The organism is Bradyrhizobium sp. Kon10 (assembly GCF_055807395.1).
This window is the reverse complement of record NZ_JBVVOZ010000001.1, coordinates 170,428-226,165: the sequence shown is the minus strand read 5'-3', so window position 1 is coordinate 226,165 and position 55,738 is coordinate 170,428. Positions and strand designations below refer to the sequence as shown.

Here is a 55,738-nt window from a genome sequence, read left to right as displayed (position 1 = left end):
GTCGCGCAAGCGCCGGATGATCTGGCCGGCGCGCAGAGCCTGCTCGGCGGCGCGATCCAGTGCGCTCTCGATCTTCCGCGTGTTCGGATCGGTGCTGCCGGCGAGCAGCCGCTGCGAGCCCTTCATGTAATTGCTGATCGCGGCGAGAGGCTGGTTGAGCTCGTGGGCGAGCGCGGAAGCCATTTCGCCCATCGCGGTCAGCCGCGAGACATGGACGAGCTCGGACTGCAGTTCCTGCAGCCGCGCCTGGGTCTGCTGATGCTCGGTGAGGTCGCGGACGAAACCGGTAAAGTAGGGCTCCCCGCCCGACTGCATCTCGCCGATCGACAGATGCATCGGGAAGGTGGTTCCATCGCGCCGCTTGCCGGTCACGATACGCCCGATGCCGATGATGTGCGGATCGCCAGTGGTGCGGTAGCGCGCGATGTAGCTGTCGTGGCGGGAGCGGTCCGGCTCCGGCATCATGATGCTGACGTTCTGCCCGATCGCCTCGTGCTCGGACCAGCCGAACAGGCGCTCGGCCGCCCTGCTGAAGAGCTGGATGATGCCGTGGCCATCGATGACGATCATGGCATCGGGAATGGTCTGGAGGATCGAGCGGAGGTGAGTCTCGCGCGTGCGCAGTGCTTCCTCGACCTGCTTCTCCTCGTCGATGTCGAGAAAGATGCCGCTGAGATGGCGAGCGGCGCCAGCCTCGTCCCGAATGAGGCCCGCCCGCGCGCGAATCCAGCGCCCCAGGCCTGAAGCATTGGCAAGTCTAAAGGAGACGTCGAAGCGGCCGCCATGCTCGGTGACGTGGTTGATCGCGCTCTCCACGCGCTCGCGGTCTCCGGGCTCGAGCCGCGAGAGCAGGCGCTGATAGCTTGCTTGTTGATCCGGCTCGACCCCGAGCAGGATTCTGGCGGTTTCCGACCATTCCAGCTCGCGCGTGCTGAGGTCAAGGTCCCAGGTGCCGACGCCAAAGCCTTCGATCCGGACGCGGAAATGCTCGCCGCGACTGTCGGTTGGCGGATGCGTCACGCGGGTCGGCGACAAGCGATTGCTCCCATTTTTCCGCGGTAGCGGGATGCGGTTCTGTTGCGGCAATGTCGCCCAAGGCCGGTCTGGAGGCAAGTTCCGATGTCCTGATTGCACTGGCGGATTTCCGGCCCCGCGACGGAGGGCGATTTTGATCTATCTCATCTTCGCAAACCGCGGCGGCCCTACAGTTCATGAAGCGCAGCCCCCAGCGGAGACTCCCGATGATATACGCGACCGTGATGGTCAGCCTGGCCCTCGACCAGCCCAACGAGGCACGTCTTCAGGTCGCGTGCGAGCTCGCCGAGCGATTCGAGGCGGGGATCGTCGGGGTTGCGGCGGCGAATCTCGCCCCGCCGATCTATTTCACGGATGGCGCCGCGGCGCAGGCGCTGATCAACCAGGAGGAGGCCTCGATCAACAGACGGCTCGCCGATCTGGAGGCGCAATTCCGCGTCGCGACGCGAAACCGCGGCGGACGCGCGGAATGGCGGAGCGCCATGGATTTTCCCGCACGGTTCGTGCTCGCGCAGGTACGATGCGCCGACCTCCTCGTCAGCGGCGGGCAGAGCCCGGCGTTCTCCGATGCTTTCGCGCTCGCAAGCCCCAAGGATCTGGTGATGCAGGCCGGTCGGCCGCTTCTCGTGGTGCCCGATCGGATTAACTGGCTCGATCTGCGCAGCGTGCTCGTGGCGTGGAAGGATACGCCGGAGGCGCGGCGGGCGGTGGCGGACGCGTTGCCGATGCTGCGCAAGGCGAGGGACGTCGCCATCGTCGAGATCGCGGAGCAGGACGACGATCGGTCGGCGGTCATGGCCCGTGTGGGCGACGTTGCCGCCTGGCTCGCCCGCCACGGCATCACCGCGACCGCGCGCGTCCCGGAAAACGCGGGAAATGAAACCGCCGCCGTGCAATTGGAGAATATCGCCGACGAGGTCGGCGCGGGCTTGATCATCGCAGGCGCCTACGGTCATTCGCGTTTCCGCGAGCTGATCCTGGGCGGCGTCACCCAATATCTGGTCACGAAATCCGCTCGCTGCGTGCTGCTGTCGCACTGACGGCCGGCGAACACAGACCAATCGAGGAGGACGCGCCGTGTACAAGTTTCTCGAGCAAACCGTCGGCGGCTACATGACGCGCAACGTCCGGACGGCCAGGCGCGATCTCGACCTGCTCGAGCTCAGCGAGATGTTCGAGCGCGACGATTTCAACAGCTATCCGGTCGAGGATGACGAGCAGGTTGTCGGCATCGTCACCAAGTTCGACATCCTGAAGTGCTTCGCCTTCACGCCGAGCCAGATGCTGCCGCGCTATCACGAGCTGATGGGCCGCAAGGTCGGCGACGTCATGACGCCCGAGTTCATCTATGTCAGCCCCGACACGCGGCTGACGCGCGTGCTCCAGATCATGGTCGAGCACCGCATCCGGAGCATCATCGTGCTCGACCACGCCCAGAAGCTGGTCGGAATCATCGCCCGCGAGGACGTCATCGCAGCCCTCAAGGCGAGCGCGCGGGATTGACTTTCTTCCTTCTCCCCTTGTGGGAGAAGGTGGTAAGTAAAACTGACATAGAATTCAATAACTTGAGCGTATGGTGTCCTTATAGTGTCCTAGCCAACTCTGGCGAAGTTCGCGTTCAGCCGAACCGTAGCTCCGCCAATGCAAATGATGGCCGCTTGCCGCGAGGCAGCAGATAGGAGGCTGCTCCCCGCGATGGCAAGTTAGGCGCGTCCGTCGGAAGTGGTGCACTTTTCGCAATTTGTTAAGGAATTGGACCCACTCTGTCGCGAGTTTTCGACGCGGGAGAGTTTCATGGTCATTTTCACCATCGCCGGTGCCGTTCTTGTCCTGTTGGAAGTTGCGGCGGCCCTCCTGAAGGACACGGATAAGAAGTTATTGCCGCTTGGGGGGTCGCAATCGTCGCAGATGGGAATAATCTTCGGGTTAGCGTTCGCTTTCCACGAATTGTTAGGAGTGCTTCGCTGATGGCAGTCGCGAATCGAATCTCCGTGTCGTTCAATGATCAGGAATTTACCACACTGGAGCGGCTGTCTGCACACACCCAGAAAACGAAAGCAGAATTAATCAGGACGATTGTGGAAGAATATCTGCGCGAGCATCCAGATCGCTTCCGCCGTGAGACAGCGATCCGTGTAAAACGTCAGAAGAATATTCTCTCTGACTAAATCATCATCTCCGGCAGCGCTGCTCCGCTTTGCTGCCTCCTCGATTACGAGAGGCATTCTATGACCATTAAACTGATGCTGGAGGAGGTCTTCAAGACAGAGGGCCTACCTGAATTCACCTTTGTCCCCCCGCCAAACTACAACGAAATACTGCTCGACATTCGCAATTCCCACAAGCCTGTCATCCTTGAAGGCCAATCAGGAACTGGCAAAACCACTTGCGTCCGTCACATCCTCGCTGAGCTGAACCCAGAGAACAAGCCGGAGTATCTAACGGCAAGAAATCCTGTACACGTATCTCGCATTGAGAAGGTGGCGCGCGAACAAACTCCCGGTCAATTTGTCATCGACGATTTTCATCGGCTCGCGACTGACCTTCAGGAAAGCCTCGCGAACGTTGCGAAGCTCGCGGCGGATTTGGGGATGGATGCCAATCTTCCGAAGCTGGTTATTATTGGCATCAACCAAATTGGCTCTGATCTCATACAGCTCGTCCCCGACATCGCCAAACGAACCGGAATACACAAGATCGCCCCTGGCACATCTGCTGACATCGATAAGCTCATCGAGAGTGGGTGTGAGCGGTTGAACATCAAAATACGCGGCTCCGGCACAATCTATGCTGAGACACGGGGTGACTATTGGCTTACCCAACAAATCTGCCGGTCGATCTGCACCGCAACTAACGTGATGAGCACGCAAGACGAAGCCCGGGAAATTGAATTCTCCATTGAAGATGTACGGCATCGAGTCGTCGATCAGCTTCGCTCCGCGTATTATTCAGCGGTCAAGGAGTTCTGCCGGGGCCAGCGATTCCGACCGAAGAACGATCCATACTTTAAACTGCTTAGAGCCGTTGGTCAGCAACACTCTTCCGTCGTAGATTTGACGGAAATGGCAAACGCGTTGCCGGAGGTACGGGGTAGCATCAACAACATTAAGGAACGGCGGCTTCAGGTTCTCATCGACGGCAAGCCAGCTGTAGCCCGCTCATTCTACTACAATGCAGAGACCAAGACGTTCGCGATTGAAGACCCTGCACTCTTCTATTTTGTAAAACACCTCGATTGGAATCAGCTCCGGCAGGACTGCGGATTTCGCGAGCATGACGGAGAAGACTTCGAATTTGAGATCGCCATCTCATTTGCAGGCGAGAACCGCCCGCTTGCTTCGTTCATCAACGAGAGTCTACAAACGTTGGATGTGCCTGTTTTTTATGACGAGCAATACGAAGCCAACTATCTCGGAAAAACGTGGTCCAAACAGTTTGCCGAAATTTTCGGCACAAAGAGCCGATACGTCTTGTGTATCCTCGACAAGCACTACGCGGCCAAGATTTGGCCGACCTTCGAGAAGGAACAGTTTTTGCCCCGAGTAGCCACGGAAAGTGTTTTTCCGGTATTTCTTGATGACACCAAGTTCGTTGGCATTCCGCACGACATCATCGGGATGAAATTTAGGTTCGACCCGACGGATGCCAATGACGCTGATTGGCCCGCCCGTGCAACGAATGAAATCGTCTACAAATTGATCGACAAGCTCTCTGAGTAGTATGCCCGTATGACCCGCTACGTCGGCAACCTGCCGCCAATGCCCGGCGTATTCCCGACCAACCGAGCGCCTGTGATCCGCAACACGGAAGCCGGGACCGGTATGACGATGATGCGGTGGGGCATGCGACGATGCCACTCCCAGCTTGCTTTTAATGCAGCCTCTGGTCTGGAGCACGGACCCCACTCATAAGCGCCAGCTCGTGCTCCAACTGCTCATTGAGGAGCATCAGCGCTCGGAGCGCACCGCGCAGGTCACCGTCACAAGCGGCGACGATCTCATCGACGGCCAGCTCGTATTCATCTAGGGCGGAGTTGGTGGGTTGGCGTGGCATAGACACAACATAACAACAAAAATCTAAGTTGATCGTGTCAGTCCGCTCTTGATTTCCCCGCAATTCACAGGCTGTCAGTGTTGCCTAAATTCGCTCTCAATCTTCAAATTTCCACCCGCATATCCATTCAAGGTAGTAAGCTGTTGGCCGGGACAACCGAAAGATAATTCGTGATCGGGGGGCGACATGTACGAAGTCTATCACAGTGACAAGCGTGACTTGCTGGTTCTAAGCACCGGCTCTCCTATGCCCACGTTTTGCTACAAGAAGAAATGGCGCAGGACCAGAAGAAGAGTTCAGAAGGTCAGCGACGAGATCAAGTCAGCCGTTCAGACACAGGGCTATTACGTCCGACCCTTGCGGGCCGCTAAGCAGGGAATGAGCCGGGTCCAGTAGGGCCCGACCAGTTTTGGCTCACAACAATCGCGGCATCACTACCGACCAGCGGCGCCAGTGCAACTGGCGGCCCGCTTGTCACACCCGGCCTCTTCACGCAGGTTAGCAGCAGGGCGCTCGTCCTGCCGCCTATCCGTCCCACGAGCGCCACCTTGATCCGCAGGATGGTCATCCACTTGCAGGACCTGAGGAGTTGCGGGGGCGATGAGGAGCTGCTTCCGCATTTCAGCGAGGCGAGCGCGGCAATATTCCCGATAGAGCAGGTCGAATATGGCGGGCATGGATACCCCCATCGTTTGAGCATCACTATAAAAAATTCCACCGTGAATATCCGGTAATCATAGCGCCCGGCGATCATTGTCCGATGTGAGCCCATTCACAGGCTGCGCCAATTCCAAACGCTCAAAGGACGATTGGCTTACTTGCTTGCTGATGCAAAAACGAACTCAAAGATACTGGAGCGAGAGGATCACAAGATCGCCAAGGCCGCTGTTCGGCTGAACCGGAGCGATTTCAAGCTGTCCCGCTCCATTTTCAGTCAGCCGTGTTGCCACAAGTCCGGGCGTTCGCAGGATGGCGCCTGTTGTGTTATTGTGAAATTGCTACGAGAGCGGGAATTATTTTCACCTTACGGCGGGAGTATTATGCCATGCGCTTCAGTTCTTTTTTCTTCTCAGGAGCACTTCTTACGTTGGCCTCGACAGCATTTGCCGGCGAGCAGGTCCTTGAGTTCAAGCTCGTTACTAGGCCAATCGATCTCAAGGTTACAGAGGTCGCAAACGTGGAAGGTGAGATGGTGATGTCCGGCAAAATGTTTGGCGTGGCCTACTTCAAAGATGGCCGCGTGGCTGTGAAGGAGTTCGTCCACTCTGCAGACCTGCTCAAAGGTTCAGGGCCGATGTTCGGATACAGCACCTATACATTCGAAGACGGGTCTTCGATTACAGCGCGCTACACCGGGGCGATCAAGGACGGCCAGACGAAGGGTGAATATACGATCCTGTCCGGAACGGGCGCTTACGCAAACGCGACAGGCACCGGCGGCTTTGAGAGCGTCAAGAGCACGTTCAAGGGTGCCGGTCTCTTCGATGGGCGGTTTATTGTGAAGACACCCTGATCGCCGCTCGCACCCATCTCGCGCGCTCGCGCCGGCTTGGCTGAGCGCGAGCGCGACCACTTGATGATCGGCTTAAAGCGTTCTCTGCTGTTTCGTAAACAGCCGACATACTCAGCACATGGTTGGTCGGCAGCGATGAGCCAATGCAGAGCGGCCCGCGATAAAGCGCACCGGCGCTTAGTGCTGTTCCCAGTGAGCGAAAGCTGGTGAAATTTCGATATCTGTTCATAGGTCAAAACCTAAACTGCGCGGCAACACTTCGATGCCGCGCAGTGTCGCCGATCTCTTCTATTGATGCGTACCGTAGCGATTGCCCGTATTCACGTTGCGGTACTGCCCACCCCGGTGCGACGATCCTGATCCACCGGCGTAGGACCCGCCGTGGCTATACGTATGATGGCCTCCTCCATACGAGACGCGGAAGCCGCCGTGACCGCCTCTGGCTTGAGCGAACGTGGCAGAGCAGAGCAGCGCTGCAGCGACAATGATCATCTTCTTCATGGTTTCTTTCCTGAGGCGCAAACTGAACGGCTCACGTTCTCCTCAAGTCGCCGCCTCATCTCAAGCTGGAACTCGTTCGTACGCACACAACTAACGTCTATATGCCGCGATTGCAGTGCTAAGGTGCTTTCTATTGATCTCGCCCGCTGGCTGCGCTTTTATCAGCGCGGGTCTGGGGGTAAGTCATGCGTAAAATGGGCATCCTGGCGCTATGCGCCACGTTGGGCGGTTGCGTAACCAACGCCGAAACGGTTCAGTTTCGGCCATCTAATCCACAGCAGCAGGCGATGATGCGAGACGGGCAAGCAGCTCTAGTGTCTCGCCAGAAGAATTCGCTGGTGCTCGTCCGCCCTGCGTCTCGGCAATTTCAAACCAACGGCCGGCCGGTCTTTGTCGTTGGCATTAACAACCTAGGCAAGACCCCCGTAGATTTCCGGGTAGCGCAGGTCGAGGCGACGCAGCATGTCGCAGGCTCCGACTACGGCATGCAGGTCGTCACTTACGAGATGCTGGTCCAAGAAGAAAAGAACCGGCAGGTCGCTGCGGCGATCTTCACAGGCTTGGCAGCGGCAGGAAACGCATACAGTGCGTCGCAAGCCGGGTACGGCCATTACACGACCCCAAGCGGTAGGACAGGCACATTCTACAGCCCGACCGCCGCCGCTATCGCGCAGGGCAATGCGAGCGCGCAGAATGAAGCTATGATCGCTTCAACGGTGGAAGCCGGGCAGCGCAACATGGCGGTCCTTGAGCAGTCGGTTATTAAGGACAACACGCTCATCTCCGGAGAGTGGTACGGTGGGCAGCTACACCTAGCCCCGCCCGTTGCCAGCGACGGCGGAGGGCCGAAGACTTACACCATCGTCATCACTGTCGGTTCTGATCGGCACGTTATTGACATCGCGCAAGGACCGGCTGGAGCTTAGTACAGCCAAAGGGAGCCATGCGGGCCGGAGCAGTCATCGTCCTTCTGGGGCTTACGGCTTTGGCGGCCTATTCGGTGGGCCGCCACGACACGCCGTCGGTCGGGCCAAGACCGCCTGCGGTGCCGGCCGCTGCTGTCGGAAGGAGCGTTGCCTTCGCCGATGCGTCGCTGGATGCACCAACGGCGAGGTCTCAGCCCGGCTTCGCTCCTTCGCTGCCGACGCCGAATGCAAGCCAGCCGACCCAGTCGCCACAGCAGAGCGGAGTCAAACGGAAGGTCGAGGTCGCTCTTACGGCGGCAGCTATCGCCGCGATCATCGTTCGATCCAGCAGGGATCAGTATCACGCGACGGGTCATCCTTGCGCATGTCCGGACGATCTCATGCGCAACGGCAGAGCCTGCGGCGGACGAAGCGCATATTCTCGTCCGGGCGGTGCTGCGCCGCTCTGCTATCCGGGCGACGTGCCTACCGCGATGATCGAAGCCTATAAAACTAAAGCAGCGTCACGGTGAAATGCTGTTATCGAGGGGCGTACTCATAATGGGGATGCGCTGGTTTGGCCGACGTCCGCACTAATTTCAGGAGCAGACATGCGGGCTGGTTTTCGGGTCGGCCTGCTTTGGGCCACAAGCAGACAAACGATAGCGGGTCGCTCTGGCTACCGAGTTCGTTTCAAGTCGCGGGTCTGCTCGAAATCCGACCAGCTCAGAATGTTAGCCAACTCCCGCTTCGCTCCGTGGCCGGCTCCATCCAATCTGAGATTCTTTTCAAAGTATTCTTGCAACCATGGCAGCTTACTATTGATGTTTTTCGTGACGGGCTCAGCGGTAACCTCAAGAGTGACCTTAGCCCAGCTCACGTTTTGTCCAAGTGAGGCCGGGAGATTGTGACGATCAACTTCCATGACACTGCTCGGCACATTGACGTCCCCGAACGTCAAGAGGTCAGGAAGATCATCGGGACGGATCTCATGAGAGCCTCTTTTTGTTGAGAGCGAAGAGATTTTCTCAAGAAGATCATCGCCCTTTAGTTGGGCACCGTAAAGCTCGGACAGTAGGCTTTCGCTTGGCCCTCCGTCACGCGACCAACGCACATCGTTGCCATAACGGGGATGAAGTCGGTTCCCGATTGAGACGATCAGTGGACGTTTTCCGCCACCAAGATCGAGGTATAGGGCTTCACCGTTCAGTTCGTGCATCACGCCACGCGCGGGAACTGAGACGCCGGAGAACTGAACTTCGACGACGTTAGACGTTCGTTTGACGCCCTCCGGCGTATTGACCTCCACAGTCAGCTTGTAACGATAGCTCTCGCTTTTCCCGCATCCTGCAAGACAGAGCGCAAGGAGGGCTAAAGCGCCGAGGCGCAAAGGGGCAAATCGCATCTGGTCCACTTGGTTGCATCCAGCCCTTGAGTCAACCAAAAGCGTCACGCATGCTGAATTTTCAGTATGTGGGCCGAAGGTCAGCTATGGGTCATTCGCGTCGATTTGCTCGCGTCCTCCCGATGTCCGGTCTGGCCTCGACTGCCGACGTGCCGGACGCGATGGCGATCTTCGCCTTCGGGCCAGAAGCTGACATCCTTAAATTGTTCTTATAAGTTAAATTTACGTATTTGGCAGAGGGTGCCGAGCTATGTGGTCGCCTCGGTTTCTTTGGACAGGAATGCTCAGCGCCGTTGCGGTTGCAGCATTGACCTTAGCTGTGATGTTCGTACTGCTATTTGTTTGGTTTGGGGACAAGAGCCCGCACTCCACGCTCGCAAAGATGGTCGTCTTCGCGTCTCCTGGCCTGATTGTTTATCCGGTGTGCTGGTACGTGATGATCTTTCGTCAACGTGACTACTCGCTGAGCCAGACATTGATACTTGTCGGAGCGGCTTTCAGCATCGTCAGCGCGATCATTGCGTCACTTATGGTCGTTGGCTGCGTTGTTTCATTGATCGTTTTTCCTGTCTGGAAGATCAACCCTATCTTGCTCATCTTTGAGCCGCTGGGCTTCGTGATCTGGTTCGCGTTTGGAGTCGTTTTTCTTTCTGTCCCATACGCAATCGTTGCTCCGCCAATAGCATTGCTTCAGCGGTACCTTCTCTTGAAAAGCTTTCAATTCTCAGGCTCCGCAGCCTGAACGGCGGCATGTCGGCTTTGGGTCAAAAGCGCCCTTTCGGCATCGCGGCTCCCTACTTCCGGTCGAGCACCGGGAGCGGACATCACCGGCGCCGGTTGGGAGGTCAGAGATGGGCCGTTCGGTTGGATGAGACTGCTTAAAAGGCTCGAAATCTTAGGAAGGTAGCCTTAGCCTTCTAACTCCACCTAAATGCAATCTATTACAGCGATCCTTTGGCACCAGTGCTTGGAGGAAAGCTGTGCTTAACAAGATGGTTGACCGAAAAAGCGATCTGCCAGAGGGCGTAAAAGCGAAGCTGCAAGAACAGGTAGTATTCGCTGAACCTTCTGCGTTCGGGGTGTACGGGGCCGGGTTCGGTTTAGCCACTGTAGTCCTCTGGTTGCGAACGCACGACAATTGGCTCATTGCGCTTGCGGCGGCGATGACCATTCTTTCGGTCAGCAGAATGGTTATTACCTTGATCTTAGCGCATCTTTATAGCCGGAATGGAGGTCCAAAACTGGCGACCTGCTCGGCTGTCATAATAATCGGGATAGGCTGTTTGTTGTCGTCGCTTTTGGCAGCTCTAGCAATTCGGGCGGCCTATTTGGAAGATGCAGTGTCAATCGAGATTACTGCGATCGGAGCTGCTACTGCCGTGATTGGTTTTGTGAGCCGCGGCGCGGGGGGGTTCCCGAAGGCGACAATTGTTCATTCGTGTCTGTTGTTCGGTCCAATCATCGTCACAGCGATAGTTGCTGGGACCCTAGAAAGCTTCTTTGTCGGCGTCATCCTGACGTATTTCTTGATCGCTATCGCAAGGACAATTTTGGTCGTCCATGAGCGGATGAAGGCTCAAGCACTCGCTGAATACCGTCTTTCCGTAGTGGCACAAACCGACCACTTGACCGGACTGACAAATAGGGGCGGCTTTGAGGAACGGGCTCAGCATGCCTTAGAGAGCAGTCGTTCGACCCGCTCCAACTACGTTATCGCATTCATCGATCTGGATGGCTTCAAAGCGGTCAACGACACACATGGACATGGAGCCGGTGACGATCTGCTAAAGGAGGTCGCCATCCGGATAAGAGAAACGCTCGGAACCAAGCATCTTCCCGCCCGGCTCGGCGGGGACGAATTCGGTATCTTGTTTGCCCCAGATATTAATCTGGACACAGGAAGGGAGCTGGGCGAGAAACTAGTGAAGGCCCTGAAGCTCACGTACACCATCGGGGATATTGAGCTGCAGATTTCTGCAAGCGTCGGCCTTGCGTGCGGCGAGAACGGAGCGGACACACTAAGTTCGATAAAGGAGCGAGCGGACAGGGCACTTTATCATGCAAAAAGCGCAGGAAAAAATCGAGTGCACTCGCTAAGAATTCATGAAACTGCTGCCAACCTCGATGTTGAGTTGGGCCACGCGAGCGTCCTTATTCCAACGAATGTAGCGGCGTAGCAGGATCAGGCCGTATGGAGCGGACGCCGGAGACTAGCGAGCGCAGAATGGCGTTCTGAGATCAACCTTCTACCTGCAGCACCTACGCGCCGCCGGGGTAGCGCGGTTAATCTCTGTCTGTGGGTAAGCGTGTGCGCAATTCCTCGTCTTAGAGCTGGATGTATTCACGAAACTCACGCGGCGAGCGTTCGAGACGCCTCCGCGAAAGCATCGGGCAAATTGGCCAGTCCTGCCTCGGCCGCCGCGATGTCTTCCTCGATCAACCGAATTGAACGGCTGCAATCGAAGCCCTTCATCGCCTTGAGGTCGTCGGCGATGCATTCGCAGGTTTTCCAAGGCCCGCCGGTCCCCTAGCCGGGCGTATCCTTCCACAATCAACTGAATCGCACTCGACATAACGCCACCTCACAAAAAATTCGGAAATCCAACCGGGCGATCCTAGAGGCTTTGGCTCTTTCTGATCAAATGGTGCTGTTCAATGGAGCAGACCGAAATCGGCCCCGACCGGCATGGGGGGCGTTGCGGTCGGGGCCGTCATTCCAATGTGCCGGGACGGCGGTAACCGGCACAGGCCATATCCGAGCCTCATTTTGGGGTTCCGTCAATTGGAACTGCTGTGCGCTGGGGCGCGCAGAAGACGCGCTGCCTTCCCATGCGCAGGATTCGATCATAGTCGTCAGAATAATGGGGCGGGCGTCCACCCGTGCCGAGCCAACCAGCCCAAAGCAACCGAGCCAACGACCGAAAGCAAACCGCCCCAGAACCACGAACGACCACGCGCAGCGCTGATGGACCTCAGGTAAAGGAACGCTCCGAGTAGCGCGCCATAGTTTCGTTTGAAGTCGCCATTGAGCTTGGCGATCTTTGCCAGCTCGGAAGCCTCGCCTTCCTCCGTCATATGAGACAGCTCCTCTATGCGATCAGGAGCACCCCATAAACCACTGTTTTGCCCGACGGCGCAACTGCAGATTCGCTAAATCAGAATAATTAATCCTCTTGCGACTTGCTCCGCAATTTCCGTTGGATTTGTCCTAACGGATCTTTGAACGCGGTTTCTAGCCGGATCATTGCGTCGATCATGAATGACATAAGTGCTGGGCGTTGCGCCTCATCAAACGGATCGCCGGGCGTTTCACACTTGATCCTCGACGCGCGCTTATCGTCCAACCTTTCCCAGACCAGCGGACCGCCAAACGCCGTTTCAATGACGGTCTTCTGTCCACTTAGCTCATCAAATATCGCCTTGCTCTCCTCCTTCTCGCCGCGGTCGATGTAAATTTCCACGCGCGCGAAGGACCTAGCCGCAACAAAATTGTATGGCACTCCGCGCAAACCTGACCCGGCAGAGATGTAGTGGGAATGATTGGGCGAGAGGTTCGCGAACCGTGGCATCTTTGATCCAGCCGCCTTGAGCAGTTCCGCCCAAAATTGTCGTCTTACGTTGTTTCGAGCTTTCTCTCCTGCTGCGGCCTCCACTTCGTCCAGCGATTTGGACGCTAGACCAATCATGTACTCCTCAGCGTCTTTGGTCGGAATAATCTGGTCTACGCCTAGGAAAATGTCGTTGGCCGAACGCCATGGCGTCACTCGAAAACATTGAATGCGCATTTTGAAGTTCAGCAGCCACAGAATGGTCGAAGTGACCTCTTTGCGAAAGTTAGCCGCGATCAAGATTATTCGCTGTGTCGAGCCCTTGTTGACGGTTACCTCGTCGTAGTCTTCCGCGTCCAAAAACTCCACGAGCGCGCTTTTTGCATCTTCACCTTGACTGGTCCTGTCCAAATAGTCCTGAAAGATGCTCCTAATGTTCTCTTTCGAGAGGCTTGAGCAGTACGATGCGTATTTCAACGCCTGCCACGTTACGTCGCGTCCTGTGTCATCCAGTTTGTTCTCGATCAGAACGAGCGATCCCTGCTTGTCAATGGCAAGAAGGTCTAAGCGCTCATTGGTGTCTGAAAAGCCCGCGAACTCCTTCTGGATAATGAGCAATTCTTCGCCGAGGCAAGAAGGGCTCTTGGCTATCCACTCTTGGAGATGCTGTCGCTCCCGGAAGCCTAACTCGCTAAAGGTTTGAGACCTAAGAGGCTCAATTGAATTTGCATCCTTGTTGATCCTGAACATTCCACCCTGCCTTGCTGGGTCCTGAGCGACCATACGAAGCCTGCACGTGCAGCGGAAGTTACTAAGGCATGGTATACACAATCAGTTGATGGTGAGGACCTTCATGCTTGGCCTCGCCGAAAACTCGCGCCTCTGGTGCAGACGCTTGCCAACATTGCGGCCGGTGCGTTCACATTCGGCGCGATCATAGGTTTCTGCTAACCTTCAGCGGACCGCAAGCGCCTACGGATTGCTACCGCCCTTTCAGAGACCTGCCGCCAAGGCGCTCGGCGCTCCTGTTCGAGGCCGAAAGCTATCAGGCGATCGATCTCGTCTCGATCATCCAACGTCCGCTTCTGTACGAGTGCATTCGCGACCGCCTTCACTGCGCCGCGATGCTTCCAAAGGAGAGCCGATGCCTCGGCGAGCCCAAATTCGACGAATGCAGCCCCAGACTCGGCGGAAGTGCAGATGATTGATGCGAACGCCACGGCTTCGGCGCGGTCGCTCTCGGCTTCCCAGGGGGCTTCGTCAGGGCGAAACAGCCGCTCGGCTGCCATTCCCGCCATCTTGATCACGATTTGCGCGAACACCGTAAGATACTCGGCGGCAGCTCCGTCCCGGACTTCTCCGTCCTTCGGCATAAGCTTATGAAGCAACTCTGCGACAGCAGGGACGTTGGTGTCGTCGTTATCGCCCTCTTCCGAGCGCCTGTAGCTTTCGTTCCAGCACAAGCCTGAGAAGGTTTCGCCGGGCTCGATGGTGGCGAATGCTGGAATGCCAAGCGCTCTGGACACAATCAGATGTCCAGCCTCGTGAAAAGCAATCCGCATGTCGTCAGCGGGCGAACGCTGCGCCGTCGCAATCGAGGCACCTTCCTCACTCCGGTCCCGTTCTATATTGGTAGTCATATCTGCCGCATCCGATCAATCATCCGTTGCCGCGCGCGCATGCGTAAGAGCGCGTCTCGCGTGGTACCTTGGATACCGAGCTGCCGCATTCGAGCTTCCATGCGCGCCAATGCGCTAGCGCGGAGCCCATCTTGGTGGTCGATGGGAAGGCTCCTAATGGTCGCCTTACTGTCGGCAGGCACCGACACGAGTGACGCTTCCAACAGCTCCCACCGTACAGCGGTGTACGTGAGATCGTCATCCAAACGGACGCGATCCTTTTCCGGATCGAGCACCTTGCCGTCGCCGTCGGAAATCTCCCAATCGCAAACGATGTACCCGGCCGAAATACCTGCAATCTCGCCACGGGCAACCATGCCCTCTGCGACGCGACCGCGCTCGGTATCGTTGAAAACGATCTTGCCCATCAGCGCGTTTCGGTTGAACCAAGTATCGGTGATCCGACCGAGATGGTTCTCGATGCCGCGCTGAAGGTGCGAGTCGAGCAAGGGCACGCCGCTGGTCGTCAGGCGATCAAGGATCACAGCATCGGGTGCAATTCGCAATACCTCCGTCCCATACGTCCGCCGCACGGGGCTGCCCATTGAAATGATGGCATGCACGCTGCGGGTGCTGCTGTCATATGTCTGCGGCTGAGGTGCAGTGTTCGCAAACCGCGTCTGTTGACCGCAAATATCCTGAAGTTTCATTCTGCTTACTCGTTCGTTCAGGCCGCCAATCCCTGCAAGGCAGTGGAAAGGACCTCATTGCTGTTTTCAAGGGTTGACGCCCGTTGAGCGACCTCTCTGAGAGCGACGCCAAAAGCGACTTCGAACTCTAGAGAAACTTGAGCCAACGAACGACTCAGAGAGCCAGCATTCCAAGATGCAGGCTCAAGGGCCTCAAGACGCGATGACAACTCACGCGTTTTGGCCAACCATTCTTGGATTTCCACCCCGACCATTTCACCCTGTTGCTTGAGATGTTTGGAGATCGCGAGACGCATGGTCCGGTCGTTCTCCGCATTGCGCCGCCTCTCTGCGTTGCTAATATCTTCGCTGAGCGTGGCCAGCGCATCCTCAAGCGCTCTCAAATCAGATTGCGCCATACCCACACGACTGTGGTGAGAATTCGTCGCTTCTGCGTCTTCTATATCTCCACTCAGCAAGTGCTGCTGTCGCTCTGCTACCGCCGTCGAGAGCGCGGTCTGCGCACCATGGCGGCGAGCATTCAATAGCACCTCTCGCCCGCGCAACTTCTCAAGTTCGGCCTCAATATTTTCCAGTTCGGTTCGCTGTTTTCGCATAAACATTTTAGTTCTTGTCCTTCTAAATGCGCTGGATTGCGCCCTCACGTTTGAATGTAATCGATGACGCTCTATTTCGCTCGTGATTGGGTGTGGCCGGAGCCACAGCGCTGGCAACTTACTGTGGCGCCAACCTCGTTTTGACAACATTTCTCCAGCGAGTTTGCGCCGCCAGACGCGCATGCAAATCTTGATCTCTTTCGATCCAATCGAGGAGACGACTCGCCGAAATCAACCAAGTGCTCCCAGCGAAACGCCGTCCGATGGGGCTACCTTGCTGCGCGGCTCTTTTGCACCATCGCCGGATAGTCTCGGCCGAGCAGCCTGCTACGCTTGCTGCTTCTTCGGCGCCGAGCACGTCGCCCTGATCACAGGCATCAAGCCAATGCAAATTAGCTTGAAACCTGTAACCACATTTCGCATTGATGCTTTGGAGCGCTTTCGCTTCCTCTTTAGTCAAGGAGAGGCGCAGATCGCCTCCGCCATCAACATTATTGTCGTCGATTGGCATTGGGTGACACTAGTCCATATCGGAGAGACTGGCTTCGCGTTCAGCGCTGTCGGCGGCGTCCATGGCTTCGAGCATTTTGACCCAGAAATCGCTGTGGCGAGGCCACTCCGCTGCCCTACTGACCGCTTCCATCTGCTCGGTGAAGATCAAACCAGCGCGGCTCTCGATTGCGATCTCGTCGCACGCGTTGATCGCGCGGGCGATCTCCACGAATGCCACCTGATACCGATCAAGTAGCGGTGCCATGACCAGGGCCAGTTCGCGTTTGCGCTCCGGTGACTTCTCCTCCAAGATCGCGAGGAGCTGCGCGTCGTAGTCGGAGCGCAGCGCATCGAGGCGGGTCGGCCGCTGGAAGGAAAAAAGGTCAATATATCGTCCGGTGCTGCGCAGAGGGCGGTATGACCGACGCTCCAGGGCGGCGACTGCGTTTGCAAGGAACCAGCGCGGTTGATGACGATCATAGCCGTCCGGTGCCACCTCACGGAGGGCCCGCCGTATGGTGCCGCGATCCCTCTCAAGTTCCAGCGAGAGGGCATTGATAGAATATAGCTTGGTCATTTGCATCCGTCGTTTCGCTTAGTGGTGGTGTAGTAGCAGAATTGCAATTTTGCTGGGGCTGCACCCATGGAACCCTTGCGCGTGACCCGATGCGGCGCGGGGCCTCCGAAGTACCTTTTCAATTTGAGGAGAGCCCCGAGGCCGCCGCTCAAAAAGGCACGTCGTCGTCAAAGGTATGCTCTGGGCAATACACGACCTTTCCTTCGGAGAGCCTCCACCGGCTCACCAGCCAAAGGTCGTTTTCGAGCTGCGCCAGTTCGCGCGTCGCCTGCTCCCGATCCAATTCCGCCTGTTCCTCCCGGCGAGACTTTGTTTGCTCCAGTATGTACGCCGCTTCCTCCTTGGCTCGGCTGATTTCAGTCTCGGTTGCGCGCGAGTATCTTTCGCGAACGTAAGACAGCAATTCCTCAGGCGACCGAAGGCTGCGGGGAGCGGACAGGAATGTTTCGACGATTTCACGATGATTGTTCATTGATGACTCTCTGTTCATTCAACATTTTGATGATTTGCGACGCGAACGTTTGTGTCGCCTACTGAGCGGGTGAATTAGGATTGACTCGCATCATATGCGTTCCTTTCGAGGTGACGTTCAGAGATGGCCAACCGCCGTGCGGAAACCACTGCCCGCGCCCTTATAGGGGCGCGGTTGCAGTTGTTTCACGTGGTGCGGTGTGGGCGTTGCCACTCGGCTGCGCCCTGTTTTCCACGTCGGTTTCGTGACGTTTCGTCGATTGCGCTCGAAGGGTTTCGACGCTGTCCTGGCTCACGACTACGAAGTCAGCGTCTCGAAAGATAAGCTTTGCGGCGCTTAGCTCGCGCATGTATTTCGACATCAAAGCACGGGCGCTTGCCGGCTTCGCCCTATCGACCAAGCCATCGCGCATACACGCATCGCGCCAAGAAATGAGCGGCAGTTTGAACTGGCCAGCCTCACACGCTAGTCGTTCGAGGGTGGCAAGCGCTCTGATCGAGGCTGGGCTCGGCCTCCTGTTGCCCGACTGGGACGCAACCTGATGAGAGGCAGAGGCGATGCCGGCTGTGATAGGATCGCCGTCTTCATCCACGCCTACCGAGAACTCTTCGATTGAAAACGTTCCAATCGCCCGGACTGCCTGATCGTTGGCTTTAACAACTTCGATTGTCTTAGCGTGTCCCTTCCCGCCAATCTGCATCAGCAAATCCACGTCGGCGAGGTGCGCATTTGAACCGCGCTCACCGCGATCTACGCGCTTCCCTGTATGCCCCACACACGCGACATGAACGTCGAGGCGCTGGTGCAATTCGCGAATGTGTATTGCAGCCCTGTTCTGGTCGCGGGCCTTGTCTTCATCTCCTCCGCCCGCCGCGATCCCTTTCGAAAACGTGTCGATTATGATAAGACCAATCTCGCGTGCAAACTCATCCCCGGCAGCGTGTGCAGTCGCGGCGACGATATCGACGCATCTCTCATCGAGGAGGTCGAGAGACGCATCGCAGATAGCAATCGGCAGTTTGCTGACGCTGTCGCGCACCGAGTAGGCGTGGAGCCTGCGTCGATAGAGGTCGCCCCGTTCGAGGGCAAGAATGAGGACTCCACAAGGGCTCTTCACTTTACATCCACACCAGTCGCTACCAGATGCGCAATGCACTGCGATATCCGCCTGCACGGCAGATTTGCCGCAGCCGGGAGGGCCTATGAGGGACGAAGTCTCGCCTCGATTTAAAAGGCCTTTGAGCAGAAAGCGCTTGCGCGCGAACTGACCGCAGCGATCAAAGATGGTGTAGGGTAGCGAGGTCATTGGTGTCCTGGAGGGGCGCGAAGCCGCTCGCTAATTCAGGCAGCAGAAAGCCGTCGCCGTCGCCACGAAGGCGGCTGCGGATGCTCGGTGTGATTGTGGATTGAAAGGCTAGTAGCTACTGAAGTTTGGCTATGCGCTCGTCGGCGCTGACATGTTTGCTGTGTCGCTCTCGCGTGCACGACGCCATTCAGTGGCTGCTTCGACGCTGATCGTTACCTTACGCATGAGGCGCATCTCACGCGGCCCCAGCCCTGCAGAACGCAGCTTAAAGTACATTGCCTCAGAAAGCCGGTGCGCTGCGCAAAATTCTCGAATGGTATAGGCAGCCCGCGAAGCGGTTGTGCTTGTATCAGCGGATTGATGTGGACTTGTCATGGTTCCTGTCTTGATGTCCTCACGCTTCTGAATTGCGGTGCGGATGGACGGGCTATAGAGCAAGACCAGTTTCAGTGCATTCCAATAGCCACGCGCGGGCATCAGATGCTGGCTTTTGGATTGACAAGCGTCAGCCATTCATTCGGGCGTTGCGCCGCTTCCTCAGCCATTCGACCACCGCTGGCTCCGTTGGCGTGTTACGAATTAGCGGACGTGACACATCGATCAGGAATCGGGCTGCATCATTGCCGGAGTCCTTGCCTCCTGCAGTCACCCACAATTCAATGAGGTGACCCCAAAGGAGATCGCGGCGGGGCTGCGCCGCATTCTTGCTTCGAGGCTTCCAAGCGCGAAGCACCGACGCTCGGGCCTTAAGAAACACCGCTATCTCTGAGAGCACCCCATAGGCTTGAGCCGCGAGTTCTTCCGCTTTTACTGGATCGTCGGTCCGAAAGAAGTCCTCGGGTCTCATTGGATCGTCGATCCGGCGCTCCCGACCGTTCAATCGCTCGAATATCCTGTCCCTCGCTTGCTCGACGAATGCAATCTCATCATCTATCGCATCTGCAACTCTGTTCTCCGGCGGAAGCGTTGTCAGCTCAGCGTTGAGCTTCACAAATGCCCGAATCTTGCGTTCAACGTCTTCGACGAAGAGTTGCAAATGATCGGCATCGAGTCCAAGAGGCGCCGCTGCCTTCTCTATAATTTGTGGCTGAACCGACGTGGCTTTGAATTGGACCATCGCGAGAGCTTTCTATGCCACGGATTTGTAGGTATCCACCAAGCACCCGCTCAAGCGGCAACTGCAGCACCAACCTTGCACAGATCGAGCAATGCAGCGCGCGTTACCGCCTCTGTTGCATCTCCAATGATGTATCTGCTGTAGTTTCGCTCAATCATAGCAACAGACGTATCGTGGTGAGCTGCAACGACGCGGGTAGGCACGCCCTTCAAGAGCTGACGGACGATGGAGCTGTGGCGCAAGGCATAAGGCGTCACCTCCGGCCCCAGCGCGAGCCGATCAACCACTGGACGGAGAAGCGCAGCCAAGTTCCATATCTTGCTAAAAAGAGGATGGTGAGTGGTTCGCCCTGCAGCCTGCTTCCGAAGCGCCCTGGCCAATCTCGGGGAGATCGGCAACGGACGATATTCTATCTTCCGGCTCTTTCCCTTTTTGCTTGTTGGCATCATTAGGCGAGGTGCCGCTGGATGATGTTGCTGTAGATCGTGCGGCGTCAACTTGAATACCTGGCTTTCGCGCGCCCCGGTTTCCGCCAAAACGTCGATGAGAAGGCCAAAATCTGGATCTTCATCATAGGAGCCGCGCACTAAAGCAACGACGGTGTCATCTGGCAGAACTACGTTACGCGCGACTTCGCTGTCAGGCAGCTTCTTCAGGCCATTCTGCCATGCGGAAGTGTTTGTGACGCGCTTGTCATTCCGTGCGGCCAGAGCCAGCGCTGCTTTCAGTGACCGCGCAATACGGTCAGCGGATGAGGGCTTCAGTCCTTCCTTCACCAGACCGGCGCGCCAGTCCCTCAACTCGCGCTCGGTGATTAGCGCGACCGCTTTGGCCTTCAGAGCATCGCTCAAGTGCAGACGGAGCTGGGTCGCATTGTATTTGCGCCCATCGCGCGTTTCTAGATCGGTCTCATATGCATCGATGGCCGCCGCGATGCTGATTGGCTGTTCGCTGTTGCCTTCGCCGGCACGGGCCAGCGACTTGGCTTTCTCCAAGGCTTGCCAGTACGTCATCACGCTCTCGCCGTTGGCATCTTCGTGGTCATCCGCGAGGCTGAAGCGCTTGAGCCAACCGTTTGCCTTCACGGACCAAGTGCCTGGGCCTGCGTTGCGGCGATACGCCAGGAAGATGCCGGGCGCGATCAACGCTGTGTACGGCTTCTTGCGAGTCGCGAGTTTCAGGCGTTGAGTGCGATTTTCGAGCGACGTAGAACGTGTCCGGCGAGCCATGATTTTCCCTGAGTGTCCCCCGAAGTGTCCTCAATATGGGGGTAAATGGGCATGGAGCCGATACTAGTCCAGTAGATATAACTTAAATAATTACAATGGCTTGATGGCGACGTATGGAGCGTCGTAGAGTGCCATGTAGTCAATCTTCTCCCCTTGTGGGAGAAGGTGGCGCGAAGCGCCGGATGAGGGGTTGGCTCCGCAGAGAGGCTTTCGATGCGGAGACAACCCCTCACCCAAACGAGATTGCCGCAATTTCTCGCTGCCCTCTCCCACAAGGGGAGAGGGCACTTCAACTGGCGCCGTCGAATCGTCGAAGACCTGAAGAATTTGGCCAGCCTCCCGATTGGCCCGTCATCGGCATCAACAGAAATCCATCTCCCTTGATTTCAATCAATTCCCCGCGAGCGTGGATGTGGTTTCTGGCTTCGTGTTCTTTCAGAGAGAATCCGCGATGCAGCAGCCCTCCATCTCCAAATCCATGACAACAGGTGAAAGCGGCCTGGCGCTCGTGTTTGCGGTCACCGCCTTTCTCTGCGTGATCGCCTCGGCCAAGGCGGTCGACGCGCCCTTCGCCTTCCACGCGGCGCTCAGCGCGGCTGCGAGCCTGGCCGCGGTGTTTTTCATCATGAACCGCTACTTCGAGCGGCCGGCGGCGCTGCCGCCTGCGGAGATCAACGGCCGCCCCAACTACAATATGGGCCCGATCAAGTTCTCCTCCTTCATGGCGGTGTTCTGGGGCATCGCGGGCTTCCTCGTCGGCCTCATCATCGCCTCGCAACTGGCCTGGCCCGCGCTGAACCTCGACCTGCCCTGGACCAGTTTTGGCCGCTTGAGGCCGCTGCACACCTCGGCGGTGATCTTCGCCTTCGGCGGCAACGTGTTGGTCGCAACGTCGTTCTACGTGGTGCAGAAGACCTGCCGCGTGCGTCTTGCCGGCGATCTCGCGCCCTGGTTCGTTGTGGTCGGCTACAACTTCTTCATCCTGATCGCCGGCACCGGCTATTTGCTCGGCGTCACCCAGTCGAAGGAATATGCCGAGCCTGAATGGTACGCGGATCTCTGGCTGACGATCGTCTGGGTCACCTATCTTCTGGTGTTCCTCGGTACCCTCATCAAGCGCAAGGAACCGCACATCTTCGTTGCGAACTGGTTCTATCTCGCCTTCATCGTGACGATCGCCGTGCTCCATCTCGGCAATAATCCCGCGCTCCCCGTCTCGGTGTTCGGCTCGAAGTCGTACGTTGCGTGGGGCGGCATCCAGGACGCCATGTTCCAGTGGTGGTACGGCCATAACGCGGTCGGCTTCTTCCTGACCGCGGGCTTCCTCGCCATCATGTACTACTTCATTCCGAAGCGCGCCGAGCGGCCGATTTATTCCTATCGGCTCTCGATCATCCATTTCTGGGCGCTGATCTTCCTCTACATCTGGGCCGGTCCGCATCATCTGCACTACACCGCGCTGCCGGACTGGACGCAGACGCTGGGCATGACCTTCTCGATCATGCTGTGGATGCCCTCCTGGGGCGGCATGATCAACGGCCTGATGACGCTGTCGGGTGCCTGGGACAAGCTGCGCACCGATCCCGTGCTGCGCATGCTGGTGGTCTCCGTCGCCTTCTACGGCATGTCGACCTTCGAAGGTCCGATGATGTCGATCAAGGTAGTCAACTCGCTCAGCCATTACACCGACTGGACCATCGGCCACGTGCACTCCGGCGCGCTCGGCTGGGTCGGCTTCGTCTCCTTCGGCGCGCTGTACTGCCTGGTGCCGTGGGCCTGGAATCGCAAGCAGCTGTACAGCCTGAAGCTCGTCAACTGGCACTTCTGGATCGCGACGCTCGGCATCGTTCTCTACATCTCGGCGATGTGGGTGTCCGGCATCCTCCAGGGCCTGATGTGGCGCGCCTACACCTCGCTCGGCTTCCTCGAATATTCCTTCATCGAAACCGTCGAGGCGATGCATCCCTTCTACATCATCCGTGCCGGCGGCGGCGCGCTGTTCCTGATCGGCGCGCTGATCATGGCCTACAATCTCTGGATGACCGTTCGCGTGGGCGAAGCGGAAGTTCAGATGCCCGTCGCTCTCCAGCCGGCGGAATGAGGAGTTCTCCATGTCGTTCTGGACACGCCACCAAGTCTTCGAAAGAAACTCGATCATTCTGATCGCCGGCATCTTGCTGGTGATCGCGATCGGCGGTCTCGTCGAGATCACCCCGCTGTTCTATCTCAAGAGCACGATCGAGGCGGTCGACGGGGTACGGCCCTACACGCCGCTGGAGCTCGCCGGGCGCAACATCTATGTCCGCGAGGGCTGCTATCTCTGCCATTCGCAGATGATCCGGCCGCTGCGCGACGAGGTCGAGCGCTACGGCCATTTCTCGCTTGCCGCCGAGAGCATGTACGACCACCCGTTCCAGTGGGGCTCCAAGCGTACCGGGCCTGATCTGGCTCGCGTCGGCGCCAAATATTCCGACGACTGGCACGTCACCCATCTGACCAACCCGCGCGCGATCGTACCGCAATCGGTGATGCCCGGTTATCCGTTCCTGGCGCATACCGAGGTCGATCCCGACACGATCGCCGATCATATGCGCACCTTGAGGACCGTCGGCGTGCCCTATACCGACGACCAGATCGCCAACGCCGGCGCCGATATGAAGGCGCAGGCCGATCCGGACAATGCCGGCTCCGACGCCTTCACCAAGCGCTACGCCAAGGCGGTAGTGCGCAATTTCGATGGCAAGGCCGGGACGCCGACCGAGATGGACGCGCTGATCTCGTACCTGCAGATGCTCGGCACGCTGGTCGACTTCAAGATCTACAACGAGAAAGCCAATCTTCGCTGAGAAGGCATCAACGATGAAAGCCATCCTGACACTCGACAATCTCGCATCCGGTCTCGTCACCACGATCTGGACCCCGGTCTTCGTCGCAATCTTTCTCGCGATCATCACCTACGCATTGTGGCCCCGCAACAAGGGCACGTTCGACGAAGCGGCACGCCTGCCGTTGCGCGAGGAGTAAGAGATCATGACAGATCATCACGGCGACTTCGATTCCGTTTCCGGCAGGTCAACGACCGGGCACGAGTGGGACGGCATCAAGGAGCTCAACACGCCGCTGCCGCGCTGGTGGGTGATTACGTTCTACCTCACCATCATCTGGGCGATCGGCTACTGGGTCGTCTATCCGGCCTGGCCGTTGATCTCGGGCCATACGCGCGGCGTGATCGGGTATTCCTCGCGCGCCGACGTCGCGGTCGAGCTCGCCAACCTCGAGAAGATCCGCGGTGACAAGATGGTCGCGCTGGGTGCGGCCTCGCTCGCCGACATCGAGAAGGATCCCGCGCTGCTGGCGCTCGCCCGTGCCAAGGGCAAGACCGTGTTCGGCGACAATTGCGCCCCGTGTCACGGCAGCGGCGCCGCCGGCGCCAAGGGTTTTCCCAACCTGAACGACGACGACTGGCTGTGGGGCGGAACGCTCGACCAGATCATGCAGACCATCCAGTTCGGCGCGCGCTCCGGTCACGCCAAGACGCATGAAGGCCAGATGCTCGCCTTCGGCAAGGACGGCGTGCTGAAGCCCGACGAGATCGTCACAGCAGCTAACTATGTTCGCGCGCTGTCGGGTCTTCCGACTCGCAAGGGCTATGACGCCGCCAAGGGCGAGAAGATCTTCGCCGAGAATTGCGTCGCCTGCCACGGCGAGGCCGGCAAGGGCAACCCGGAGCTGGGCGCCCCGAACCTGACCGACAAGATCTGGCTCTATGGCTCCGACGAGGCAACCCTGATCGAGACCATCAGCAATGGCCGCGCCGGTGTCATGCCGGCCTGGGAAGGGCGGCTCGATCCCGCCACCATCAAGGCGATGGCGGTCTACGTCCACTCGCTGGGCGGCGGAAAATAGTCGATTTGGATGCGGACAGGGGCGAACAAAAGCGCCCTCGTTTGCGCTGGATCAATCGACGCGGCGGCGCCGGGTCTAGGTTTAATCGCACCTTTCGAGATTTCAGAGCGATGAACAAACCCGTGAATCCTAGCGAGCTCACATCGGAAGACGACTACGGACCGCTCTACGCAGCCCGCAAGAAAGTCTATCCCCAGAGCGTGTCCGGTACCTTCCGCCGGATCAAATGGGGCCTGATGGCCTTTTGCCTGGGCGTCTACTATTTCCTGCCGTTCGTGCGCTGGAACCGCGGCCTCGGTGCCCCCAGCCAGGCGGTGCTGATCGATCTCCCCAACAGCCGCTTCTATTTTTTCTTCAGCGAGCTGTGGCCGCAGGAGGTCTATTACTTCACCGGTCTGTTGATCGTCGCCGCGGTGGCGCTGTTTCTGATGAATTCCGTCGGCGGCCGCATCTGGTGCGGCTATCTCTGTCCGCAGACGGTCTGGACCGACCTGTTCTACGCCGTCGAACGCCTGATCGAAGGCGATCGCCGCGAGCGGATGAAAAAGGACAAATCATCTGACCCGATGAGGCTCGAGCGCATCTCGGAGATCGTGCTCAAGCATTCGATCTGGCTGCTGATCGCGTGGTGGACCGGCGGCGCCTGGGTTCTGTATTTCAACGACGCGCCGACGCTGGTGAAGCAGCTCGTCACCTTCCAGGCGCCGATGATCGCCTATATCTGGATCGGCATTCTCACCGTCACGACCTACGCGCTCGCCGGCTACATGCGCGAGCAGGTCTGCACCTATATGTGCCCGTGGCCGCGTATCCAGGCCGCACTCACCGACGAATGGGCGCTCAACGTCACCTACCGTTACGATCGCGGCGAGAAGCGCACCTCGGTGAAAAAGGCCGCCGAGCTGCGCGCGCTCGGCGAGCACGCCGGCGACTGCGTCGACTGCTATCAATGTGTCGCGGTCTGCCCGACCGGCATCGACATCCGCAACGGGCCGCAGCTCGAATGCATCCAGTGCGGGCTCTGCATCGACGCCTGCGACAACGTGATGGCCAAGATCGGCCGGCCGACCCGCCTGATCGCCTACGACAACGACATCAACATCCAGCGCCGCCAGGACGGCAAGGCGCCGATCTATCGCATCGTCCGTGCCCGCACTGTCGTCTACAGCGCGATCATCACTGCCGTCGGCGGCATCATGCTCTACACCCTGGCGACCCGCAGCCTGCTCGACGTCAACGTGCTGCACGACCGCAATCCGGTCGCGGTCAGGCTCAGCGACGGTTCGATCCGCAACGCCTATACGGTTCGGCTGCTGAACAAGAGCGGTTACGACCGCGTCATCGCGATCGACGCCGACGGGCCGGTCAATGCCACGATCCATGTCGTCGGAGTGGACTCGGTGACGCCGGACCGGCCGATGATCGTGATCCCCCGTGATGCCACCAGCGAGCTGCGGCTGCTCGTGACCGCGCCGGCGGAGGTCAATCCGGAGAAGTCGATCCCCGTGCGTTTCCACGTGACCGATATCGGCCTCGGCGAGGCCGCGTCCGCCACCGACAATTTCGTTTCGCCCTAGAAAACTCCTGGAGTTCGTCATGGCATCCGCACCGAAGCCGCTGACCGGAACAAAAGTGCTCGCGATATTGGTCGCCTTCTTCGGCGTCGTGATCGGCGTCAACGTGACCATGATGAAGCTCGCGATCGCGACGCTGCCGGGCACCGAGGTCGATAGCCCCTATGCGGCGGGGCTGAGCTATGACCGGGAGATCTCGGCGGCGCAGGATCAGGCCGCGCGCAAATGGCGGGTTGACGCCCATATCGAGCGCAGCACCGATGGTGGCGCCACGCTCCAGGTCGAGGCCCGCGATGCCAGCGGCCAGTCCATGACCGGATTGAAGTTCGGCGGCCGCCTGGAACGGCCGACCGACAAGCGCGCCGATCTCGCGGTCGAACTCGCGGAGGCCGGCGTCGGCGTCTATCGCGGCAGCGCTGCTTCCGTTGCGCCGGGACAGTGGGACCTCGTGATCGAGGGCGACGCGCGGGGCGAGCGCGTGTTCATGTCGCGTAACCGCGTGGTCCTGAATTGAGAGAATACCCCATGCAGGTGACGCGCGATTTCTCTCACTATGTCCGGGCCGCCGGCGAAGGCCTGCAGCACATTGATCTCGCCGTCGAAGGTGTGCACTGCGCCGGATGCATGGCCAAGATCGAGCGTGGCCTATCCGCCATTCCCGACGTCACGCTGGCGCGCGTGAATCTCACCGACCGGCGCGTCGCGCTGGAATGGAAGCAAGGTACGCTCGATCCTGCCAGCTTCATCGATCGCCTCGAACAGCTCGGCTACAAGGCCTACCCCTACGAGACCGAGAGCGCGGAGGCGACCGAGGTGGCGGAATCGCGCTTCCTGCTGCGCTGCCTCGGCGTCGCGGCGTTTGCGACCATGAACGTGATGATGCTGTCGATCCCGGTGTGGTCCGGCAACGTCTCGGACATGCTGCCCGAGCAGCGCGACTTCTTTCACTGGCTGTCGGCGCTGATCGCCCTGCCGGCGGCAGCCTATGCCGGCCAGCCGTTCTTCCGCTCGGCCTGGCGCGCGCTGTCGAAAAAGACCACGAACATGGACGTTCCGATCTCGATCGGGGTGTGCCTTGCGCTCGGCATGTCCGTGGTCGAGACCATCAACCATGCCGAGCACGCCTATTTCGACGCGGCAATCATGCTGCTCACCTTTTTGCTGGTCGGCCGCGTCCTCGACCAGAACATGCGGCGGCGGACCCGCGCGGTCGCCGGCAATCTCGCCGCGCTGAAGGCCGAGACGGCGGCCAAATTCATCGGCCCCGACGAGATCTCGCAGGTGCCGGTCGCCGCGATTCGAGCCGGCGACATCGTTCTGCTACGCCCGGGCGAGCGCTGCGCGGTCGACGGGACCGTGATCGAAGGGCGCTCCGAGATCGACCAGAGCCTGATCACCGGCGAGACGCTCTATGTCACGGCCGGGCAGGGCACCGCGGTGTATGCCGGCTCGATGAATATCTCAGGCACCCTGCGGGTGCGAGTCTCGGCGGCCTCCGAGGCGACGCTGCTGGCCGAGATCACGCGGCTGCTCGACAACGCGCTCCAGGCTCGCTCACGCTACATGCGGCTGGCTGATCGCGCCTCTCGGCTCTATGCGCCGGTGGTGCATGCGACCGCACTGCTGACCATCCTTGGCTGGGTCGTCGCCGGCGCGAGCTGGCATGATGCGATCGTGACCGGCGTCGCCGTGCTGATCATCACCTGTCCCTGCGCACTTGGACTTGCGATCCCGACGGTGCAGACGGTCGCTTCCGGCGCGATGTTCAAGTCCGGTGTGCTGCTCAATTCGGGCGATGCCATCGAGCGGCTGGCCGAGGCCGATCATGTCATCTTCGACAAGACCGGCACGCTGACGCTGCCCGATCTCGAAGTCACCAACGCGGCCGGGATTCCCGCCGATATCTTCCAACTCGCCGGCCGGCTGGCGTTGTCGAGCCATCATCCCGTCGCGGCCGCGGTCGCACAGGCCGCAGGGGCCATATCGCCGGTGATCGGTGCGGTCGAGGAAGCCGGGCAGGGCGTGCGCGCCACGGTGGACGGCGTCGAAGTCCGCCTTGGCCGGCCATCGTTCTGCGGCGCCGAGGCGTTGACCGGCGATGCGACCCATCGCGATCCCGAAGCGTCGGTCGTGGCTTTCAGCAGGGGCAACGAAAAGTTCATCCTCTCGGTGCGTCAGGACCTGCGTCCGGATGCGCAAGCGGTGATCGCGGCGCTGAAGGCGCGCAATATCGGCATCGAGATCCTGTCCGGCGACCGCGAACCGGCGGTGAGGGCGGCGGCCGACGCCCTCGGCATCGCCGAATGGCGCGCCGGCGTCACGCCGGCCGACAAGATTGCGCGGATCGAGGAATTGAAGCAGCGCGGCGCAAGAGTGCTGATGGTCGGCGACGGCATGAACGACGCGCCCTCGCTCGCCGCCGCCCATGTTTCGATGTCGCCGATTTCGGCCGCGCATCTGAGCCAGGCGACCGCCGACCTCGTCTTCCTTGGCCGGCCGTTGGCGCCGGTCGTTGCCGCGATCGATTCCGCGCGCAAAGCGCTGCATTTGATGCGGCAGAACCTCTGGCTCGCGATCGGCTATAATCTGCTAGCGGTGCCGGTTGCGATCAGCGGAATCGCGACGCCCCTGATTGCGGCGGCGGCCATGAGCGGATCGTCGATCCTGGTGATGCTGAATTCGCTGCGGGCACGCAGCCGCGCGCGGGAGATTTTGTGATGGAAATCCTGGTCATCCTGGTCCCGCTGGCACTCATGCTCGGACTTGCCGGCCTGATCGGCTTCCTCTGGTCGCTCCGCAGCGGCCAGTATGACGATCTCGACGGCGCCGCCTGGCGGGCGATCGCGGATGACGATTCGCCGGAGCAAGTTCCGGCCAAGCGCTAGCGAAGATCGCCTTCATTGAATCGCCACAGGCCCTGCGGATGGTCAGTCTCCGTCCGCAGTCGAAAGGTCTCGCAAAGTGGTGTCCGAGAAAGATATGGAATCTGCCCTCGATCGGGTCCGGGCTGACGCGGCGGGACCAGTCCCGGGCGTATTCGGCCCGTCCTCGGTGACCTGGCAGATCGATCGGGAGGCGGTCGTCTTTCTTGGCGCCGGCCGCGCGCTGCTGCTGCAACTGGCCCATCCCTGGGTGGCCGCGGCCATTGCTGAGCATTCGCGGACCTTGGCCGATCCGATCGGCCGCTTCCACCGCACCTTCGACATCGTCTTTGCGATGGTGTTCGGCTCGCTCGACCGCGCGCTGCTGTCATCCCGGCAATTGCATCGGCGTCATACGATGATCGTCGGAACGATGCCCGTGACGGTCGGTCCGTTCGCGGCCGGCTCGCGCTACTGCGCCAACGATATCCCGTCGCTGCGCTGGGTTCATGCGACGCTGGTCGAGACCGCGCTCATCGCCCATGACCTGGTCCTGCCGCCGCTCTCGGTGGACGAGCGCGAGCGCTACTGGGCCGAGAGCAAGCAGTTCGGCGCCTTGTTCGGATTGACGGCCGATGACCTGCCGGCGGACTGGGCCGGCTTCGCCGCCTACACCGCGGCGATGGTGCAGTCGGAGACGTTGACCGTCAGCGCGGCCGCACGCGAAATCGCCACGCAAATTCTTGCCGGCGCGCGTCCGTGGCTGCGCCCACCGCGATGGTATCGCGCGCTCACGGCGAGCCTGCTGCCGGAGCCGCTGCGTGCGGGCTTCGGACTTGAACTGGACGAGCGCGAGAGGATGTCCGCCGACAACGCGCTGAGATGGATCGGGTGGGTTTATCCGAAATTGCCCGATCGGCTGCGCTATGTCGGCCCCTACCAGGAAGCGCAGGCGCGGCTGCGAGGCGAGCCGCAACCTGACTGGATGACGCGTTGTCTCAACAGGGCGTGGATCGGACGGCCGCAGATGGATCAGCGCGGCAGAGATTGAAGTACACCGTCATTGCGAGGAGCTCGCGACAAAACTGCGAAGCAGTTTTGCGCTGATGCGACGAAGCAATCCAGACTGCCTCCGCGGAGACAGCCTGGATTGCTTCGCTCCGCTCGCAATGACGGAGTATGAAGAGGCGTCGCGGCTCACACCGCGGCCAGCTTCCGATACAGCGCGTTGTAGGTGCCGGCCGAGATGCTCCAGGAGAACGAACGTCCCATGGCGCTGCGGCGCATGGAGTCGAGCTGGTCCTGTGCCATGAAAGCCTCGAAGGCACGGCGGACGCCGCCGAGGAAAGATTCGTGCGAGGGTCTCGAGAACAGGAAGCCGGTCTCGCCATCGCTGATGGTCTCGGCGAGGCCGCCGGTCTGGTGACCGATCGGCAACGAGCCGAAGCGCTGGGCGTACATCTGGCTCAATCCGCATGGCTCGAATCGCGACGGCATCAGGGTGAAATCGCTGCCGGCGAAAATGCGTCGGGCCTGGGCGTCGTTGAAGCCGATGGTCACGCCGATCGAATCGGGGCGGCGGCGATGGGCGTCGATCAGGGCCTGCTCAAGCGCCGGCTCGCCGGAGCCGGTGACCACGATCTGCCCGCCGGCATCGACGATCTCGTCGGCTGCCGACAGCACGAGGTCGATGCCCTTCTGGTGCACGAGCCGCGCGACGATGCCGAACATCGGTCCGCGCGACACCGCGAGCCCGAACTGCTTGCGCACATAGTCCGCATTGGCCTTCTTGCCGACCCAGTCGCCGGCGCCGAATTGCTGAGCAAGCTGGGCGCAGGAGCGCGGGTCCCAGCTCTCGTCGATGCCGTTGAGAATGCCGGTGAGCTCGGCCGCGTCGGAGCGCAGCCGCAACAGGCCCTCCATGCCGCAGCCGAACTCGGGCGTGGTGATCTCGTGCGCATAGGTGCCGCTGACGGTCGTCAGGTGGGACGCATAGACCAATCCCGCCTTCAGGAACGATACCTTGTCGTAGAACTCGACACCGTCGATGTGGAAGGAGCTTTCCGGTGCGCCGATCCGCCGCAGCGAGTCCTTCGAGAACAGGCCCTGATAGGCGAGGTTATGGATGGTCAGGATTGACGGCAGCTTGCTGCCGCGCCAGGCGAGGTAGGCCGGCACGAGCGAGGCCTGCCAGTCGTTGGCATGGATCAGGTCTGCTGCCCAATTCTTGTCCAGATTGCCCGTGGCCAGCTCAGCGGCGGCCGAGGCGAAGCGCGCAAAACGGATGTCGTTGTCCGGCCAGTCGCGCCCGGACTCGTCGCCATAGGGATTGCCGGGCCGGTCGTAGAGCTGCGAGCACAACAGCACATAGACCGGCAAGCCGTCCTTGGTGGCGGCCCGGCCGAGAGAGCACGCCGGCATCTCGGCAAATGCCGGGCAGCGGCCAACGACCTGAATATGCGTGAGTTGCTCGATGATGTCGCGATAACCGGGAAGCATGATCCGGATATCGGCGAAGGGGCGAAGGGCTCTGGGGAGGGCGGCAGAAACGGCGCCAAGTCCGCCGACGCGGACGAAATCGTCCATCTCTGTCGTAACAAACAAGACCCTCAAGGATGCCCGCCCTCTGCCGGAGCCCGATTGCTGCTATGCAAGAACGGGTCCAGTTGCCCTGAAATTTTCAAGCCCGCCCACGCGGCGCGTCCGCTCGGTAAAGACTTTCCTACTCAGCTGCCGCGCTCTAGGGTCGATGCTCCAACAACAAAGAACATCGATTGTTCCTAAGCGGCCCAAAGACGTAAGCGAGCGAGGACGTCAGCGAGTATGCAGCTATCAGATAAGCATGAGGGGACGACGACAAAGGCCTTCGCAGGCCTAAGGGTCCTGGATTTCTCGACCACCATCGCCGGTCCCCACTGCGCGCGGATGCTTGCCGACATGGGCGCCGAGGTCATCAAGATCGAGACCGACGGCGGCGAGACCATGCGGACCCGGCCGCCTCTGCGCAAGGGCTGCAGCACCGTGTTCGGCCAGCTCAACGTCGGCAAGAAGAGCGTCGTGCTCGACCTCAAATCCGAGGACGGCAAAGAGGCGGTCCGCCGGCTGGTCGCGACCGCGGACATTCTCGTCGAGAACTTCCGTCCCGGCGTGATGCGCCGGCTGCGGCTCGACTATGACAGCCTGCGCCCGATCAACCCAAGGCTGATCTATTGCTCGATTTCCGGCTATGGACAGACCGGCCCGTCGGCCGAACTGCCGGCCTATGCGCCGGTGATCCACGCCGCTTCCGGCTACGACATGGCGCATCTCGCCTACCAGCCCGGCCGCGACCGTCCCGACTATTGCGGCATCTATCATGCCGACGTCGTCACCGGCACCTACGGTTTCGGCGCGATCGCCTCGGCGCTCTATCAGCGTACGGCGACCGGCTTCGGTCAGCATATCGACGTCTCCATGCTGGAATCGATGCTGACCTTGACGCTGACGGAGTTGCAGAGCTCGCAATTCGCGGTGAAAGCACCGCCGCGTCCGATGTTCGGGCCGACCGAGACGGCCAACGGCTACGTCATGATCACTGTCGCGAGCGAGAAGACGTTCCAGGGATTGATGGGCGTGATCGGCCGCCCCGAATGGATCTCCGACCCGCGCTTCTCGATCTATGCTGTGCGCCGCGACAACTGGGGCGATGTGATGGACGGTGTCGAGGCCTGGTCGCGGCAGCTCACGACCGATGCGTGTCTTGTTGCGCTTGGCGCCGCCGGCGTGCCGGCCTCGGCCTACCGCACCGTGTCCGAGGCGCTGGCCGATCCGCAGCTCGCGCATCGCCGGGCGCTCTCCGAGGTGAAGGACGAGGGCGGCTCATTCCAGGTGCTCAATCTGCCGTTCCGGATGTCCGGCGCCGACACCACGCCACGCGAGAGAATGGCCGTGCTCGGCGAGCACACGCGCGAATTGTGCGACGAGGTCGGCCTTGCTGACAACGCGCCAATTCCGTCAGGCAAAACGGTCGCGCAGGGTTGAAGGGCGGCCTGGTTGCGGCAAGCAATGCGGCCTTGCGTGCGGTCGGCTTGCCATCATCCATCGGCGTCAACTAGACAGGTCCGGGTTTGTCTCGCCCTAGCCCCCGTGGCATGGTGGGCGATAACAAGAAACATGCCGGGAGGACGCCGATGAAGAGTTTCAAGGTCGCCGATTTCAAGGCGCCGCTCAAGGAGTTCGACGAGGCCACGCCGCAGCCCTCGGCCACGCAGGTGCTGATCAAGGTCAAGGCGGCCGGTGTCTGCCATAGCGATCTCCACATCTGGGAAGGCGGCTACGACCTCGGGCACGGCCGCAAGCCGCTGTCGCTGAAGGACCGCGGCATCAATCTGCCGCTGACGATGGGGCACGAGACGGTCGGGGAAGTCCTGGCTTTCGGACCCGATGTGAAGCCGTCGGATCAGGGCGATCTCAAGCTCGGCGATGTCGGCCTGGTCTATCCCTGGATCGGCTGCGGCAAATGTGCCGTTTGTCTTGCCGGCGACGAGAACATGTGCGCGACGCCGCGCTCGCTCGGCGTTTATTGCGACGGCGGCTATGCTGACCACATGCTGGTGCCGCATCCGCGCTATCTGCTCAATCTGAGGGGGCTCGATCCCGCAACGACTGCGCCCTACGCCTGCTCGGGCGTCACCACCTACAGCGCGCTGAAGAAGGTCGAGCAGTATTTCGACAGCCCGATCGTGATGTTCGGTGCCGGCGGCCTCGGCCTGATGGCGCTGTCGCTGTTGAAGGCGATGGGTGGCAAGGGCGCGATCATGCTCGACATCGACGCGAAGAAGCGCGAGGCGGCGGAAAAGGCCGGCGCGCTCGCGACCATCGACCCCAAGGCACCGGATGCGCTGGAGCAGCTTGCCAGCAAGGCAGGCGGACCGATCCGCGCCGTCATCGACCTCGTCGGCAATGCCGCGACGACACAGCTTGGATTCGATTGCCTGGCCAAGGGCGGCAAGCTCGTCATCGTCGGCCTGTTCGGCGGCGGTGCGACCTGGGCACTGCCGCTGATTCCGATCAAGGCGGTGACGATCCAGGGCAGCTATGTCGGCAACTTGCGTGAGACGCAGGAACTGCTCGATCTCGTCCGCACCAAGAGGGTGCCGCCGATCCCGGTGACGCGGCAGCCGCTCAACAAGGCCAACGACGCGCTGGTGCAATTACAGCAGGGTGCCGTGGTCGGCCGCACCGTGCTGACGCCGTAACTGAGTTGGTCATTCCGGGGCGGTCCAGAGGACCGAACCCGGAATCTCGAGATTCCGCGTTCGATGCTTCACATCGCCCCGGAATGACGCATCCTTCCTTCAGGAATCCCCATGTCCGCAAACAACGCCTTCCACATTGCCGTGCTCGCCGGTGACGGCATCGGTCCCGAGGTCATGGCGCCGGCGATCGAGGTGTTACGCAAGATCGAGGCGAAGTCGGACTTGCGTTTCCGCTTCACCGAGGCGCCAGCCGGCGCCAACAATTACCTCGCCACCGGCAAGTCGATTGCGGACTCGACGATCAAGCTGTGCGAGGAGGCCGATGCGATCCTGCTGGGCGCCTGCGGCCTGCCCTCGGTGCGCTATCCCGACAACACGGAGATCGCGCCGCAGATCGAGCTGCGCTTCATCTTCGATCTCTATGCCGGCGTGCGGCCGGCGCGTCTCATTCCGGGCGTGCCGAGCCCGATCGTCGGCGCTGAGAAGCGCGGCATCGATCTCGTCGTGATCCGCGAATCCACCGAAGGCCTGTTCGCATCGATGGGCAAGGGCGTCGTCACCCATGAGGAAGCGCGCGAGACGATGGTGATCACGCGGAAGACCTCCGAGCGCCTGTTCGAGTTCTCGTTTCGCCTGGCCGAGCGGCGCAAGGCACGCGGCAAGCCAGGCTCGCTCGCCTGCGTCGACAAGGCGAACGTGTTCAAGGCTTTTGCGTTTTTTCGCGGTATCTTCGACGAGATCGCGAAAAATCATCCCGAAGTGAAGACCGATCGCCTCTATGTCGACGCCTGCTCGGCGATGCTGGTCAAGCGCCCCTGGGATTTCGACGTGATGGTGATGGAGAACATGTTCGGCGACATCGTCTCAGACATCACCGCGAGCCTGATCGGCGGGCTCGGCATGGCGCCTTCGGCCGACATCGGCGACAAGCACGCCGTGTTCCAGCCGTGCCACGGCACCGCGCCCGACATCATGGGGCAGGGCAAGGCCAACCCCACCGGCATGATCCTGTCGGCGGCGATGATGCTCGACTGGCTCGCCGACAAGCACGGCGTCGAGGGCGCGGCCGAGGCATGCGAGAGGATCGAGCGCGCCGTGGATCAGATCTATGCCGGCGGCATCAGGCCGATGGAGTTCGGCGGCAGCGACGGTACGGCTGATATTACGAGAGCGGTGCTGGAGGCGCTTTAATCAAAGCGTCAGAAAAAGGGGCCCTTGCGGCCCCTTCCGATTCACCAGCGGCGCCAGTGGCGATGACGCCAGCCCCACGGACGCGGACCGAAGAACGGTCGCGGGCCCGCATAAAAGCCGTAAGCGCCGTAGAAATTCGGGCGCCACCAGCAGCGGCCCCAGGGATTGCAGACCCAGCGGACCTGATCGACATTCGCGGCCGGCCCGCTTGCGATCTGACCCGCCTGCGGGATGCCGTTCGGCATCGCTGCGAGCGCCTGTCCGGAAGCGAGCGCCACACCACCCAGCGCAGCAAGACCAAGCACAGCAAACTTTGCTTTCATCGCTATCTCCCTCATCATTGATGGCGGGAGAACCGACAAGAAATCAGTTGGTTGCTACGGCGGCGTGGAGGCGCGAGGAATTTAATCTTCCTGAACGCCGGTTCAGCTTCAGCGCCCCCGGAATTGCGGCTTGCGCTTCTCCATGAAGGCCTGCCGGCCCTCGCGGAAATCCGCGCTGTCCATGCAGGCGGTGCCGATCGCCTTGATCGCATCCATGTCGCGTCCGCTTTCGTCCTTCAGCACCTGCGCGATGGTGATTTTGGCGGCCCTGATCGCGAGCGGCGCGTTCTGCGAGATCGTCTCGGCGATCGCCATGGCCTCGCCCCAGAGCTGATCGTCGGGCATGACGCGCTCGACGAGGCCAATGCGCAGCGCCTCAGTGGAATCGATGCGCATGCCCGTGTACATCAGCAGCCGCGCCCAGGACGGTCCGACCAGCGACACCAGGTGCTTCAACCCGTCATAGCCATAGGCGATCCCGAGCCTCGCTGCGGGAATCCCGAACTGGCTGTCATGCGCGGCGATGCGGATGTCGGCGAGCATGGCGACCTGCATGCCGCCGCCGAGGCAAAAGCCCTGGATGCAGGCGATCGTCGGCTTGGGGTAGTCGGCGAGCAGCGCGCGCTGCGCGGCGCTGCGCTTGGCGTATTGTTCGGAGGCGGCGGCGTTGTGGCGGGTCTGCTCGAACTGGCTGATGTCGGCGCCTGACACGAACGCCTTGCCGCCGGCGCCGCGCAGGATGACGACGCGCACGGCATCGTCGTCGCGCAGGCTGGTCAGGGCCTCGCCAAATCCCTCCCACATCTCCAGCGACATCGCGTTGCGCTTGTCGGGATTATTGAAGGTGACCACGCCGACGCCATCGGCTGCGTGCTTGAGGATCTTGCCGTCGGCATAGGAGGTCTCGGTGGTGTTGACGTTGTCCGGCATCGCGCGCTCGCTGGTCGTTGGCGAGGGGCAATGTGCGGCTGAGACGAGGCCGCGGTCAACCGCGGTGAGGGGCTTGCATCCGCCTGTGCCGCGATTGCATGACGGTCGCGCCTACTGCGCCATGTGCGCGGTCAGCGGATGGTTGCCGGCATTGCTGAAGAATGCCGCCTCTTCGGCCGTGGCCTCCAGCAATTGTTCGTCCTGGTTATAGACGTCGTTGCGGAACTGGATGGTCTGGTCCCTGGTCATCCACGCGGTGAGATAGATCCAGGCCACCGGCACTTTCTTCGCCATGGGAACTTCCAGATGCTGCCCGGTGGCAATTTCGCCGTCGATCGCGGCGCGGGTCCATTTCGGCTGGTCCTTCAGCAGCCAGGCGGCGAGATCGCGCACATTGTCGACGCGCGAGCAGCCGTGGGAATCGAAGCGGTAGTCGTCGCTGAACAGATTGTGCTGGTTGGTGTCGTGCATGTAGACCGAGTAGGAATTCGGCATGTCGATCTTGACCGCGCCAAGTGCGTTGAAGGTGCCGTTCTGCTGGCGCACGGTAAAGTTCGGCGTGTGCGTGCCGGACCAGTCGACCGAATGCGGATCGATCGGATTGTCGTGGCCGTCGAGCACCTCCATGTGCATGCGCGACAGGTAGGTCGGGTCCTTGCGCATATGCGCGGAGATTTCGGTCTTGGCGATCGAGGACGGCACGGTCCAGGTCGGATTGAGGATAACGCTGGTGATCTGCGCCGTCAGCGTCGGCGACGGCTTCTCGGTCTTGCCGACGATGACGCGATAGCGCCGCACCACCACGTCGTTCTCGATGGCTTCGGCAAAGGCCGCGGGGATGTTGACGACGACATAGCGCTGGCCGAAGCCAAAATTCGTGTTCTCGAGCCGCTCGAGCGAAGCCTCCAACTGGCGGATGCGTTTCTGCACCGGCACGTTCATCGCGGCCAGCGTGCGTGGCGTCATCATGCCGGTGGGCGCAAGGCCGTGGCGCGCCTGGAAGCGTTTCACGGCCTCAGCGAGGTCCTGGTCGAAAGCGCCGCTCGCCCTGTCGACGGCGAGATCGCCGGAGAGAATCAGCCGCTTGCGCAGCAAATCGTCGTTGGCGCCCTGGATGCCGAGCGTGAATTTGGCGTCCGCCGGGATCGCGGGCCAGCCGCCGCGGACTGCGAGATCGGAATAGCTTAGCGCAGCGTCCTTGATCCGCTGGGCGGTGCCTTCGTCATAGGTCGGCTCGCGCGTCAAGGCGAGGGCCGCGGCCGTGCGGCTCTCCGCCGTCGAAGCTGGCGCCGTGACGGCGGCTTTCGGTGCGGCAGCGTGAGCCGGACTGGCGGCCACTGGCACGGTGCCGGCCGCCGGCTTGGGGCCAGCCTGGCCAAGGGTCTCGGTTTGCGCAAACGCCGAGGCGCTGGCAAACAGGCCCATGGCAATGATCACGGCATGGCGCTTCGACATGTGTCTGGTCTTCCCCATGAAGACGAGGCCCGGGCGGGCGCTCGTTCGATTGTCCCGGCCGCCATACAGCAATCGGCTGACGCGCACTCCGATTCGCGACAAGTCGCGGGAAGCTAGGGCATCAGGGTTGCGTTCCGATTAAGCACGGCGCGTCACCGAGCGCCTGCGCTCGAGGCAAGCGCTCTCGATTAGGTCGCGGCAAAGCTGAGATGGGTTCGCGAAAACCGCGACGAATGACGGGCAAACGCCCAGAAAAACGGGCGGTCAAGCCGCCCTAGAAGCAGGCCACGCGCGGAGAGCGCGCGCCAAAGTCTCGTTCAATCCGGCCGCGCCCCCGCGACGCGGCGGATTGAACATCGCCTGAAAGGCCAGACGTTGGGTCGATCAGGCCTCGTTCGCCGCGATCGACTCCATCAGCGAGACGAGCTGACGCTGCACTGTCTGGTCCTTGATCTTGCTGTAGGCACGCAGCAGCCGGAGGCTGAAGGCGCTGTCGAGGAAGAGCAGGCTTTCGACTTCGCGCGCCTTGTTGTCGCCGTCATAGAAGAAGGTCACGGGCACATCGAGGGCGGTGGCGATCTGCTGAAGCCGAGCCGCGCCGACGCGATTGACGCCCTTCTCGTATTTCTGGACCTGCTGGAAACTGACGCCGAGCTTGTCGCCAAGTTCAGCCTGCGAGATCTTCATCTCGACCCGCCGCAGACGGATCCGTTTGCCGAGCTCAATGTCCGGCTTGCCGGCACTGCGCTGCTTCATTCTTTTCGCCGCTGTTTTCATGCTTGTTCTCACCGTTGTTCTTCGGTTGAAAATCCCCCGAAGAGCTGGGTCAGGGGTTCGCCCATATACGAGTCCTTGAATTCATGCGGGTGCACGAACTCTTCCTTAAACCACGGGAATCGCGCCGGATTGAAAGCTTCGATCAGCCAGTCAATCATGTGCCGCACTCTCGGAATCCGGCCGCTACCGGGATGGTAGGACAGCCAGATATCCAGCGGTCTGTTCAGCTCGACCTCCAGTGGAATCAACTTCCCGCCAAGCGCAATGGCGTAGCTCGGGAATACGCCGATTCCGGCACCATTCGCGACCGCCCAGTAATTGGCGCTTGAGACGTTGGTCTTCATGACCAGAAGGTCACGTTCCGGAACGCCCGGGAAGAAGCTCTCGAAGGTTTCCTTGGCGGCGAGCTGGTCGGCGAATTGCAGCACCAGGCGGTGCTTGATCAATTCGACGGCCGAGCGCGGCGCGCCGTGTTTCTCAAGGTACTTTTCCGACGCCCAGAACATCAGGTGCATGCGGCCGAGCCGCACCAGCTTGACGTCGAGCGCCGAAGGCCGCGACAGATGGATCGCGACGTCGGCCTCGTGGCGAGAGACGTCGGCGGAGCGCATCGCGCAATGCAGGTCGACCAGGATTTTGGGATAGGCCTGCTGGAATTCGACCAGGCGCGGGGCGAGCCAGAATGTCCCGAGGCCCTCGGTGACGGCGACGCGGACCTCGCCCGACAGGACGTTGGCCGTCGAATCGCTGGTGCGCAGCACATCGTAGGCGGCCGCTTCCATCCGTTCGACGGCGGAGACCACCAACGCGCCTTCATCGGTGAGATGGGTGCCGTGGACGTCGCGCGTGAACAGGGTGGTGCCGGTCTGGCGTTCGAAATCGTCGATGCGGCGGCGGACTGCATTGATCGACAGCGACAGGCGTTCGGCGGCCGAGCGGAAACTGCCGCAACGGACCACTTCCAGAAATATCCGAGCTGCGTCCCAATCCGAGAGGCCGCTGAGATTTGTGCTTGGGCGTTCCTCTAGGCGAACGCCCCTTTCCGCCAAGGAGTGCATACAAGTCCCTTCGAACCGTTAAACTGGCAGAATCCAGCGCAAACCACAACCACGGCGGGTTGAGGAACGCCGAGTTTTGAACGGCATCCTTACCGTGCTATAGTGGTATTTGAGTGTGCTTGGGGTGGGAATCGGGTGAGGTATCGCCCGGAAGAGAGGGGTACGCGTGCGTTCCGCTGCTGGCCTTGAAATGGCTGCCGGATTGCCGGGTCTATCTGGACCGGAGGGCAGCGCGCAAGATTTCGCCGGGTTTTGCGGAATAGATAAATCGCGTCGGCGCAGACGTATCGCCTTTGAGGGTTTGACCTCTTACGGCTTGGAGTCTTACGGCTGCGAGTCTTGCGGTTTCGCGTCTTGCGGTTTCGGCTCTTGCGGTTTCAACGTTCGTCGCTCACGCGCCGGGGCGATAGGAATCGCGGCTGCGATGCAGAAACAAATTGAAATGGTGTTCGAGGGCACGGAGTCCTCGTGCTATCCTTTGCTTCGCATGGGGCTCGAGGGGATCGTTGCCAGCACCTCTCGCAGGCCGAATTAACGGAAAGAAGCCGGTGTCGCATTCAGACGAACAATTGCAGTCGGTGCTCGAAACGCTCGAAGAGTGCCGCAGGGTTCTCAATGAGGGCAACAGCCGTGAGTCGGCTGAGCTGCTTTCGATCGTCATCCTCGACGTGCGGATGAAGCTCAAAGGAATTGACAGTGCCGACCTTCGGGCACTGTGCGACGAAATGTTGCGGAGCGCTTCCAGCGAACCGCAGCCTCCCTCCAAGCAGACGCAGGACCAGCCCCGGCGTCCGCTGCTCCGCGTGGTGAAGTAGCCGCACCGCCGAATCTCGTTTTTTGGCGAGATTCGTGCGCGTCCCGATGCCGCATCTGTGATCGCAGACGGCATTGGGAGGAGCCTTGGTTTGATGCGCCTCTGTTGCGCATTCTCCTGCATCGGTTACACCAGAGCCGGTTCGGCTCCGGCCCGGCAGGCATTCCCCGCGCCTAGCCACGGAGCCCGGGATGGCTCCGACTGCACCATGCAACATGTTTCGATTCCTGCGGCGCTGATTGCCGGCCTCGTCAGCTTCCTCTCGCCCTGCGTCCTTCCCCTGGTTCCGCCCTATTTGATCTATCTCACCGGCGCCACGATCGAGCATGTCGAGAGCGACGAGCCGGCTGCGGCTTCGAAGCGCGCGATCATGATGTCGGCGTTTCTGTTCGTGCTCGGTTTCTCCACGGTGTTCGTGGCGCTCGGCGCCAGCGCGTCGCTAGTGGGCGAACTGATCCGGGCCTGGTCGGCGGAGCTGTCGATCCTCGCCGGCATCGTCATCATCATCATGGGCCTGCACTTCCTCGGGCTGACGCGGATCGGTCTATTGATGCGTGAGGGCCGGCTGCCGATCCCGAAGCCGGTCGGGCTCTGGGGCGCCTATATCATGGGGCTCGCCTTTGCTTTCGGCTGGACCCCCTGCATCGGCCCGATCCTCGCCGCCATCCTCTCGATCGCGGCGGCGGAGGCGACGGTGACCAGGGGTGCGGGCCTGCTCGCGGTCTATTCCGCGGGCCTCGGCATTCCCTTCCTGGTCGCGGCGTTGATGATCGAGCAGTTCTCAACCCTGTTCGCACGCATGAAGGGCCAACTCGCCAATGTCGAGCGTGCCATGGGCGTGTTGATGGTGATTACCGGCATCGGCTTTCTCACCGGCTCGGTCTCGACTGTGAGCATCTGGCTGCTCGAGACCTTTCCGGCGTTACAGAAGATCGGTTAGATCTGCGTCAAATCAAGCGGGCGAGCGGTGGAAGGGCCATCGGCTGCGGTACGCCGTACATGAGCGTTCGCCACAACCATTCGACCGGGCCATAGCGGTAGCGGCCTAACCACCATCCGCTGAAAATAACCTGGGCGACGTAGACGGCGAGGCCGATGGCCAGCGCTTCGGCGGCGCCAAGCTGACCGAACAGCCCGAGACCGTAGCCATAGAAGATCCAACCGAAGATCACGGATTGGGCGAGATAGTTCGTGAACGCCATACGGCCCAAGGGGGCGGCCCAGCCCAGCAACAATCTTCCTCGCGGCAGATTGGCGATGGCGATGATGATCGCGCCGTAGCCGAGAGCCAGCAAGATAGTGCCGGCGGGAGCGGCCAGCGCGCCGAAGCTCGCGTTCGCTATCGAGCCGTACGCCCTCAGCAGGATCAAGACCGCGCCGAGACCAATGCAACTGGCCGCTGTCGAGAACAAGAGCGTCTGATTTGGTTTTCGCAAAACGCCGCAGCGCCAGACCAGCGCGCCAAACAGAAACAGCGCCGAGGTGCGTGGAAAGACATAGATGTGCAGGGGAACGATCAGAGGGATTTCACGCAGCCGGAACGCCAGTACGTGGCCGAAGTCGCCTGTTGCATAGGCGTGATTCGCCTCCTGCACGTTGCTTTGGATGGAGGCAAAGCTGGGAAACAATCCAGCTGGGGACCACACCTGCATCGCGAGATACAGCCCAAGGCAGGTCGCCGCGCTGCCCGCCAGCAACCAGGGGGGACCAAACAGGAATGGCAGAACGACGAGACCCGCAAGTGCGTATTCGGTAAGGATGTCGCCATTCCAGATCAGGCACAGGTGAATCAACCCGAAGATCAACAATGCGATCAGGCGGCGAAACAAAAGCAGCACGCGGTGCGGGTTCGTCGAAAGATGCTCGAATTGAATCGCAAGCCCCACGCCGAACAAAAGCGAGAAGAGAGCAAATGCCTTCATGTCGACGGCCAGCATCAAGACGGTCTCGACAACTCGGTCCAGCGGAGGTGCAGGCCGTCCGGCGGGCAGGAATTGTTCGAAAATCGAGATGCGGAATTCGGTAACCAGATTGATGGCCAGAACACCCAGCAATGCGACGCCACGAAGGGCGTCGATACATTCGATACGGTCGGACGGGCTTATGGGGCCGGGGTGTTCCCCACGGGTCGTGATGCGGACCATTCCAGCAATATTATAGTTCGGGAAAGAATCTGGATAGCCCCATTTCGGCATCTTCTCCCGAGCGTACGAGGCGCACGAATAAGCGAAGGAATGCGAAAACCTTGCTTTCGAGAATGTACCTCCGCGCCTCCTTCATCTCACAGCTGCGCCCCCTTCACCCCTCGTCCAGCACGCACGTCACCGTGCAGACCACACCGCGCGGCAGAAAGTCCACCGTCGCCTCGCCGCCGAGCTGATCGCGCGCGCTGCGCTCGATCAGGCGCGAGCCGAAACCGCGTTGCACCGGCGCTGTCACCGGAGGCCCGCCGATCTCGTTCCAGATCAGCCGCAGTCGCGGCTTCGGCGTGTCCGCGATGACTTCCCATTCCAGCGTGACCCGGCCGCTCTCGTTGGACAGCGCGCCGTATTTCGCGGCATTGGTGGCGATCTCATGCACGATCATCGACAGCACCACCGCAAGCCGCGGCGATAGCGGCACCGCAGGGCCGGCCATGCGGATGCGTTCCGGACCGGAGAGCAGGAAGGGCTGCAGCACACGCGCCACCACGTCCTTCAGCTCCGAGCCCTGCCACTTCTCCTGGCTGAGGAGATTATGCGCTTCGGCGAGCGCGCCGAGGCGCCCCTCGAATTTCGCCCGCTCGTCGCGGCTTGCGCTGCGGAAGGTCTGCACCGCGATCGCCTGCATCAGCGCCAGTGTGTTCTTGACGCGGTGGTTGAGCTCCTCGATCAGGAGATCATGCAGCATCTCGCCGCGCGCGATCGTGGTCGCCATCCTGACGGCAAAGGTCAGGCCGATCAGCAGCAGCACACCGCCGATCAGGCTGGTGATCGCGATGTTGCGCCAGAGCGGCGCGATCAACGAGCTTTCCGGGACGCCGGCGGCGACCGTCCATCCGGTCAGCCCCGATCGGGTGTAGGCGGCGGCGAGCGGGATGCCGTCGAGCGAGATCGACGAGAGGCTCGCCTCCGGCTTGCGGAACATCTCGTCATAGAGCGAGGATGACGCGCGCTTGCCGAATGTTTCACTGGAGTTCGGCACGCGCGCGAACACCGTGCCCTTGGCGTCGAGCAGGGACACAGTCCACTGCTGGTTGGGCCGCTGCTTCTCCAGCAGATCCTGAAAGATGCTGATTGGCGGGCCGAAGCAGAGGTCGTAGATCACTTCGCCATCGCGGAACACCGGAACTTCGACCGTGAGCACCTGCCGCCGGGTGAGCGCGCCGGTGAACAGGTCGGAATATTGCGGTGCCTTGGTCGCAAACATCTTCTCGATGATCTCGAGATTGGCGCGCCGCGGCAGGCTCGCGGTATCTTCCGCCTCAGACGAAAACAGGATCCGGCCGCGGCGGTCGGAGATCAGCACCAAACCGCCCTTGCCGTATTGATCGACGAAGCCGAGCGCAATGCGGCGGAAATTCATGAAGTCGTTGCTTTGGAGCGAATCCGTCAGCGCGAGGACCTGCAAACTGCCGGTCATCCGTTGCACCTCGGAATCCAGCACCAGGCGCATGCTGCGCACGCTTTCCAGCACGCGGCGGGTCGCGTCGTTGCGGTCCTGCTTGTAATTGTAGAGGGCGATGCCGACCGCGAACACGATCATCGGCAGCGTTGTTCCCGCCACCAGGAGAGCGAGCCGGACGGGCAGGGTGAGCTTTGACAAACGCGGACGTCCCGGTTCCGGCGCGGTGGTGCCGGATTATGATTTTCTCAAACCATAGGAGCAGGATTTGCGTTGCGCCACGAATTTCACTCACGATTGTGGCTTCGGGACCAGAGCCGCAAACCGGATTTTGCAATGCAACGTGCAGCGCTCAGGTCATGCTGATGGCGGTCAGCACCAGGCAAACCGCGTAAAGCGTTGCCAGAGCGATCCCGGCGATCCGGGCTTCTCGATGCGATTCCATGTGGTCGCTCCGGGACAGCGGCCGCCGTCGAGGCGGCCGCTTCCTTCGTCAGATATGATCAATCGATTTCCTGCACGACCGCGCGCGTGCCGGGATCGACCAGCATCACATGATCGCCCGAGTAGACGTAGCGATACTTGGTAAGCGACGGGCCCCAGTCCGCAGGTACGGACTCGAGCTCGACGTCGCGCGGAACTGTGCTGCCGACGACGATCTTTTCCTTTGTCGTCACGGGGCGAAGATGGTGCTCGGTGACGTAGGATTTGATCTTGGTTCGATATTCCGGCTCGATCTGCACCGCAGCATGACCCGTTCCCGTGGTGGTGACGACGGTGGATTGCGCGAATGCGCCGGTCGAAATCAGAACAGCGGCGGCAGAAAGCAGCAATAGCTTCTTCATCGTGTTGGCCTCCTCGTTGGACAATGCGCCGCGACAACATCTGACCGCAGACGACGTTCCCTGGTGAACTGGAACAAACTGCCGGTTTTTCCCGTTGCTCCATCAACCTGGCCAAATCGCCCGGTGAACTGGAGGAGGAAAGTATGAAACTGAAGATTGCGACAGCTGCGCTGGTGCTGGCTGCAATGTCCCTGCCGGCGTTCGCTGCCGACGAATTCTATGTTGTGCAGGACGTCAAGACGAAGAAATGCACCGTCGTCGACAAGAAGCCGACGAACACGTCCATGACCGTCGTCAGCCCGTCGGGCACGATTTACAAATCGCGCACCGAGGCTGAAAGCAGCATGAAGACCGTCAAGGTCTGCACATCAAACTGAGGAGGAATGACCAATGCCGGTTCTTATTCTTTGGGCCGTACCCGCCGTGCTGGTTATCGGCGGCGGCATTTATCTGATCGGTCATTTCCATTGAACAAACAGCAACGGGGCTTCCGCGCTGCTCGCGAAAGCCTCGTTGCATCAACTCCGCGATCTACAGATTACTCTCGGTGATCGCGGCGTAGACCATGCTGCGCAGCTCGCGCCGGATCGGGTACGCGCTCGACGGCAGCACCTGAGTCATGAAGATCGTGATCAGCTCCTCGGCGGGGTCGATCCAGAACGAGGTGGTGGCCGCGCCGCCCCAATTATATTCGCCGGGACTGCCGGCGATCAGCGTCTCCGCCGGGCGCATGGTCACAGCGAAGCCGAGCCCGAATCCGATCCCGTTATAGCTGGCTTCCGAGAACAGCGAGCGCGATACCTCGGGCAGCGAGCGACCGCCCGGAATGTGGTTGGTCGTCATCAGCGCCAGCGTCTTTGGCCCGATCAGGCGGACGCCGCCAAGCTCGCCGCCATTGAGCAGAGCGCGGCAGAAAGTGAGATAATCGGCCACGGTCGAGCACAGTCCTCCACCGCCGGAAACGAGGGAGGGCGGGGATAGGAACGAGCTCGTGGTCGGATCGTCCTGGAGCGTCAGGCCCTCGCGGCGCTGGCCGGCGTGGAAAGTCATGCCGCCGCCCGGGTCCGCGGAGTAGCAGGCAGCGAACCGATGCGCCTTGGAAGCCGGCACGTGGAAATCGGTGTCGGTCATGCCAAGCGGATCAAGAATCCGCGCCTTGAGGAACTGCTCGAACGGCATGCCCGAGATCTTGCCGATGAGGTAGCCCAGCACGTCGGTCGACACCGAATAGTTCCAGGCCTCGCCCGGCGAAAACTCCAGCGGGATTTTTGCGAGGCTCTCTATCATGCTCTGGAGCGTGCCGGATTTCTCGACCTCGCCGATCTTCTCGGCGCGATAGGCGGCATCGACGTTGGAGCGCTGCTGGAAGCCGTAAGTCAGCCCGGAGGTGTGACGCAGCAGGTCGACGATCAGCATCGGCCGGGACGGCGGCCGGGTCAGGAAGGCCGGTGCAGTACCGGCGACGAACACGCCGAGATCCTTCCATTCCGGAATGTATTTGGCGACGGGCTCGTCGATCGCGACCAGGCCTTCCTCGACCAGCATCATGAAGGCGACGCTGGTGAGCGCCTTGGTCATGGAATAGATGCGGTAGATGGTGTCGTCCTTGACCGGCGCCTTGCGCTCGATGTCGGCAAAGCCCTGGACCGAGCTGTGGGCGACCTTGCCGCGGCGATAGACCAGCAGGTGCGCGCCCGGGAAGCGGCCGGCATCGATGTAGCGGTTCTTCAGATGGGCATCGACGCGGTCGAGCGCGGACTTGGACAGGCCGACGGATTCGGGCGAGGCGGGGGCAGGGGCGAGCATCAGTTCCTCCGGGGGCAGTTTTACAGGTGATAGCCGAAATGGCGACCTCATTCCAAGCGGGTCGCGCTTAACGCAGGCATGCCGGTTGGTGTAGGCTCCGGCTTGGAACGCCTCCAGGGAGCCCCCAAGGACCCGTAATGGGCCTAACAAGAAAACCGCAAGGCAGCGCATCATGACCCAGTTCAACGAGACCGAACTCACCGAAGCCGTCGTCAACAGCTTCGACAACACGCCGAACCCGCGCGCAAAATTCCTGCTCCAGGAACTGGTGAAGTCGCTGCATGATTACGTCAGCAAGACCGGTCTCAGCTTCGAGGAATGGGAATACGCCATCGATTTCCTGACCCGCACCGGCCAGAAATGCACCGACACTCGCCAGGAGTTCATCCTGCTCTCCGATGTGCTCGGCGTCTCCATGCTGGTCGATGCGGTCAACCATCGCGACCGCGACGGGGCGACCCAGACCACGGTGCTCGGTCCGTTCTATGTCGGCGAGCACAAGGTCACGGCCCACGGCACCGACATCTCGCCGAACAATCTCAGCGGCGAGCGCATGTTCGTGCAGAGCCGCGTCACCGATCTCCAGGGTAAGCCGCTTGCGGGCGTTCCCGTCGACGTCTGGCACGCCGACGACGATGGCTTCTACGATTCACAGAAGCCGAACTATGACGAGGTCGGCGCCTCGGCGCGGGCGCGCTTTATCACCGACAGCGACGGTCGCTTTTTCTTCCGTACCATTTTGCCGTGCAGCTACCCGATCCCGACCGACGGTCCGGTCGGCGAGATGATCGTGCAGACGAAGCGTCACCCGATGCGCCCGGCGCATGTGCACTTCCTGGTCAACGCCAAGGATTATGAGCCGCTGATCACCCACGTCTTCATGGACGGCGACAAATATCTCGACTCCGACGTGGTGTTCGGCGTCAAGGACGACCTCATCGCCAAGGTCGAGACACGCAACGACCCGATCATGCCCGACGGCAGTAAGGCCAGCGGCCAGTGGCACCTGATGACCTACGAATTCCATCTCAAGCCCGGCGGCGGCGTGGCGCCGAAGCCGCTGGGGACGAAGGCCGCGGAGCCGGCTTGAACGTGCGTGGCTACCTTGCGTGCAGGAGCGCAAGGAGCGCGACGACCGTGCAGGCCAGCACGACCGTCATCAATTTCCAGAACAGCAACGGATTGCGCTCGATCAGCGGCGTGGTCCGTGTCCTGAGATAGGCTGGATTGGGATTGCGAAGCTCGTAGACGAACTCGGCTACGTCCTCGTGTCGCTTGTAGGGGTCCGGGTGCAGGGCCTTCTTGAGCGCGCCGTCGAGCCAGACCGGGATGTTGCGGTCATCATCCTCGGCCGGGCGGTACCTCAATTTGCGAACGTCCGATCTGCCGCGAATCCTGGCGATCTGAGCGCCATAGGGAAGCACGCCGGTCAGCATCTGGTAGCAGATGACGGCCAGCGAGAACATGTCCGAGCGGGGCGACCCGCCGTCTCCGATAAAATATTCGGGCGCCGTGTATTGCACCGTTCCGAGGATCTCGTCAGCCTCCTGCTGCGGTGCAGCCTCGGCGACGCCCGCCACCTTGACCGATCCGAAGTCGATGATCTTTGCCGTGCCGGTCTTGTCGATCAGGATGTTGTCGGGTCTCAGATCCTGATGCAGCATCTCGAGCCGATGGAAGGCGCGCAGGCCCACCGCGATCTGTTCGACGATGCCGCGGACCGTCTCCAGATCAGGGCGCGGATGGTCGATCATCCACTGTCTGAGGGTCTGTCCTTCGACGAACTCGGTGGCGACGTAGAGATAACCGCGCCTTCTCGGTTGTGACCGAGGCTTCAGCACGTGCGGACTGTCGATGCGCCGCGCAATCCACTCTTCCATCATGAAGCGCTTCAGATAGGCGCGGTTGTCGCGCAGATCGATCGAAGGCAGCTTGAGTGCGACCGGTTCCTCGGTTTCGGTGTCGATAGCCAGGTAAATGTGGCTACGGCTGCTCGCGTGAACTTCCCGAACGATCCTGTAGCCGTCGAATATGTCGCGCGGTTCGGGAAGCGGAGGGACAGGCAGTTCAAATGTCTGATCGATGATGTCAGGAGAGGCGCCGTCGGGTACCTGATCGATGCGGAGGATCTGGACGGTGATATTGTCATCGCTGCCGCGGCGATAGGCTTCTTCGACGATCGTCCTGGCGGCCCGATCGAGATCATTCGCATGCTGGTCGAGCGCGCCCGTGACAAACCGATGGTCGACGAATTCGTAGGCGCCGTCTGTCGCCAGCAGGAAGATGTCGCCCTTTCCGATCGGAAGCGCCTGGTAGTCGATCTCGAGCTGCGGGTTTATCCCCAGCGCCCGACCGAGATAGGTCTGCTCCGGCGAGACGATGATGCGATGATCGTCCGTGAGCTGCTCGAGTACCTTGCCGGCGACGCGATAGATTCTGCAATCGCCGACGTGGAAGATGTGGGCCGTGGTCGATTTCACGACCATGGCGGTCAAGGTGCAGACATAGCCTTTGTCCCGGTCATAGGCATACTGGCTGCGTCGGGTCTGTGCGTGCAGCCACGAATTGGTGGCGTCGAGCACGCGCCTCGCCGAGGTTTTCACGGTCCAGGCTTCCGACGTGCAGTAATAATCCGTCAGGAAGCTCTTGACCGCCGACTCGCTGGCGATCTGGCTGACCGTGCTGCTGCTGATGCCGTCGGCCAGCACCGCAGCGATTCCCTTCATGCTCAGCAGCGGCTCGGCTGGAACGAGAACGCCGTGAAAGTCCTGGTTGACCGGCTTGCGGCCCTTGTCGGAATGCTGCCCGACCGAAATTTGCAGTCCGCGGCTCATTCTTGTCACCAACAGAAAGGGAGCCTCACCCTAGCAGGCGAGGCTCCCTTGTTTGAGTCGCAATCGATCAGGCCGCAGCGCGGGTGGAGCCCTTCGCGGCGACCTGGCGCTTGGGCTGGGTCAGCACGTGCGTCGCGTACAGGGTCATGCCGGTGAAGGCGAGGCCGCCCACAAGGTTGCCCAGCACGGTCGGAATCTCGTTCCAGATGAAGTAATCCATGATCGAGAATTTGGCGTGGAGCATCAGGCCCGACGGGAACAGGAACATGTTCACGACGGAATGTTCGAACACCATGTAGAAGAACACCAGGATCGGCATCCACATCGCGATGACCTTGCCGGGCACCGAGGTGGAGATCATGGCCCCCACGACGCCGGTCGAGACCATCCAGTTGCAGAGCATGCCGCGGATGAACAGCGTCGCCATGCCCGCCGCGCCGTGCGCGGCGTAGCCGAGCGTGCGGCCTTCGCCGATATTGCCGATAGCCGTGCCCACCTTGTCGGGATCCTGCGTGAAGCCGAATGTTGTGACGAAGGCCATCATGAAGGCCACCGTCAGGGCGCCGGCGAAATTGCCGATGAAGACAAGCCCCCAGTTCCGCAGTACGCCGCCGAAGGTGACGCCGGGGCGCTTGTCGATCAGGGCGAGCGGGGAGAGCACGAACACGCCGGTCAAGAGGTCGAAGCCCAAGAGATAGAGCATGCAGAATCCGACCGGAAACAGCAGCGCGCCGATGAGCGGCTGACCCGTGTTCACGTTGATCGTGATGGCGAACCAGGCGGCAAGCGCGAGGATGGCGCCGGCCATGTATGCGCGGATGATGGTATCCCTGGTCGACATGAAGATTTTGGATTCACCCGCGTCCACCATCTTGGTGACGAATTCCGAAGGGGCGAGATACGACATCAGGTTTCCTTTGCTTGTGTGAAAAGACAGCGCGTTTGTTTCGGGACGGTGCCGTTGCCAGGATGCTGTCTCCGCACATGCCGGCGAGCCGGAAACCTGCGGACCAAAGGAATTGGGAATCTCGCATGGGATCGCGTGACGACGACTGTGCCCGGCAGGCTCAGCGAAGCAGTGTTGCTCTCCCCGAGTTTCAGCCTTTGGAGGGCCTCAACATATCGGCGGGCCGCAGTCGTCATTGACTGAGTGATGGTTTTGCAAGCAATCCACGTGCCATCGGTACCGGTGATGTCGCGACGGGTCTGAAATCGGCTCCAGCCAAGCGACTCTTCGTATCGGACCCCGTAGATCGGGCGGTGCTTTGAGCCAGAAACCGTCGCCTTCGCTCAAATATTCGACACTCAGCTCAATATTTGTGCGCCGCACAAACTTTGGGCGAGGCGCCCGATTTGCGCGCTGAATAGGCCTGCCGATTTTTGAAGCAGGTCGAGTAAGTCACTGAAATATCTTCCATTCGCGGCTTACGGCAGTTGGCATGGAAATTGAAATGCCATTTGGCGACGCCAACGACGCCGTCCTTCATCATCATCCATCAGCATCATGAACTCGCCACCGGGGCTTGGCCTCGGCGCGCGCCTCCGTGTGGGGGCTAAAGCCTGCAATGACGCAGCGGTGAGTCTGGAAGGGACATTCAATGACCAAGAATCCGACGTGGATTTCTGACTGGCGCCCCGAAGACGAGGCGTTCTGGAATGCGGGCGGCAAAGCAATCGCCCGGCGTAACCTGATCTGGTCGATCGTCGCGGAGCATATCGGCTTCTCGGTGTGGCTGATCTGGAGCATCGTCGCTACCAAGCTGCCGCAGGCGGGCTTCCACTATACGACTGACGAGCTGTTCCAGCTGGTGGCCGTGCCCGGCCTGATCGGCGCGTTGATGCGCTTCCCCTATACTTTCGCGGTCACGACCTTCGGCGGCCGCAACTGGACCATCTTCAGCGCAGCGATCCTGTTCATTCCGACGCTCTCGCTTGCCTATTTCGTGAGCCAGCCCGACACGCCGTTCTGGCTGATGCTGCTGATCGCCTCGACCGCCGGCCTCGGCGGCGGCAACTTCGCCTCGAGCATGACCAACATCTCCTTCTTCTTCCCGGATAAGATGAAGGGATGGGCGCTCGGGCTCAACGCGGCGGGCGGCAACATCGGTGTCTCCAGCGTGCAGCTGCTGACGCCGATTCTGATGACACTTGCGGTCATCAACCTGTTCCAGGCGAGCCCGGTCGCCGGCGTTTACCTCCAGAACGCCGGGTTGATGTGGGTTCTGCCGATCGTGGTCGCGGTGCTCGGCGCAGTGTTCTTCATGAACAACCTGACCTCGGCCAAGTCGTCGATCAAGAACCAGCTCGCGATCGTGAAGCGCAAGCACACCTGGATCATGGCCTTTATCTACATCGGGACCTTCGGCTCCTTCATCGGCTACTCCGCAGCGTTTCCGCTGCTGATCAAGACGCAGTTTCCAGCTGTGACGATCGCGATCGCATTCCTGGGTCCTTTGGTTGGCTCGCTGGCGCGCCCATTCGGCGGCTGGCTCGCCGACAAAGTCGGCGGCTCCGTCATCACGTTCTGGAATTTCATCGCAATGGCGGCGGCCACGATCGGCGTGCTCTACTTCGTGGGGCAGAAGGATTTCGGCGGCTTCCTCACCATGTTCCTGATCCTGTTCGTCACGACAGGCATCGGCAACGGCTCGACCTACCGGATGATCCCTTCGATCTTCCGCGAGGAGAACCTGTTCAAGGTGCGCGGCAAGGGCGATGCGGCGCGCGCGATGGCACTGAAGGCCGCGAGCATCGAGAGCGGTGCGGCCGTCGGCTTCATCGGCGCCGTCGGTGCCGTCGGTGGCTATTTGATCCCGAGTAGTTTCGGCAAGTCGATCGCCATGACGGGCGGGCCGCAGTTCGCGCTCGCCATCTTCCTGGTGTTCTACGGCGCCTGCCTCGGACTCACCTGGTGGTTCTACCTCCGTCGCAGCCCGCAAGGTGAAGGCGCGCCAAGCCTCGCCGAAGCACGCATCTAGAGCATGATCCGGAAAACTGTGCAGCGGCTTTCCGACAAGGTCATGCTCAAACAATAGAGCCTGCTGCAATTCCGCTTCTCCCCGCACGCGGGGAGAAGCATTGCCCCGACAGTTTGACTCATGAACCTGGTTCGCAATGGCGCGCACCAAGGCAAACCCAACAGGCAGGAGAACATCATGACACCCGAGCAGATCACCCTCGTCCAGCAGAGCTTTTCCAAGGTCGCGCCGATTTCAGAAACGGCCGCGGTGCTGTTCTACGATCGCCTGTTCGAGGTGGCGCCATCGGTGCGCGCGATGTTTCCCGAGGACATGACCGAGCAGCGCAAGAAGCTGATGGGCATGCTCGCCGCCGTGGTCGGCGGCCTGTCGAATCTGGAATCGATTCTGCCCGCGGCCTCGGCCCTCGCCAAGCGCCACGTTGCCTACGGCGCCAAGGCTGAGCACTACCCCGTGGTCGGCGCGAGCTTGCTGTGGACGCTGGAGAAGGGCCTCGGCGAGGCCTGGACGCCCGAACTGGCAAAAGCCTGGACCGACGCCTACGGCGTGCTGTCCGGCTTCATGATTTCCGAGGCCTACGGCACGCAGTCGCAGGCGGCTGAATAGGAGATGCCTTGTGAGTGAACCGCTCGTCATCGTCGGTAACGGTATGGCGGCCGCGCGGCTGGTCGACGAACTCGCCAAGACGGCGCTCGGCCGCTACGCGGTCGCCGTCATCGGCGAGGAGCCGCGGCTCGCTTACAATCGCGTGCTGCTCTCCTCCGTGCTCGCCGGCGAGACCGGCTCGCACGAGATCGAGCTCCGGCCTGCCGATTGGTGGCGTCATCGCGGCGTCACCGTGCGCTATGGCTACCGCGTCACCGAGATCGACACCGGCCGCCGCGAGCTCAAGATCGCGGGGGAAGAGAGCATGGAATATTCCAAGCTCGTGCTTGCCACCGGCTCGACACCGCTGCGGTTGAACGTGCCCGGCGCCGATCTCGCCGGCGTGCACACCTTTCGCGACACCCGCGACGTCGACCTGCTGCTGACGCTTGCGGCCGCCAGGAAGCGCGTCGTCGTCGTCGGTGGTGGTCTGCTCGGACTCGAAGCGGCTTACGGGCTGGCCAAGGCCGGCGCGCCGGTGACTCTGCTGCATCTGATGGACCGGCTGATGGAGCGTCAGCTCGATGGGCCCGCGGCCGATTTGCTGAAGACGCTGGTCGAGCGCAAGGGCATCCGCATCCTGCTCAATGCCTCGACCGCCTGTATCCATGGCGACGGCCGCGTCGAAGCCGTCGAGCTCGCCGACGGCAGCCGCATCGAGGCCGACGCGGTGATCTTCGCGGCCGGCATCCGGCCCAACGTCGCACTGGCCAAGGAGGCCGGCATCGCCGTTAACCGCGGCGTCGTCGTCGACGATGTGATGCAGACCGCGTCGTCAGACATCTACGCGCTCGGCGAATGCGCCGAGCATCGCGGCACCTGTTATGGACTGGTCGAGCCGGCCTATGAGCAGGCCCGCGTTCTCGCGCGGCATCTCGGCGGCAAGCCTGCCTCCTACCAAGGCAGCGTGGTCTCGACCAATCTGAAAGTGTCCGGCGTCAGCGTGTTTTCGGCCGGCGACTTCATGGGCGGGGAGGGCAGCGAAAGCCTCGTGCTCAGCGACCGCAGGCGCGGCACCTACAAGAAGCTCGTGATCGCCGACGGATGCGTCACCGGCGCAGTGCTGATCGGCGATACCGCCGATGCGCTCTGGTATCTAGAACTGATCCGCACCCGCGAGAAGATTACCGCGATCCGTACCGACATGATGTTCGGCCGCGCGCTCGCGCGTTCCTCCAAAGCGGCTTGATGGAGGTAGCTTGATATGACCGCGATCGATCCCACCTTGCGTGCCACCAAGACGACTTGTCCCTATTGCGGCGTCGGCTGCGGCGTGCTGGCAACCCCTGACGGAAAGGGCGGCGCGGCGATCGCGGGCGATCCCGATCATCCTGCCAATTTCGGCCGGCTCTGCTCGAAAGGGTCGGCGCTCGGCGAGACCGTCGGGCTCGAAAGCCGGCTGCTCTATCCCATGATCCGCTGCAAGGGCGTGCTCGAGCGCGTGGCCTGGAGCGATGCGCTCGACCATGTCGCCCACCGCATGCAGCACATCGTTGCGCGCGATGGCGCCGATGCCGTCGCGTTCTATCTCTCCGGCCAATTGTTGACCGAGGACTATTACGTCGCCAACAAGCTGATGAAGGGCTTTGTCGGCACCGCCAATGTCGACACCAATTCGCGGCTCTGCATGTCGTCCTCGGTCGCCGGTCATCGCCGCGCCTTCGGCGCCGACACCGTGCCCGGCTGTTATGAGGATCTCGATCAGGCCGACCTGCTGGTCTTCGTCGGCTCGAATGCGGCCTGGTGCCACCCAGTGCTGTTCCAGCGTATGCTGAAGAACCGGCAGGAGCGCGGCGCGCGCATGATCGTGATCGATCCGCGCC

Annotated in this window: 58 protein-coding genes (2 of these 58 running past the window's edge); 29 read left to right on the top strand and 29 right to left on the bottom strand. The window is 61.0% G+C overall.

Annotation, left to right across the window (positions count from 1 at the left end; genetic code table 11):
- Positions 1–1,035, bottom strand: the 5' portion of a protein-coding gene (fixL, locus tag AC0L2O_RS01055) for a sensor protein FixL (RefSeq protein WP_369725550.1). Its footprint begins 483 nt before the window's first position; only the first 1,035 of its 1,518 coding nucleotides appear in the window; it begins with the start codon at positions 1,033–1,035; its stop codon lies off the left edge, out of view.
- A gap of 206 nt (positions 1,036–1,241) precedes the next feature.
- Here fixL and AC0L2O_RS01050 point away from each other — a divergent pair, with 206 nt between their 5' ends.
- From AC0L2O_RS01050 to AC0L2O_RS01030, 5 genes are all read left to right on the top strand, one after another.
- Positions 1,242–2,075 (top strand): universal stress protein, encoded by an 834-nt coding sequence (locus tag AC0L2O_RS01050; RefSeq protein WP_473368387.1) that lies wholly within the window; start codon positions 1,242–1,244, stop codon positions 2,073–2,075.
- Positions 2,076–2,112: 37 nt separating this feature from the next.
- On the top strand, positions 2,113–2,538 hold the full coding sequence (locus AC0L2O_RS01045) for a CBS domain-containing protein (RefSeq protein WP_369725548.1): 426 nt from the start codon (positions 2,113–2,115) through the stop codon (positions 2,536–2,538).
- Between the two features lie 291 nt (positions 2,539–2,829).
- Positions 2,830–3,003 (top strand): hypothetical protein, encoded by a 174-nt coding sequence (locus AC0L2O_RS01040; protein ID WP_473368386.1) that lies wholly within the window; start codon positions 2,830–2,832, stop codon positions 3,001–3,003.
- Entirely contained in the window at positions 3,003–3,203 is a 201-nt protein-coding gene (locus AC0L2O_RS01035) for a hypothetical protein (protein ID WP_473368385.1), read from the top strand. The genes AC0L2O_RS01040 and AC0L2O_RS01035 overlap by 1 nt, the downstream gene beginning before the upstream one ends.
- 60 nt (positions 3,204–3,263) lie before the next feature.
- Positions 3,264–4,754: an nSTAND3 domain-containing NTPase gene (locus tag AC0L2O_RS01030; protein WP_473368384.1), complete on the top strand. Its 1,491-nt coding sequence runs from the start codon at positions 3,264–3,266 to the stop codon at positions 4,752–4,754.
- Positions 4,755–4,905: 151 nt separating this feature from the next.
- Here the strand turns inward: AC0L2O_RS01030 and AC0L2O_RS01025 are convergent, their stop codons facing one another.
- Positions 4,906–5,088 carry a hypothetical protein gene (locus AC0L2O_RS01025; protein ID WP_473368383.1) on the bottom strand — a complete coding sequence of 61 codons (183 nt, stop codon included), beginning with the start codon at positions 5,086–5,088 and terminating at the stop codon, positions 4,906–4,908.
- Between the two features lie 1,045 nt (positions 5,089–6,133).
- Between AC0L2O_RS01025 and AC0L2O_RS01020 the strand changes: the two genes are divergently transcribed.
- A complete protein-coding gene (locus AC0L2O_RS01020) occupies positions 6,134–6,601 on the top strand; it encodes a hypothetical protein (protein ID WP_473368382.1) in 468 nt (155 codons plus the stop codon).
- A gap of 288 nt (positions 6,602–6,889) precedes the next feature.
- Here AC0L2O_RS01020 and AC0L2O_RS01015 read toward each other — a convergent pair whose 3' ends face one another.
- A complete protein-coding gene (locus AC0L2O_RS01015) occupies positions 6,890–7,102 on the bottom strand; it encodes a hypothetical protein (RefSeq protein WP_473368381.1) in 213 nt (70 codons plus the stop codon).
- Positions 7,103–7,287: 185 nt separating this feature from the next.
- Here AC0L2O_RS01015 and AC0L2O_RS01010 point away from each other — a divergent pair, with 185 nt between their 5' ends.
- A complete protein-coding gene (locus AC0L2O_RS01010) occupies positions 7,288–8,028 on the top strand; it encodes a hypothetical protein (protein ID WP_473368380.1) in 741 nt (246 codons plus the stop codon).
- Between the two features lie 658 nt (positions 8,029–8,686).
- On the opposite strand, the gene AC0L2O_RS01005 is transcribed toward AC0L2O_RS01010, so the two are convergent.
- Positions 8,687–9,421, bottom strand: a complete 735-nt coding sequence (locus tag AC0L2O_RS01005) for a hypothetical protein (protein ID WP_473368379.1) — start codon at positions 9,419–9,421, stop codon at positions 8,687–8,689.
- 271 nt (positions 9,422–9,692) lie between these two features.
- Between AC0L2O_RS01005 and AC0L2O_RS01000 the strand changes: the two genes are divergently transcribed.
- Together AC0L2O_RS01000 and AC0L2O_RS00995 are read left to right on the top strand one after the other, a co-directional pair.
- The gene (locus tag AC0L2O_RS01000; protein ID WP_473368378.1) at positions 9,693–10,154 is read left to right on the top strand and encodes a hypothetical protein; all 462 of its coding nucleotides are present in this window, start codon (positions 9,693–9,695) and stop codon (positions 10,152–10,154) included.
- A gap of 238 nt (positions 10,155–10,392) precedes the next feature.
- The gene (locus tag AC0L2O_RS00995) at positions 10,393–11,589 is read left to right on the top strand and encodes a GGDEF domain-containing protein (protein ID WP_473368377.1); all 1,197 of its coding nucleotides are present in this window, start codon (positions 10,393–10,395) and stop codon (positions 11,587–11,589) included.
- Positions 11,590–11,762: 173 nt separating this feature from the next.
- Here the strand turns inward: AC0L2O_RS00995 and AC0L2O_RS00990 are convergent, their stop codons facing one another.
- From AC0L2O_RS00990 to AC0L2O_RS00935, 12 genes are all read right to left on the bottom strand, one after another.
- Positions 11,763–11,885, bottom strand: a complete 123-nt coding sequence (locus AC0L2O_RS00990) for a hypothetical protein (protein ID WP_473368376.1) — start codon at positions 11,883–11,885, stop codon at positions 11,763–11,765.
- A 380-nt stretch (positions 11,886–12,265) separates the two neighbouring features.
- The gene (locus AC0L2O_RS00985; protein WP_473368375.1) at positions 12,266–12,487 is read right to left on the bottom strand and encodes a hypothetical protein; all 222 of its coding nucleotides are present in this window, start codon (positions 12,485–12,487) and stop codon (positions 12,266–12,268) included.
- Positions 12,488–12,576: 89 nt separating this feature from the next.
- Positions 12,577–13,710 (bottom strand): DUF4268 domain-containing protein, encoded by a 1,134-nt coding sequence (locus AC0L2O_RS00980; RefSeq protein WP_473368374.1) that lies wholly within the window; start codon positions 13,708–13,710, stop codon positions 12,577–12,579.
- A 197-nt stretch (positions 13,711–13,907) separates the two neighbouring features.
- Positions 13,908–14,600 carry a hypothetical protein gene (locus AC0L2O_RS00975; RefSeq protein ID WP_473368373.1) on the bottom strand — a complete coding sequence of 231 codons (693 nt, stop codon included), beginning with the start codon at positions 14,598–14,600 and terminating at the stop codon, positions 13,908–13,910.
- Positions 14,597–15,289: an HK97 family phage prohead protease gene (locus AC0L2O_RS00970; protein WP_473368372.1), complete on the bottom strand. Its 693-nt coding sequence runs from the start codon at positions 15,287–15,289 to the stop codon at positions 14,597–14,599. The genes AC0L2O_RS00975 and AC0L2O_RS00970 overlap by 4 nt, the downstream gene beginning before the upstream one ends.
- Before the next feature lie 17 nt (positions 15,290–15,306).
- Positions 15,307–15,891, bottom strand: coding sequence for a hypothetical protein (locus AC0L2O_RS00965; RefSeq protein ID WP_473368371.1), 585 nt, complete (start codon positions 15,889–15,891; stop codon positions 15,307–15,309).
- A 112-nt stretch (positions 15,892–16,003) separates the two neighbouring features.
- Positions 16,004–16,396 carry a helix-turn-helix domain-containing protein gene (locus tag AC0L2O_RS00960; RefSeq protein ID WP_473368370.1) on the bottom strand — a complete coding sequence of 131 codons (393 nt, stop codon included), beginning with the start codon at positions 16,394–16,396 and terminating at the stop codon, positions 16,004–16,006.
- Positions 16,397–16,405: 9 nt separating this feature from the next.
- A complete protein-coding gene (locus tag AC0L2O_RS00955; RefSeq protein WP_473368369.1) occupies positions 16,406–16,954 on the bottom strand; it encodes a hypothetical protein in 549 nt (182 codons plus the stop codon).
- A 148-nt stretch (positions 16,955–17,102) separates the two neighbouring features.
- Complete coding sequence (locus AC0L2O_RS00950; RefSeq protein ID WP_473368368.1) at positions 17,103–17,426, bottom strand: hypothetical protein; 324 nt, start codon at positions 17,424–17,426, stop codon at positions 17,103–17,105.
- Between the two features lie 160 nt (positions 17,427–17,586).
- Positions 17,587–18,732, bottom strand: coding sequence for an AAA family ATPase (locus AC0L2O_RS00945; RefSeq protein WP_473368367.1), 1,146 nt, complete (start codon positions 18,730–18,732; stop codon positions 17,587–17,589).
- A gap of 505 nt (positions 18,733–19,237) precedes the next feature.
- Entirely contained in the window at positions 19,238–19,849 is a 612-nt protein-coding gene (locus AC0L2O_RS00940) for a hypothetical protein (protein WP_473368366.1), read from the bottom strand.
- Between the two features lie 50 nt (positions 19,850–19,899).
- Positions 19,900–21,078 (bottom strand): tyrosine-type recombinase/integrase, encoded by a 1,179-nt coding sequence (locus tag AC0L2O_RS00935; RefSeq protein ID WP_473368365.1) that lies wholly within the window; start codon positions 21,076–21,078, stop codon positions 19,900–19,902.
- 451 nt (positions 21,079–21,529) lie between these two features.
- On the opposite strand from AC0L2O_RS00935, the gene ccoN reads away from it, so the two are divergent.
- From ccoN to AC0L2O_RS00890, 9 genes are all read left to right on the top strand, one after another.
- Positions 21,530–23,179 (top strand): cytochrome-c oxidase, cbb3-type subunit I, encoded by a 1,650-nt coding sequence (gene ccoN / locus AC0L2O_RS00930; protein ID WP_473368364.1) that lies wholly within the window; start codon positions 21,530–21,532, stop codon positions 23,177–23,179.
- 10 nt (positions 23,180–23,189) lie between these two features.
- Positions 23,190–23,924, top strand: coding sequence for a cytochrome-c oxidase, cbb3-type subunit II (gene ccoO / locus AC0L2O_RS00925; RefSeq protein ID WP_369725546.1), 735 nt, complete (start codon positions 23,190–23,192; stop codon positions 23,922–23,924).
- 13 nt (positions 23,925–23,937) lie between these two features.
- Positions 23,938–24,102 (top strand): cbb3-type cytochrome oxidase subunit 3, encoded by a 165-nt coding sequence (locus AC0L2O_RS00920; protein WP_369725545.1) that lies wholly within the window; start codon positions 23,938–23,940, stop codon positions 24,100–24,102.
- Between the two features lie 6 nt (positions 24,103–24,108).
- Positions 24,109–24,984, top strand: coding sequence for a cytochrome-c oxidase, cbb3-type subunit III (gene ccoP, locus AC0L2O_RS00915; protein WP_473368363.1), 876 nt, complete (start codon positions 24,109–24,111; stop codon positions 24,982–24,984).
- 110 nt (positions 24,985–25,094) lie between these two features.
- Positions 25,095–26,561 carry a cytochrome c oxidase accessory protein CcoG gene (gene ccoG / locus AC0L2O_RS00910; protein WP_473368362.1) on the top strand — a complete coding sequence of 489 codons (1,467 nt, stop codon included), beginning with the start codon at positions 25,095–25,097 and terminating at the stop codon, positions 26,559–26,561.
- Between the two features lie 19 nt (positions 26,562–26,580).
- Positions 26,581–27,072: a FixH family protein gene (locus AC0L2O_RS00905; protein WP_473368361.1), complete on the top strand. Its 492-nt coding sequence runs from the start codon at positions 26,581–26,583 to the stop codon at positions 27,070–27,072.
- Between the two features lie 11 nt (positions 27,073–27,083).
- Positions 27,084–29,276 carry a cation-translocating P-type ATPase gene (locus AC0L2O_RS00900; protein ID WP_473368360.1) on the top strand — a complete coding sequence of 731 codons (2,193 nt, stop codon included), beginning with the start codon at positions 27,084–27,086 and terminating at the stop codon, positions 29,274–29,276.
- Positions 29,276–29,443 carry a cbb3-type cytochrome oxidase assembly protein CcoS gene (gene ccoS / locus AC0L2O_RS00895; RefSeq protein ID WP_473368359.1) on the top strand — a complete coding sequence of 56 codons (168 nt, stop codon included), beginning with the start codon at positions 29,276–29,278 and terminating at the stop codon, positions 29,441–29,443. The genes AC0L2O_RS00900 and ccoS overlap by 1 nt, the downstream gene beginning before the upstream one ends.
- Before the next feature lie 76 nt (positions 29,444–29,519).
- A complete protein-coding gene (locus tag AC0L2O_RS00890) occupies positions 29,520–30,470 on the top strand; it encodes an oxygenase MpaB family protein (RefSeq protein ID WP_473368358.1) in 951 nt (316 codons plus the stop codon).
- 146 nt (positions 30,471–30,616) lie between these two features.
- Here AC0L2O_RS00890 and glgA read toward each other — a convergent pair whose 3' ends face one another.
- Positions 30,617–32,032 (bottom strand): glycogen synthase GlgA, encoded by a 1,416-nt coding sequence (gene glgA, locus AC0L2O_RS00885; protein ID WP_473368357.1) that lies wholly within the window; start codon positions 32,030–32,032, stop codon positions 30,617–30,619.
- Positions 32,033–32,242: 210 nt separating this feature from the next.
- Between glgA and AC0L2O_RS00880 the strand changes: the two genes are divergently transcribed.
- From AC0L2O_RS00880 to AC0L2O_RS00870, 3 genes are all read left to right on the top strand, one after another.
- Positions 32,243–33,439, top strand: a complete 1,197-nt coding sequence (locus AC0L2O_RS00880) for a CaiB/BaiF CoA transferase family protein (RefSeq protein ID WP_473368356.1) — start codon at positions 32,243–32,245, stop codon at positions 33,437–33,439.
- A 149-nt stretch (positions 33,440–33,588) separates the two neighbouring features.
- Positions 33,589–34,656: an alcohol dehydrogenase gene (locus AC0L2O_RS00875; RefSeq protein WP_473368355.1), complete on the top strand. Its 1,068-nt coding sequence runs from the start codon at positions 33,589–33,591 to the stop codon at positions 34,654–34,656.
- 111 nt (positions 34,657–34,767) lie between these two features.
- Positions 34,768–35,847 (top strand): isocitrate/isopropylmalate dehydrogenase family protein, encoded by a 1,080-nt coding sequence (locus tag AC0L2O_RS00870; protein ID WP_473368354.1) that lies wholly within the window; start codon positions 34,768–34,770, stop codon positions 35,845–35,847.
- Positions 35,848–35,888: 41 nt separating this feature from the next.
- On the opposite strand, the gene AC0L2O_RS00865 is transcribed toward AC0L2O_RS00870, so the two are convergent.
- From AC0L2O_RS00865 to AC0L2O_RS00845, 5 genes are all read right to left on the bottom strand, one after another.
- Positions 35,889–36,170 carry a hypothetical protein gene (locus tag AC0L2O_RS00865; protein WP_369725535.1) on the bottom strand — a complete coding sequence of 94 codons (282 nt, stop codon included), beginning with the start codon at positions 36,168–36,170 and terminating at the stop codon, positions 35,889–35,891.
- 108 nt (positions 36,171–36,278) lie between these two features.
- A complete protein-coding gene (locus tag AC0L2O_RS00860) occupies positions 36,279–37,100 on the bottom strand; it encodes an enoyl-CoA hydratase (RefSeq protein WP_473368353.1) in 822 nt (273 codons plus the stop codon).
- Between the two features lie 111 nt (positions 37,101–37,211).
- The gene (locus AC0L2O_RS00855; protein WP_473368352.1) at positions 37,212–38,555 is read right to left on the bottom strand and encodes a L,D-transpeptidase family protein; all 1,344 of its coding nucleotides are present in this window, start codon (positions 38,553–38,555) and stop codon (positions 37,212–37,214) included.
- Positions 38,556–38,939: 384 nt separating this feature from the next.
- Positions 38,940–39,311: a helix-turn-helix domain-containing protein gene (locus AC0L2O_RS00850; RefSeq protein WP_045008888.1), complete on the bottom strand. Its 372-nt coding sequence runs from the start codon at positions 39,309–39,311 to the stop codon at positions 38,940–38,942.
- 29 nt (positions 39,312–39,340) lie between these two features.
- Complete coding sequence (locus AC0L2O_RS00845) at positions 39,341–40,390, bottom strand: LysR family transcriptional regulator (protein ID WP_369725531.1); 1,050 nt, start codon at positions 40,388–40,390, stop codon at positions 39,341–39,343.
- Between the two features lie 548 nt (positions 40,391–40,938).
- Between AC0L2O_RS00845 and AC0L2O_RS00840 the strand changes: the two genes are divergently transcribed.
- On the top strand, positions 40,939–41,205 hold the full coding sequence (locus AC0L2O_RS00840) for a hypothetical protein (protein WP_369725530.1): 267 nt from the start codon (positions 40,939–40,941) through the stop codon (positions 41,203–41,205).
- A gap of 207 nt (positions 41,206–41,412) precedes the next feature.
- The gene (locus AC0L2O_RS00835) at positions 41,413–42,144 is read left to right on the top strand and encodes a cytochrome c biogenesis CcdA family protein (protein ID WP_473368351.1); all 732 of its coding nucleotides are present in this window, start codon (positions 41,413–41,415) and stop codon (positions 42,142–42,144) included.
- A gap of 7 nt (positions 42,145–42,151) precedes the next feature.
- Here AC0L2O_RS00835 and AC0L2O_RS00830 read toward each other — a convergent pair whose 3' ends face one another.
- From AC0L2O_RS00830 to AC0L2O_RS00820, 3 genes are all read right to left on the bottom strand, one after another.
- Positions 42,152–43,399 (bottom strand): DUF418 domain-containing protein, encoded by a 1,248-nt coding sequence (locus AC0L2O_RS00830; RefSeq protein WP_473368350.1) that lies wholly within the window; start codon positions 43,397–43,399, stop codon positions 42,152–42,154.
- A gap of 103 nt (positions 43,400–43,502) precedes the next feature.
- On the bottom strand, positions 43,503–45,008 hold the full coding sequence (locus AC0L2O_RS00825; RefSeq protein ID WP_473368349.1) for a sensor histidine kinase: 1,506 nt from the start codon (positions 45,006–45,008) through the stop codon (positions 43,503–43,505).
- A gap of 302 nt (positions 45,009–45,310) precedes the next feature.
- Complete coding sequence (locus AC0L2O_RS00820; RefSeq protein ID WP_369725526.1) at positions 45,311–45,652, bottom strand: DUF1236 domain-containing protein; 342 nt, start codon at positions 45,650–45,652, stop codon at positions 45,311–45,313.
- A 143-nt stretch (positions 45,653–45,795) separates the two neighbouring features.
- On the opposite strand from AC0L2O_RS00820, the gene AC0L2O_RS00815 reads away from it, so the two are divergent.
- Entirely contained in the window at positions 45,796–46,029 is a 234-nt protein-coding gene (locus tag AC0L2O_RS00815) for a hypothetical protein (protein WP_409189653.1), read from the top strand.
- Positions 46,030–46,183: 154 nt separating this feature from the next.
- Here AC0L2O_RS00815 and AC0L2O_RS00810 read toward each other — a convergent pair whose 3' ends face one another.
- Positions 46,184–47,458 carry a serine hydrolase domain-containing protein gene (locus AC0L2O_RS00810; protein WP_473368348.1) on the bottom strand — a complete coding sequence of 425 codons (1,275 nt, stop codon included), beginning with the start codon at positions 47,456–47,458 and terminating at the stop codon, positions 46,184–46,186.
- Positions 47,459–47,630: 172 nt separating this feature from the next.
- On the opposite strand from AC0L2O_RS00810, the gene AC0L2O_RS00805 reads away from it, so the two are divergent.
- The gene (locus AC0L2O_RS00805) at positions 47,631–48,548 is read left to right on the top strand and encodes an intradiol ring-cleavage dioxygenase (RefSeq protein WP_473368347.1); all 918 of its coding nucleotides are present in this window, start codon (positions 47,631–47,633) and stop codon (positions 48,546–48,548) included.
- 10 nt (positions 48,549–48,558) lie between these two features.
- Here the strand turns inward: AC0L2O_RS00805 and AC0L2O_RS00800 are convergent, their stop codons facing one another.
- The 3 genes from AC0L2O_RS00800 to AC0L2O_RS00790 all read right to left on the bottom strand — a co-directional run bounded on the left by AC0L2O_RS00800 (position 48,559) and on the right by AC0L2O_RS00790 (position 51,785).
- Positions 48,559–50,292 carry a bifunctional protein-serine/threonine kinase/phosphatase gene (locus AC0L2O_RS00800; RefSeq protein WP_473368346.1) on the bottom strand — a complete coding sequence of 578 codons (1,734 nt, stop codon included), beginning with the start codon at positions 50,290–50,292 and terminating at the stop codon, positions 48,559–48,561.
- A gap of 67 nt (positions 50,293–50,359) precedes the next feature.
- Positions 50,360–51,199: a formate/nitrite transporter family protein gene (locus AC0L2O_RS00795; protein ID WP_409189649.1), complete on the bottom strand. Its 840-nt coding sequence runs from the start codon at positions 51,197–51,199 to the stop codon at positions 50,360–50,362.
- Positions 51,200–51,602: 403 nt separating this feature from the next.
- Complete coding sequence (locus AC0L2O_RS00790) at positions 51,603–51,785, bottom strand: hypothetical protein (RefSeq protein WP_473368345.1); 183 nt, start codon at positions 51,783–51,785, stop codon at positions 51,603–51,605.
- 105 nt (positions 51,786–51,890) lie between these two features.
- On the opposite strand from AC0L2O_RS00790, the gene AC0L2O_RS00785 reads away from it, so the two are divergent.
- From AC0L2O_RS00785 to AC0L2O_RS00770, 4 genes are all read left to right on the top strand, one after another.
- Entirely contained in the window at positions 51,891–53,270 is a 1,380-nt protein-coding gene (locus tag AC0L2O_RS00785) for an MFS transporter (RefSeq protein WP_409189647.1), read from the top strand.
- Between the two features lie 177 nt (positions 53,271–53,447).
- Positions 53,448–53,876 carry a globin family protein gene (locus AC0L2O_RS00780; protein ID WP_369725515.1) on the top strand — a complete coding sequence of 143 codons (429 nt, stop codon included), beginning with the start codon at positions 53,448–53,450 and terminating at the stop codon, positions 53,874–53,876.
- 10 nt (positions 53,877–53,886) lie between these two features.
- Complete coding sequence (locus AC0L2O_RS00775; RefSeq protein WP_369725513.1) at positions 53,887–55,104, top strand: NAD(P)/FAD-dependent oxidoreductase; 1,218 nt, start codon at positions 53,887–53,889, stop codon at positions 55,102–55,104.
- Positions 55,105–55,119: 15 nt separating this feature from the next.
- Positions 55,120–55,738, top strand: partial view of a nitrate reductase gene (locus AC0L2O_RS00770; RefSeq protein WP_473368344.1) — the 5' portion only. Its footprint extends 2,087 nt past the window's final position; the window shows 619 of its 2,706 coding nt (coding positions 1–619); its start codon is at positions 55,120–55,122; the stop codon falls past the right edge of the window.

Coding starts and splice junctions, on each gene's coding strand:
- AC0L2O_RS00960 (WP_473368370.1), bottom strand. CDS start 16,396: ATGCCAATCGACGACAATAATGTTGATGGCGGAGGCGATCTGCGCCTC.
- AC0L2O_RS00920 (WP_369725545.1), top strand. CDS start 23,938: ATGAAAGCCATCCTGACACTCGACAATCTCGCATCCGGTCTCGTCACC.
- AC0L2O_RS00795 (WP_409189649.1), bottom strand. CDS start 51,199: ATGTCGTATCTCGCCCCTTCGGAATTCGTCACCAAGATGGTGGACGCG.
- AC0L2O_RS01025 (WP_473368383.1), bottom strand. CDS start 5,088: ATGCCACGCCAACCCACCAACTCCGCCCTAGATGAATACGAGCTGGCC.
- AC0L2O_RS00900 (WP_473368360.1), top strand. CDS start 27,084: ATGCAGGTGACGCGCGATTTCTCTCACTATGTCCGGGCCGCCGGCGAA.
- AC0L2O_RS00850 (WP_045008888.1), bottom strand. CDS start 39,311: ATGAAGCAGCGCAGTGCCGGCAAGCCGGACATTGAGCTCGGCAAACGG.
- AC0L2O_RS00810 (WP_473368348.1), bottom strand. CDS start 47,458: ATGCTCGCCCCTGCCCCCGCCTCGCCCGAATCCGTCGGCCTGTCCAAG.
- AC0L2O_RS00880 (WP_473368356.1), top strand. CDS start 32,243: ATGCAGCTATCAGATAAGCATGAGGGGACGACGACAAAGGCCTTCGCA.
- AC0L2O_RS00785 (WP_409189647.1), top strand. CDS start 51,891: ATGACCAAGAATCCGACGTGGATTTCTGACTGGCGCCCCGAAGACGAG.
- ccoG (WP_473368362.1), top strand. CDS start 25,095: ATGAACAAACCCGTGAATCCTAGCGAGCTCACATCGGAAGACGACTAC.
- AC0L2O_RS00905 (WP_473368361.1), top strand. CDS start 26,581: ATGGCATCCGCACCGAAGCCGCTGACCGGAACAAAAGTGCTCGCGATA.
- AC0L2O_RS00845 (WP_369725531.1), bottom strand. CDS start 40,390: ATGCACTCCTTGGCGGAAAGGGGCGTTCGCCTAGAGGAACGCCCAAGC.
- ccoN (WP_473368364.1), top strand. CDS start 21,530: ATGCAGCAGCCCTCCATCTCCAAATCCATGACAACAGGTGAAAGCGGC.
- AC0L2O_RS00855 (WP_473368352.1), bottom strand. CDS start 38,555: ATGTCGAAGCGCCATGCCGTGATCATTGCCATGGGCCTGTTTGCCAGC.
- AC0L2O_RS00815 (WP_409189653.1), top strand. CDS start 45,796: ATGAAACTGAAGATTGCGACAGCTGCGCTGGTGCTGGCTGCAATGTCC.
- AC0L2O_RS00945 (WP_473368367.1), bottom strand. CDS start 18,732: ATGACCTCGCTACCCTACACCATCTTTGATCGCTGCGGTCAGTTCGCG.
- AC0L2O_RS00940 (WP_473368366.1), bottom strand. CDS start 19,849: ATGGTCCAATTCAAAGCCACGTCGGTTCAGCCACAAATTATAGAGAAG.
- AC0L2O_RS00830 (WP_473368350.1), bottom strand. CDS start 43,399: ATGCCGAAATGGGGCTATCCAGATTCTTTCCCGAACTATAATATTGCT.
- AC0L2O_RS00875 (WP_473368355.1), top strand. CDS start 33,589: ATGAAGAGTTTCAAGGTCGCCGATTTCAAGGCGCCGCTCAAGGAGTTC.
- AC0L2O_RS01035 (WP_473368385.1), top strand. CDS start 3,003: ATGGCAGTCGCGAATCGAATCTCCGTGTCGTTCAATGATCAGGAATTT.
- AC0L2O_RS00860 (WP_473368353.1), bottom strand. CDS start 37,100: ATGCCGGACAACGTCAACACCACCGAGACCTCCTATGCCGACGGCAAG.
- AC0L2O_RS00800 (WP_473368346.1), bottom strand. CDS start 50,292: ATGAGCCGCGGACTGCAAATTTCGGTCGGGCAGCATTCCGACAAGGGC.
- AC0L2O_RS00990 (WP_473368376.1), bottom strand. CDS start 11,885: ATGAAGGGCTTCGATTGCAGCCGTTCAATTCGGTTGATCGAGGAAGAC.
- AC0L2O_RS00865 (WP_369725535.1), bottom strand. CDS start 36,170: ATGAAAGCAAAGTTTGCTGTGCTTGGTCTTGCTGCGCTGGGTGGTGTG.
- AC0L2O_RS00980 (WP_473368374.1), bottom strand. CDS start 13,710: ATGTTCAGGATCAACAAGGATGCAAATTCAATTGAGCCTCTTAGGTCT.
- AC0L2O_RS01010 (WP_473368380.1), top strand. CDS start 7,288: ATGCGTAAAATGGGCATCCTGGCGCTATGCGCCACGTTGGGCGGTTGC.
- ccoP (WP_473368363.1), top strand. CDS start 24,109: ATGACAGATCATCACGGCGACTTCGATTCCGTTTCCGGCAGGTCAACG.
- AC0L2O_RS00950 (WP_473368368.1), bottom strand. CDS start 17,426: ATGAACAATCATCGTGAAATCGTCGAAACATTCCTGTCCGCTCCCCGC.
- AC0L2O_RS00935 (WP_473368365.1), bottom strand. CDS start 21,078: ATGGCTCGCCGGACACGTTCTACGTCGCTCGAAAATCGCACTCAACGC.
- AC0L2O_RS01050 (WP_473368387.1), top strand. CDS start 1,242: ATGATATACGCGACCGTGATGGTCAGCCTGGCCCTCGACCAGCCCAAC.
- AC0L2O_RS00820 (WP_369725526.1), bottom strand. CDS start 45,652: ATGAAGAAGCTATTGCTGCTTTCTGCCGCCGCTGTTCTGATTTCGACC.
- AC0L2O_RS00965 (WP_473368371.1), bottom strand. CDS start 15,891: ATGTTTATGCGAAAACAGCGAACCGAACTGGAAAATATTGAGGCCGAA.
- AC0L2O_RS00955 (WP_473368369.1), bottom strand. CDS start 16,954: ATGACCAAGCTATATTCTATCAATGCCCTCTCGCTGGAACTTGAGAGG.
- AC0L2O_RS00835 (WP_473368351.1), top strand. CDS start 41,413: ATGCAACATGTTTCGATTCCTGCGGCGCTGATTGCCGGCCTCGTCAGC.
- ccoS (WP_473368359.1), top strand. CDS start 29,276: ATGGAAATCCTGGTCATCCTGGTCCCGCTGGCACTCATGCTCGGACTT.
- AC0L2O_RS00970 (WP_473368372.1), bottom strand. CDS start 15,289: ATGAAACTTCAGGATATTTGCGGTCAACAGACGCGGTTTGCGAACACT.
- AC0L2O_RS01040 (WP_473368386.1), top strand. CDS start 2,830: ATGGTCATTTTCACCATCGCCGGTGCCGTTCTTGTCCTGTTGGAAGTT.
- AC0L2O_RS00805 (WP_473368347.1), top strand. CDS start 47,631: ATGACCCAGTTCAACGAGACCGAACTCACCGAAGCCGTCGTCAACAGC.
- AC0L2O_RS01015 (WP_473368381.1), bottom strand. CDS start 7,102: ATGAAGAAGATGATCATTGTCGCTGCAGCGCTGCTCTGCTCTGCCACG.
- AC0L2O_RS00975 (WP_473368373.1), bottom strand. CDS start 14,600: ATGACTACCAATATAGAACGGGACCGGAGTGAGGAAGGTGCCTCGATT.
- AC0L2O_RS01020 (WP_473368382.1), top strand. CDS start 6,134: ATGCGCTTCAGTTCTTTTTTCTTCTCAGGAGCACTTCTTACGTTGGCC.
- ccoO (WP_369725546.1), top strand. CDS start 23,190: ATGTCGTTCTGGACACGCCACCAAGTCTTCGAAAGAAACTCGATCATT.
- AC0L2O_RS00985 (WP_473368375.1), bottom strand. CDS start 12,487: ATGACGGAGGAAGGCGAGGCTTCCGAGCTGGCAAAGATCGCCAAGCTC.
- AC0L2O_RS00870 (WP_473368354.1), top strand. CDS start 34,768: ATGTCCGCAAACAACGCCTTCCACATTGCCGTGCTCGCCGGTGACGGC.
- AC0L2O_RS00780 (WP_369725515.1), top strand. CDS start 53,448: ATGACACCCGAGCAGATCACCCTCGTCCAGCAGAGCTTTTCCAAGGTC.
- AC0L2O_RS00790 (WP_473368345.1), bottom strand. CDS start 51,785: ATGATGATGAAGGACGGCGTCGTTGGCGTCGCCAAATGGCATTTCAAT.
- AC0L2O_RS01030 (WP_473368384.1), top strand. CDS start 3,264: ATGACCATTAAACTGATGCTGGAGGAGGTCTTCAAGACAGAGGGCCTA.
- AC0L2O_RS01000 (WP_473368378.1), top strand. CDS start 9,693: ATGCTCAGCGCCGTTGCGGTTGCAGCATTGACCTTAGCTGTGATGTTC.